Source organism: Kribbella sp. NPDC026611, assembly GCF_040638345.1.
Lineage (GTDB): Bacteria > Actinomycetota > Actinomycetes > Propionibacteriales > Kribbellaceae > Kribbella.
On record NZ_JBEZYC010000007.1, the window covers coordinates 224,494 to 282,164 of the forward strand.

Sequence of the window (57,671 nt, forward strand, 5' to 3'; positions counted from 1 at the left end):
ACTCAGGTTCAGGAGCCGGGGGAGGGGCGGGAGCAGGAGGCGCCTCGGCCTCGGCTGTGGTGGCGGTCGGTGCGACCGACGCGCCGACCAGCACCTCCTCCTTCTGTTCCTCGACCTCTTCGACCTCCTGGGCCGGGGGAGGGACCGCGGTCTGGCGGCGTTCCAGGAGGATCCAGGTGATCAGGGCGCCCAGGAAGAAGGCGACCAGGGACCAGGGCCAGTTGTTCCTCAGCAGCCAGCTCATCCGCGGGCTCCTCTCGCGACGCGGTGCGCGAGCCAGGCGATGCCGCTGCCCAGGACGAACGCGACCAGCAGCAGGATCCAGGTCTGTGCGATCAGCCAGCTCATTCAGTTCCCCTGCACTACTCGGATCTCGGCCCGGCGGTTCGCCACCCGTCCGGACGGTGTGTCGTTGGACGCGATCGGGAAAGCCTGCCCGTAGCCGTGCGCGAGCACCCGGTTCGCGTTCACGCCGAGCTTGACCAGCTCGGCCTTCACCTCGGCGGCCCGGCGCTCGGACAGCGGCAGGCTGGTGGCCGGCGACCCGAGGTCGTCGGTGTGACCCGCCACCTCGACCCGCGCGGTCGGGCACGACTTCAGTACGGCGGCCGCCTTCGCCACGGACGACTTGGTCGCGTCGTTGACGATCGCCGTACCGGACAGGAAGTTGATGCGGTACTGCCGGCTGAACTCGGCCAGCCGGGTCGGGAACGTCCGGCACGGCTCGCTCACCGCCGACGGCGGCTTCGGCGCGGTCAGCTGGTCCGAGATCACCGCGCCCGGGACCGCCTTCGCCGCGGCCCGCGCCACGGTCGCCTTGGTCGCCTGGTCCGGCACCGAGCCGGACAGCGTCAGCGCGTTGCCGTCGTACCGGGCCGAGGCGTCGCCGGTGCCGATCGCGATCGCCCGCAGCAGCGCGGTCAACGTGCTCGCGTCGGCCAGGCCGTGCGCGGGGTCGATCGTGGTCCGGTCGTCGTACTCGCGGTCCTCGCCGAGCACCTGGTCGACCTCGGCCGCGATCGCGTCCTTGACCTGCTGGCTCTTCACCGGCGCCTGCACCCGGATCGCCTGGTTCGTCCGCCCCACCTCGAACGGCGCGACGGTCGGCCCGTCCGGCGCCGCACTGGGCGAGGGCGTCGGCGTCGGCGTACTGTCCTGGCCGCCTTGGACCGAGACCGAGCGGACGCCTTCGATCCCGGCGGCGACCTCGCGGACGACGGCCGGATCAACGCCCGCCGGTACGACGATCTTCGCGTCCCGGCCGTCGAAGTCGACCGACGCGGACTCGACGCCGCGGGCCCGCAGCGCCGCCATGGTCCGGTCGCGCAGATCGTCCTCGGTGGTGCTTGCCTTGGCCGGAATCAGCACAGCCGTCAGCAGCACGGGTACTGCGAGGGCTGCGAGCAGCCAGATGAGAATCGGCCGCCGAACCAGACCGTGCACTGTTCCTCCGTCATTGGCGGTCAGAGTGACCGTGCGCGAGGAGATTACTCCGCTTGGCGCCCCCGCTGCACGCCGCATCGGGGAGCGTCGCGATGTTCGCGGGATCATTTTTGGTCGGGTTTCTTCGTTTCCTGACTCCCAGTACTCGCGACAGTGCACACGGTCACGGCCGGCGACGATCCTGAGTCGTGTCCTGTCTCGGACAGGTCGCAGATGTGCCAGCTCGGCGTGCAGGGAATCCCTTGACTTAATTCTTCGCGTAAACCGTACTTAGGGCTGGCCGGTTCGACTGGGAGGGGCTAGCCGTGATGTCCAGGGAGAGGCTGTCCGATTCGTCGTTGATCATCGGCGTGGCCGCGTCCACGGCCGAGCGGGTGCAGCTGGCGCGGCTGCTGGGGGAGGCCGACGCCTTGCTCCTGGTGTCGAACGCCGAGCAGGCCCGGACGTTCCTGGAGCTCACCGGTGCGACGCCGGCGGCCGGGACGATGTCCGCTCCGGTCACGCAGACCGTCGAGCGCCCGGCGGAAATCACTGCGCTCCCGGTTCCTGAGCCTGTGGCCGAGCTCAGTCTGGACGTCGACCGGCGCGTGGTCCGCTGGAAGGACCGCGAGCTGCCGCTGACCAGGCTCGAGCACGACTTCCTGCGCTGCCTGGTGAAGGAACCCGGCCGCGTCTGGACCTACCAGCACCTGCACCACACCGTCTGGGGCAACGAGCACCTGGGCCACGGCTCGCACATCCACTCGGTCGTCAAACGCCTCCGCCAGAAACTGGCCAACCTGGGCGCCACCGTCACCATCCACGCCGTCCGCGGCGTCGGTTTCCACCTCCTCCCGACCACCTAGCCCCTGCGGATCAGCCAGCGGATGCGGCCCGTCAGCCCGAGGGCGACGATCCACAGGACAAGGGCGAGGTACGGCGCGGCCTGCCACCGGTAGTCGACGACCTTGGTGCCGCCGTCCCACCTGTCGCCGGGACCGGCGAGCAGGACGACGCAGGTACTGACCAGCCCGGTCGCGGCGCCGACGACGGACAGCAGGTGCTCCGCCGGGCGGACCACCAGGAGTACGAGGCCAACGCCGTACAGGGTGACCATCGCCGCATAAACGGCGGTAGTGAAGCCGGTGACGACCTGCAGGCCCGTGAAGTACTTGTCCTCTGACCAGACGTCTCCGGTGTCGGCGGAGTATCTGAACAGCCAGTTCATGCCGAGCAGCACTACCAGCCCGACCGCGCAGGCGAACACCGTGCACCGGGTCACGGCCCGCGCCAGTTGCCCGGTGGGCGCGTCGAACTCGGCCCAGACCTGCTCGGGCTTCAACTCACTCATTGCCAACCTTCCCCGAGAGAAATCGCTCTCCGGCGATGCTTCCGGACCAAGGGGTCAGCAGGCCTGCCCAGCAGCGGGACACAAAGGGACCGGCCCTCACCGCGCAGGTGAGGGCCGGTCGTTTACTCAGGGAACTACTTGATGGACTTCAGAGCGAAGTCCTCCGTCACCGGCGTCCCTGCGACCAGCTTGGTCGTGCGGGTCTGCGGCTTGTAGCCGTCCTTCGCCGCGATCAGGGTGAGCGGGTTGTTGCGACGGTCCAACCAGTAGGCGTAGTGACCGTCCTTGTCGGTGATGAAGGTGTACGACTGCGCCCACGAGTCCACCTCGACGGTCGCACCGGGGAGCGGAGCACTGGTGCCGGACGAGCTCACGCCCGTGACGGTGCCGAGCAGCTTGCTCCACGTGGTCGGCGGGGTGACGTTCATGGTCACACCGACGGCCGGTACGGAGTACGGGGTGTTCTCGCCGATCGTCACGGCGCCGGTGTACGCACCGGGCTGGTCGACGTTCGCCGAGAGCGTCACCTTGACCGTCGTCGACGCCCCCGGGGCCAGCGTGGCCTCGGTCTTGTCGAGCGACATCCAGCTCACGTCCGCCGACGACTCCGCGCAGTCCTCGAGACCCGGCAGGGCCTCGCTGTCAGCGGTCGCGTTGAAGCCACCGGACGAGCCACCGACCTTGTAGAAGCCGCAGGCCGCACCACCGCGGTACCGCGGCATGTTGGCGTTCGGCAGAGCGGTCCAGGTCTCCGCGGCCGGGTCGTACGAGAACCCTGCGTTGGTGACCGCACCGGCCTGGACACCACCGACGATCAGCAGCTTGCCACCGGCGACGGCGTACGACGCCGCCCAGTGGTCCGCCGGAGCGTCGGCGATCGCGGTCCAGGAGTCTGCTCCCGGGTCGTAGACGTACGCCGACTTCAGCGAGTTCGAGCCGTCGTTGCCACCGGCGCAGTACAGCTTGCCGTCAATGGCACCGCAGGACGCGAACGCGACCGACTTCGGGTAGTTCGCCAACGTCTCCCAGGAGTTCGCCGCCGCGTCGTACCGGACCACGGTGTTGCTCATCGGCAGGCAGTCGGCCGTGGTGCAGCCGCCGACGGCGTACAGCTTGCCGTCGAGCACTGCCTGGCCGGCCGCGGCCCGCGGCGCCGGGTTGGCGGCTACCGCCGACCAGGCGTTGGCGGCCGGGTCGTAGGACCAGGTCTCCGGCGCCGGGCCGGAGCTGCCCCAGCCGGAGCTGGCGATGATCTTGCCACCCACGACACCGAGGGTGACGGCGTTCCGGGCACCCGGCAGCGGAGCGATCGCGGTCCACGCGTGCGACGCCGGGTCGTACACGTAGCTGTTCGCGGTCGAGGCCGAACCGTTGCCACCGGCAACCGAGTAGACCTTGCCCTCGACGGTGACCACCCGGTTGTCCATCACGGTCGCCGGGTAGTTGGCGATCGCCGTCCATGGCGCCGCCTGCGGCTGCGGCGTGGCCGGCGCGACGCCGGTCTTGCCGGACAGCATCCGGGCGAAGGACGTCGGGACGGAGAGCCGCTGCAGGGGCGCACCGACGCCGGTCTCGACCTGGGCCTTGGACGTCGTGCTGCCGTTGGCGTTCTCCAGGACGAACCCGTTGTCCTTCTCACCGAACTTCACGTCGACGGCGGCGCCACCGGTGTTCTTGACCGTGAACGACTTGGTCACCTTGCCGGTCGGCAGCTTCAGGCCGGCGATGATGCTCCCCGGCGTGACGCTCAGCTGTCCTGCCTTCAGGGTCCAATCGGCCGTGGTCGCCCAGTCCGCCTCGACCGGGACGGTCGCGGTGGCAGTGCTGTAATTACCGGCCTTGGCGGTGAAGCCCTGGTCGCCGTCGGCCGACGAGTACAGCCAGTAGAACCCGTCGTTCAGACCGGTGTCCTCCGGCGTGGCCACGGTGGTCGCGGTCTCGCTGCTGACGTCCCGGGAGACGACCGCGCCGTTCACGAAACCGCCGGTGTTGGCGTCCTTGACGTTGCCGACGACGATGCCGCCGCCGGTCGGCACACAGTTGATCTGGCTGCCGATCAGGACGTTGTCGACCTCCCACCACCAGGCGTACGCCGCGTCCCAGTAGTGGAACCGCACCTGGACGGCGGACTTGCCGGCCGCCTGCGGGATCGGGATCTCCTTGACCCCCCGGACGTCCGCGATCTGGGTCAGCGCGGTGGTCCAGGTCGCGCCGCCGTCGACCGACAGGTCCACGTCGGCCTTCTCGCCCTGGTACCAGTTCAGGTCCTGATTGAACCGGATCACCGGAGCGGTGACCGAGCTCAGGTCGACGACCGGGCTGACCAGCGACGTGTCCTGCCTGCCGCCGCTGCCGTACTTGTCGCTGTCGACGACCGCGAACTTGCCGCTGCCGCCGGTCAGGTTGCCCCGGTTGCCAGGGTCGTCGAACTTCCAGACCTGGCCGTTGCCCTTGTTGTCGACGACGGTCCAGCCACTCGGGGCCGCACCGGAGTCGAAGGTCTCGTAGACGCCGTCAGAGCCGTACTTGTAGCCCGGCGCCGTCGTGCACGAGTCGGCGAGGACAGGTACCGAGATGTTCTTCGTCAGGTTGCCGCTGCCGACCGTGATCGGCTGGCTCAGCGTCTGGTACCCGGGGTACTGCGACTCGACCTTGAGCGAGTACGCCGCACCGGCGGGGACCTTCAGGCTGTAGCGGCCGTTGCTGGGGGTCGTGTAGTCGAACACGCCACCCGGACCTTCGACGCTCACCTTCGCGTACAGCGGCCAGCCGTGACCGGAGCCGTCCGAGACGGTACCGCCCACGCTCACCTGCGGCGAGCTGGCCAGTGCGAAGTTCTTGGTGGTGCTCTGACCCGTGGTGACGGTCACCGTCGCGGTCTGCGTCTGGTAGCCGAACGACGCGACCGTCAGGTCGTAGCTGCCGGCCGGGAGGACCGACGAGAACGAACCGTTGCTACCGGTGGTCAGCACCTTGTCGGGCTGGCCGGCGGTCTTCACGGTGACGCTGGCACCCGCGAGCGGGGCACCACCGGTGGCGGCGGTGACCGTACCGGTCAGCGTGCCGGTGTCACCGATCGGTGCGGCGGCTACCAGCGCCAGTGCGTCCAGACGGCCCTGACCGAAGACGTTGTTGTTCTCCGCGGTGCCACCACACTGGTCGTTGGCCGTGTCGACGGCGGTCTGGTTCAGCAGTGCCCGCGTGGCCGCGACGTCACCCTTCAGGGACGGCGAGGCCGACCACAGCAGCGCCACGGTGGCCGTCAGGTGCGGCGTAGCCATCGACGTGCCGTTGAACGCGCCGTACGTGTTGCCCGGCAGGCTCGACCGGACGTTGACGCCAGGAGCCGAGATGTTCGGCTTGATCGTGCCGTTCTGCCCGACACCACGGCCGGAGAACGAGGCGATGTTGTTGTTGATGTCGTAGGCGCCGGCCGAGTAGTTGCTGGTCAGGCTGCCTGGTGAGCCGCTCGAGTTGCAGCCCAGCTCACCGCTGTTGCCGTTGGCGAACGCACCGAAGATCCCGGACGCGGTCCAGGCCGTGGTGATGTCCTCCATGAACGGGTCGCTCGACGGCAGCTGCGAGCCCCACGAGTTGTTGATGACGTTCGGCCGCTTGCTGGCGTCCGGGTTCTGTCCAGCCAGGTTGGTCGGCTGGAGCATCCACTGGCCAGAGGAGATCAGGGCCGCGTCGGACGGGCAACACCCGTTCGCAGCGATCCACTTCACGCCCGGTGCGACACCGATCTGGTTGCCCGCACCGTCGTCGCCGACCATCGTGCCCATGGTGTGGGTGCCGTGGCCGTTGCCGTCGGACGGTGCGTTCGGCGACGTACCCGCCGCGTCGAACCAGTTGTAGTTGTGGTCGAACGTGCCGTTGCCCAGGTTGCCGCGGTACTGGTTCACCAGCGCCGGGTGGTCGTACTGGACGCCGGTGTCGATGCTCGCGACGACGATGCCCTCACCCTTGTCGCCGTACTGCGACCAGACCTGGTTGGCCTTGATGTTGGCGACGCCCCACTCGACGGCCTGGATCTCCTTCTCCTGCTGGCCCGGGGTGACCTTCGGCACCTCGACCTGCATCGGAGCGTAGAGGCCCTCGACCTCGGTGTGGGCGGCCAGGTTCTGGGCCAGCGTCAGCGAGCCGCCCTCGACGCGGATCGCGTTGGTGCCCCAGAACGACTGGTACTTCACGTGCTGCGCGTCCAGCTCGGCACGGACCTTTGCCTGGCTCTCGGTGGCGGTCTGCCGCAGCGCGTTGGCGACCGCGGTACCCCGCTCGGTCCAGTCGGTGATCCGGCTGGCGGCGGTCAGGTCGGCCTTCGGCGCGAGGCGGACCCAGAAGTCCGTCGCGCTCTTGGCCTCCTTGCCGCTGAGCTTGGACAGCAGCTCAGGCTTGATCTTGCTCGCCGGCGTGGCCTCCGGCTTGGTGGGCGGTGAAGCCTGGGCCTGGCCGGCGGCGGCCAGACCGGTGGTGACGACGGCTACCGTCGCCAGGGCACCCACCAGCGATCTGGTGAGTCCCCTTCGGTATCGATGTGACATCTCTGCAGCCCCTCACTTGGAACGACCCCGAGTCGACTCCCCCGAGTCCTTTGCTGCAGGAGGGCAAGAATGCGCGTGCCCCCCGTTACTGCGTGGTCGCGGCATGTGACACCGCATGCCTGACGTGGACCTTATGTGTCAGAACAACGTGGTAACAAGCACACTTGGTGAGCAAGTTGTGACTAGCTGTCGCACCGATCGAGGCAAAGTAGTCAAACGTTGGCAGTCCGTTGACGATCCCAGGCAGAGGTTGACATCGTGATCGGATGGTCACCGCCCGTGTCCCCGCCCCGGCGGACGTCGACTTGACCACCGATGAGCCGTTTCCACTGCTGATCGCGGTCGCGGCCTCCCCGGAGCAGCGTGTCCGCCTCGCCGAGCTCGTCGACGACGTCGCGCCGCTGCTGCTGGTCTCCAGTCTCGACGAATTACGCAAGCTGCTCGTGCCTGCGCAGCAGCCCCCTCCGACGGCACCGTCGCCGGAGCCGGACGAGCCGGACGAGGTCGACGCGACGGTTCGCGTGACCGGGTCGGGCGACGATCCGGACGCCGAAGTCCTCGCCATCGATCGGGCCCGGTCGGTCGCGCGCTGGCGGGGCCGGGAGATCCAGCTGACCGAGCTCGAGCACGACCTGTTGACCCGGCTGATGTCGACGCCGATCCGGGTCTGGTCGTACGACGCCCTGCACCAGGCGGTGTGGCGGGATCTGGAGCGGACCGGGACCGCGGACGTGCACTCGGTGGTGAAGCGGTTGCGGCGGAAGCTGGACGAGCTGGGAACGACGGTGACCATCGACGCGGTGCGCGGGATCGGGTTCCGTCTCACGGATCACCAGCGGCCGCTGATCACGGATCTGCGAGCGGGGTAGTTTCTGCAGGTGTGACCTTCTCCGCTTTGAGCCATCTCGAATGTCCTCGGTGTGGAACCACGCACGACGCCGACCAGATCATCGGCCTGTGCCCGTGCGGATCGCCGCTGCTCGCGCGGTACGACCTGGCGTCGGTGACGCTGACCCCGTCCGAGCTGGCGGTCCGTCCGCCGGACCTGTGGCGGTACCACGAGCTCCTACCGGTGCGGTCGCCGGAGAACATCGTGACGCTGGGGGAGGGGATGACGCCGCTGCTGCCGGTTGCGCGGTACGGCGCGGAGGTCGGCGTACCGCGGCTGCTGATGAAGGACGAGGGGCTGATCCCGACCGGATCGTTCAAAGCGCGCGGTGCTGCTGTCGGGGTGTCGCGCGCTCTCGAGGTCGGGGTCCGGAAGATCGCCATGCCGACGAACGGCAACGCCGGGTCCGCGTGGGCGACGTACGCCGCGCGCGCCGGGATGGAGGCGCTGATCGCGATGCCGATCGCGGCCCCCGAGATCTGCCGGCGGGAGGTGACGGTCGTCGGGGCCCAGCTGAAGTTGATCGACGGATTGATCGGCGACGCGGCGGCGTACGTCCGGGAGCAGACCGGGTACTTCGATGCCTCCACGTTGAAGGAGCCGTACCGCATCGAGGGCAAGAAGACGATGGGCCTGGAGATCGCCGAACAACTCGGCTGGAAGCTCCCTGACGTGATCGTCTACCCGACCGGCGGCGGCGTCGGCATCATCGGCATCTGGAAGGCCCTCAACGAACTGCTCGAACTAGGTTGGATCCGGGGCCCGTTGCCGCGCTTGGTCGCCGTCCAGTCCACCGGGTGCGCACCGATCGTCCAAGCCTGGGAGAAAGGACTCCCCGAAAGCGAACCCTGGCCCAACGCATCGACGATCGCTTTCGGCATCACCGTCCCCAAGGCCCTCGGCGACTTCCTGGTCCTCCAAGCCGTCAACGAAACCGCCGGCTGCGCGATCGCGGTGGACGACACCGACATCCTCGCCGAACAACACCTCGTCGCCCGCCTGGAAGGCACCTTCATCTGCCCCGAAGGCGCCGCCAACCTCGCCGCCATCCGCCGGCTCCGTGAGACCGGCTGGATCCACGCCAACGACCAGGTAGTGGCTCTGAACACCGGCACCGGCCTCAAATACCCAGAAACAGTCCCGCTCTAGCCGACCCTCTTGTTGTGCGCGCCGGTTCGTCTTGACGCCCGCCGACGGACGGGCCATGGTCAAGTGAGGTCGGGCCGGGGGTGGGGGATGGTCATGGGAAGCTCACGCGGATGAGTGCCGACGACGCTGCGAGCCGGGACCTGGTCGTCGTGATCCCGGGCATCATGGGGAGCGAGCTGGTCGACGCGCAGGGGCGACCGGTCTGGTCGTTGAGCGCCGGATCTCTGGTCCGCGCGATCCGGACATTCGGCCGGTCGGTGCGGTCGTTGACGTTGCCACCGGATATCGGCGACGCACCGCCCGGCGACGGTGTTCGCGCGGTCCGGCTGATGCCCGGGCTGCACGTGATTCCCGGGGTCTGGAGCCCCGTCGCCGGATACTCGCGGACCATCGACTTTCTGCGCTCAGGCCATCTGGGCCTGACGGCCGAGGACGATCGTTCGGCGGACCGGATCCCCAACCTGGTGACGTTTCCGTACGACTGGCGGCTGTCGAACCGGTACAACGGTCGATTGCTCGCGAAGAAGGCGGGCGACGCTCTTGCGCGGTGGCAGACCGAGCCCGGGATGCGAGACGCGAAGCTGGTTCTGGTCTGCCACTCGATGGGCGGACTCGTCGCCCGCTGGTTCCTGGAGCGCGAGGGAGGTGCGGCACTGACCCGGCACCTGATCACGATCGGTACGCCGCACCGGGGATCCGTGAAGTCGCTGGACAAACTGGTCAACGGCGTCGAGCCCGGTGTCGGTCCGTTCCGGTTCAAGCTGCACGAGCTGGTGCGGAGCCTGCCGTCGATGTACCAGCTGCTGCCGACCTACGACTGCCTGGAAGCACCGGGCGGCGGTCGTCGTGCGCTGACGGGAGCAGGTCTTGCGGACCTCGATTCCAAGATGCTCGCCGACTCGGTCGAGTTCCATGCCGCGATCAACGGTGACCATCAACGCCCGTACACGATGCACAAGGTCGTCGGGACTCGGCAGCCGACGCCGACGACGGCACGGGTGACCGCCAAGGGCCTGGAAACCTCGTTCGAGATCGACGGGTCCGACCAGGGCGGGGACGGCACGGTACCGCGGTTGTCCGCCGAACCGTCCGAGGGCCGCGGTTCGGAGGTCCACGAGGTGGCCGAGCAGCACGGCGAGCTGCACGGCGTGCGATCCACGCTCGACCTCGTCGACGGGATCGTCTCGCGCGAGGAGCTGATCTGGGAAGGCACCTATCCGGAGGCGTTCGGGGTGTCTATGGCCGAGCTGTGGGCGCCGGACACGGCACCGGAGCTCGTCGTACCGGATCTCGGGGACCGGCGCCTGCGGGTGACGGTCCTCGACGAACAGCGAGAGAGGGTCGGGACACCGGTCATCGTTCAACCCGACGGACGCGCAGTACTGGATCCGCTGCTGCCAGGTGGTTACGAAGCACGGGTCGAAAGCCCCGTACCAGGTGGACCGCCCGCCGTCACCCGCCCGTTCCTCGTGTGGGACCCGACCGAGTTCGACGACCTGCCGACCGGAACTGAGCCGCGATGACAGCCGCGGACCCACGCGACACCGTGGTCGCTGTGGCGATCGGCGACTACGCCGGGCTGCAGCCGCTGCCGCGAGCAGTGCCAGATACCACCGGTCTCGTGGAGCTCCTGCGAGACGAGCACGGCTTCGCGACCGCTCTCATCGCCGACCGGCGCCGCGGCGACCTGCTCAACGAGATCGACGTCGAGCTGGCCGCGAACGCCTTGCCCGGAGCCGCGCTCGTCGTGTTGTGGACAGGGCACGCCGTCGAAGGCCCCGCTGGAAACCTGCTGCTGATGGCCCGCGCGAGCGATACCGCCGACGGTGAACTGGCCCCTGCCGGACAGCTGGGACTGTGGGCGGCGCGCACGGGCGCGAGCCAGGTGCTCGTCATCCTCGACGCCTGCTACTCCGGCAAGGGAGTCCCAGATGCCTATGCGATGGCGAACGCGGTACTGAACGGCCGGGCGGATCCTGGTACGGCGTGGTTCGGAGTCGTCGCTGCTTCGCGCGGAGACGAGCCGGCCCGGAGCGGAGCGATGGCACGCGCCCTGACCCGGCTCTTCACCGAAGGCCCGTCCGACGTCAGGGTTCGGCAGCGTTGGAACCCGTACGCCGCGAAGATCCGCGGCGACGACCTCATCGACGCGCTGGTGAAGGAGTGGCCCGAACCTCGGCAGACACCTCAGCAGACCTCCACGGGAGACGCCCAGGGAATGTTGATGAATCCGCTGCACCGCCGGCGGGCCGGCCAGACGGTCGTCGAGCACCTGCAGAGCGCGGCCCGCAGTACGACGTCGGGCGACGACTTCTTCACCGGGCGCGAGGCTGTCCTGGCACGCGTGGTGTCCTGGCTACGCCGCCAGCAGCAAGGGTTGTGCGTCGTCACCGGCCCGCCCGGATCGGGCAAGAGCGCCGTCGTCGGGCGCGTCGTGAGTCTGTCGGTACCGCAGGAGCGACAACGTCTGAACGTCGCCGACCTGGCATCGGCGCTCGATCCAGGCGAGTCGAGCGTCGACGTTCAGGTGCACGCGCGAGGTCTGACCGCGAAGACTGCGGTGCGAGCGATCGCCGACGAGCTCGGTCTGGACCCGGATGCCGGGATCTACGACGTCCTTGCGCACGCGAGCCGGCAGCGCCAGCACGGCAAGCCGCTCGTCGTCTTCGTCGACGGGCTCGACGAAGCAGGCGAGATCGAGAGCAGGGAGATCGCGGTCCAGCTGCTCGTGCCCCTGGCCAAGGAGGCCCTCGTCCTGGTCGGTACCAGGGAAGTGCCGGGCCCGGTGGACGAGGCGGGCCTGCTGGCGCTGCTCGGTACGTCCGCCGAACTGATCGACCTCGGCGCCGATGTCGAACAGACCTTGCTCGACATCCGTGACTACACCATCCGTCGGCTCGACGGCATCTCGGCCGGGATGGATCCGCACTTGGTCGCCGACGAACTGGTCACCATGGCGCGCGACGCGGATCCCGCTCTGGAAGGCCCGTTCCTGTTCGCGCGGTTGGTGACGTCGCAGCTGCGCGTGGATCCGGTGGAGACCGTCGGTCAGCAGTGGCGCGACCAGCTCGCGTCGAGCGTCGAGAAGGCGCTGGAGTACGACCTCCAGAAGACCGTCATGACCATCGCCGGGCAGCAGCACCCGACCGCGGCTCGTGAGCTTCTGCACGCACTGACGTACGCGCACGGCACCGGTATGCCGGTCGACGACGTGTGGCCCGCGGTGGCGACCGCCATCTCACCGACGGGAACGCAGTACACCCGGGACGACTGCTACGCGCTCCTTCTGACGCTGGGCAGACACGTCGTGACCGGAGCACAGAGGGACCAAGCCGTCTACCGCCTCGCGCACCAGCGACTCGCTGACCACCTGCGCCTGACCTCCAGAGCGGATACCCGGCACGGCCTGCCCCCGGACATCGCCGTGCCGATCGCCGAGGCGCTGACCTCGCTCTACGGACAACTACTGGACGAAGGCCAACGGCCGCAGGAACACGGGTACCTGTGGCTGCACACCTGGCGGCACTGTGCGGACGCCGGGGTGCCCGGGATCGAGCTGCTGCGACCGTTCGTCGGCCGCGACCGGAACGCCTTCCTCCCCGACCTGGCCGAAGCTCTCGACGCCGTCGTCGCCTCGACGTTCCTGCTCGGCGCCGGCCGGGAGGGCATCGCGCTCGCCGAGGAGCTCGTCAGCCTGCGCAGGGAGCTCGACGACCCGATCGACCTGGCCACGGGACTGTTCGAGCTGGCGACCACGCTGACGTCGGCCGGTGAGGTCGAAGGCGCCGACCGCGCGGCCTTGGAGGCCGTCGAAATCGCCCGGGCCGCCGCCCGGGAAGCGCGGGGCGACCCGATCGCTCGCACAGTTCTCGGCGCCGGACTCACCACCCATGCACTGACTCAGTTGCGCCAGGGGAACCTCGACGCGGCGTCGCACCTGGCGCTGGAGGCCGTGGCGCTGTTCGAGGAGGCGGTCGGGGACGACCCGGAGCTGGCCGGATCGCTGGCCTCGGCCTGTACGACCGCCGCCCGCGCAGCCCTGCTCCGAGCGGATCTCGACGTCGCGGACGAGCTCAGCCTGCGAGCGCTGGAAGCGCTGCGCGGCGATCTCGACGAGGACGAGATGTGGGAAGCGGTGATGCTCGAGGCCCATCACGTCCGCGCTCTGGTCGAGATGGTCAAGGTCAGCCTCGCCGTCGGGTCGGGCTCGACCGACATTCCGGTCCCGGCCTCCGCGACCGCGATCGTGGACCACTACCGGAAGGTTGGTGGGACCGGCACGATCTCCGACGTCTCCATCGCCGAGGGGCTGAGATTGCTGGCGATCACGACCTGGCTCCGCAGCCAGGCCACGGGGTCGGGCGTCCCGGAGCCCGAGGCGCCTGACCCCGTGGCCCCTGACCCCGTGGCGCTGCTCGACGAGGCGATCACGCTGGTCTCGGCCATTGCGGACCGGCACTCGGACGGTGTCCTCACCATGGTGGCGTGCCTGGTCGCCCGCGCGACCATTCTTCAGAACACGGACCCGGCCCAGGCGTCCGACGACCTGGCGGAGGCGGAGCGGCGGCTGCGGTCGGCGCTCTCGGCGATCCACATCACGGCCGGGATCCTGGCCGAGGCGATCACCTTGTCCGTGTCCTTCCGGATGGCGACCGGCGGGTCCGACCTCGCGGAACTCATCGACCGCCAGTACGAGGCCGCTGACCTCTTCGACACGGACACGTACCCGGTGCTTCGCGACGTGTACGTCACTGCCCTCCGAAATCTCTGGTTGCTGCTCGGACGGGCGGAGCGGAGCTCGGAAGCCACCGAAGTGTTGTCGGTCATGGCCGAAGAGCTGCGCCAGCTGCAGGACGGCAGTCCGCGACGTGCGCTGACGCTCGCCGGCGCCTTGGTGGATCTCGCGAGCAGCCTGTACATCGGCAGGCCGCTCGAGGCGGCCGAGCGCGCCACCGAGGCACTCGACGTACTGCGTCCGCTCGACGGGTCCGGCCAACTGGTCCGGCTGCTCCGGGGGCTCGGTGAGACAACCCTGTCCGCGACCAGCCTGATTCTCGAGCGCGAGGCCGAGGCACGCACGCACGCGAAAAACGCTGTCGAACTGCTCGAGCCCTTGACGTCCGAGGTGCCGGTTGCGATCCCGGCCCTGACCACAGCACTCAACAACCTGCTCCTGGTCGACCTCCTCGCCGGTGACGACGCGACCGCGCTCGAGCATGCACGTCGAGCGTTGTCCCTGGTGGACCAGGCCCGCGACCTCCTTCCGGTGTGGGTGGTGCCGCAGCTACGGATCAACCTCGGCCGGGCCCTGCGCGGACTGGGGCACGACGACGAGGCGACCGAGATGTTCGGGAGTGCCCTCGTCGAGCTGCGGGCACTGTTCGCAGCGGACTCGACGCCGGCATCCCACGAGGAGACCCTGGCGCGACTTGCCTACGCCCTGAACGCCGCCGGCGCGCAGACCTGGGACGTCGTACTCGCGGATCTCGCCACCGAGCCGGAGGAAGCCCTGCGGCTCGCGCTCTACCGGAATCGTCCGGAGGAGGAGCTCCCACTCACGATCGCGACCTTCCTCGAAGGTCTGCACCTGTTCGAAGGCGACACCGTGTCCACCAGGCTGGTGCGCGAGCTGGCCAGAATGGCGCGTCGCGGGCAGCAGAAACGATTCGACGAGGTCTGGACGGAAGCCGCCGGCTCAGTACCCGATTGGCTCGCGATCGACCCGTCGCTGTCCAACCTCGTGGTCGCCTGGTGGAACGCGGAGCCGGCCCGCCGCTCGTGCGCGTACCTGGCCGCGAATCCCGAGCTTCTGGATCCGGCGACGGACGTCCTCATCGAGGAGCTCCGGGAGCTCGTCGAGGACGACGACCGGGCGGAGCTCCTCCTGCAGCTCCGCCGAGATGCAGCGGAGTACGGCGTCGAGACCGCCTACGCGCCGGTGCTGGCGGCGGAGATTTTCGACGAATGGTTGTCGGCCGACGACTTCGAGCAGTTCCTCGCCGATCACCGCAACGAGCTGCTCGCTCCGGAGGTCGCGGCAGTGATCGGTGGCTACGAGGGGATCGCCCAGGAGGACCTGAACGCCGTTCTGGCCGTCCTCACACTGACGCGCCGCGACGAGTCGGTCGTGGCGTTCCGGATCCTCGACGACCCGGAGTACGGTCTGACGCTGCTCAAACCGGCTTGGCGCTCCGGCGATCCGGAACGACTCGTGGCCTTGGCCGGCCTGTGCTTCGCCGACGAGACCCTTTCCGCGGAGGACCGACGACTCGCGTCCGTAGCACTCGCGATGGGACACGCGATGCTGGGGAACCAAGCAGAGGCGCGAGAGCTGGCAACGGCACTGCTCGCGGGGGCGAGCGAGGACGAAAGAGCTGACCTGATCGGTGCGGTGGCCGACGCCCTCGCCTACCAGGCCACGCAGCAGGACGCCCTCATCGACCTGCTCCGGACCATGCGGACCGCTGGTCAGCCCGGTCCGGCGGACAGCACGGCGTTGGACTGACCAACAATTACCTCAGGCAATTACCTCAGGCTTGGCCGCGGCGGACGGCGAGGATGTGGGCGGGTTCGCCGTTGGGGTCGAGTTTGATGTAGTTCTGCTGGCCCCAACGCCACGTCGCGCCGCTGATCTCGTCGTAGACGGTGAAGGTGTCTTCGGGACGCATGCCGAGGGCGGCCATGTTGAGGTGGACCATCGACTCGCGGACGGAGTGCGGGTCGGTGTTCACGACCACGATGACCGTGTCGCTGTGTCCATCCGGACCCGTCGTGCGCTTCGAGTAGCACATGATCGCCTCGTCGTCGACCGTGTGCAGGCTGAGGTTGCGCAGCTGCTGCAGCGCCGGATGACGACGACGGATGTTGTTCAGCAGCGTCAGGTACGGCGCCAACGTCCGGCCCTCCCGCTCCGCCGCCTCCCAGTCCCGCGGGCGGAGCTGGAACTTCTCGGTGTCGAGGTACTCCTCCGACCCCGGCCGCAGCGCGACATGCTCGAACAGCTCGAACCCGGCGTACACACCCCAGGCCGGCGAGGACGTCGACGCGATCGCGGCCCGGATCTTGAACGCACCAGGACCGCCGTACTGCAGGTAGGCGGTCAGGATGTCCGGCGTGTTGACGAAGAAGTTCGGCCGCAGGAAGTGCCCGGTCTCCGACGTCAGCTCGGTGAGGTACTCCTCGAGCTCCCACTTCTCGTTGCGCCAGGTGAAGTACGTGTACGACTGGTGGAACCCGACCTTCGCCAGCTCCTGCATCATCGGCCGGCGGGTGAACGCCTCCGACAGGAACACGACGTCCGGATCCGTCTTCCGGATCTCGCCGAGCAGGTACTCCCAGAAGTTGACCGGCTTGGTGTGCGGGTTGTCGACCCGGAACACCGTGACGCCCTTGGAGATCCAGAGCCGGACGATCCGCAAGACCTCGGCGTAGATGCCTTCCGGGTCGTTGTCGAAGTTGATCGGGTAGATGTCCTGATACTTCTTCGGCGGGTTCTCGGCGTACGCGATCGAGCCGTCGGCCCGCACCGAGAACCACTTCGGGTGTTCCTTCACCCACGGGTGGTCCGGCGACGCCTGCAGGGCCAGGTCGATCGCGACCTCGAGGCCGACCTCGCGGGCGCGGCCGACGAAGTACTCGAAGTCCTCGAACGTCCCGAGCTCCGGGTGGATCGCGTCGTGCCCGCCCTCCTCGGAGCCGATCGCCCACGGCGACCCGGGGTCGCCCGGCTTCGGGTCGAGGGTGTTGTTCGGGCCCTTGCGGAACGAGTGACCGATCGGGTGGACCGGCGGCACGTAGAGGATGTCGAAGCCCATCTTCGCGACCGCCTCGAGCCGGTTGGCCGCGGTCCGGAACGTGCCCGACTTCCAGGTGCCGGTTTCCTCGTCGTACTCCGCGCCCTCGGAGCGCGGGAAGAATTCGTACCAGCTGCCGTACAGCGCGCGGGTCCGGTCGACCCAGACCGGGTACGTCTCGGACGAGGTGATCAGCTCGCGCACCGGGTACCGTCCGAGCGCCGCGCGTACCTGCGGGGAAGTCCCAGCGGCCAGCCGGGCCTCCGGCGGCAACGCGCCGTTCGCCAACGCGTGCGCGGCGTCGCTCAGCGTGCCGCGATCGGCACGGACCGCGGGTGGTACGCCGGCGGCCGCGCGGTCGAAGAACGCTGCGCCCTCCGCGAACATCAGGTCGACGTCGATCCCGGCCGGGATCTTGATCTCGGCGTTGTGCCGCCACGTCCCGTACGGATCGCTCCAGCCCTCGACCGCGAACGTCCACGCGCCCTGCTCCTGCAGCGTCACGTCGACGGTCCACCGATCGGTGCCCGGGGCCCCCGGCGACATCAGCATCCGTCTGGTCTGTCCCGACGGCGAGGTCAGTACGACGTTCGCGTTCACCGCGTCGTGGCCTTCCCGGAAGACCGTTGCCGCGATGGTGAACGTCTCGCCGACGGAGGCCTTGGCCGGATACGCTCCGGCGTCGACGGTCGGGGTGACGTCGGTGATCGGGATGCGCCCAGTCATGGCGTAGACGAACCTTCGCTTTCCGTGATCGGAGCTGGCAGGGTTTGGGTACGGAACGACAGCACTGACGTTATCGGTTCCCAGTGCCGAACCATGACATGCAGTGGTCACAGTTCGGTCCACGCTGTGGAACATTTGTGTCCAGCGCTATGGAACATTTGTGTCCAGCCCGGACCGGCCTCTGCAAAATCTTGCCGCCGTTGCAAGATCGATGCACTCCGAAGGTGATCCTCGCACCCGGGGACGCTACGGTGTCCCGGTGCGAGCGATACGACGATTCTCCGTCCGCCCTGTCCTGCCTGCGCCGTTGACCGGTCTGGGCACCCTGGTGAACAACCTCCGCTGGGCCTGGCACCCGGAGACGCAGGACGTCTTCGAGGCTGTCGACCCGCAGCTGTGGCGGAGCACCGGCGGTGACCCGGTCAAGCTGCTCGGTGAGGTCCCGGCCGCCCGGCTCGATGAGCTGGCCAACGACCACGCTTTCCTCCGCCGGCTGGAACTGGCTGTAGCCGACCTGGAAAGCTACGTGACCGAGTCCCGGTGGTTCCAGTCCGAGGCCGGTTCGCCGGTCGACGCGGTGGCCTACTTCTCACCGGAGTTCGGCATCACCCACGTCCTCCCGCAGTACTCCGGTGGCCTCGGCATCCTTGCCGGTGACCACCTGAAGGCGGCGAGCGACCTCGGCGTACCGCTGATCGGCGTCGGCCTCCTCTACCGGCACGGGTACTTCGCCCAGTCACTGAACCGTGAGGGCTGGCAGCAGGAGCGGTACCCCCTGGTGGACCCCGACGGCTTGCCGATCAGCCTCCTGCGCGATGGTGACGCGCCGGCGACCGTGACGCTGACGCTGCCCGGCAACCGCGAGCTGCACGCGCAGATCTGGGTCGCCCAGGTCGGCCGGGTGCCGCTGCTGATGCTCGACTCCGACATGGAGGAGAACGAGCCGGCCGAGCGCGAGGTGACCGACCGGCTGTACGGCGGTTCCACCGAGCACCGGCTGCTCCAGGAGCTCCTGCTCGGCGTCGCCGGCGTCCGGGCGGTGCGTACGTTCTGCCGGATCACCGGCCATCCGGCGCCCGAGGTGTTCCACACCAACGAGGGCCACGCCGGCTTCCTCGGCATCGAGCGGATCCGCGAGCTGGCCGCCGAGAAGGACCTGGACTTCGACACCGCGCTCGAGGTCAACCGCGGCGGCACCGTGTTCACCACCCACACCCCGGTGCCGGCCGGTATCGACCGGTTCCCGGTCGAGCTGATCCAGCAGCACTTCTCGCCGGACGTGTTCGGTCCGGGCGTCCCGATCGAGCGCATCCTCGAGCTCGGCGCCGAGGACTTCGAGGGCGGCGACCCGGGGCTGTTCAACATGGCGATCATGGGTCTGCGGCTGGCGCAGCGAGCCAACGGCGTGTCCAAGCTGCACGGTGTCGTCAGCCGGGGGATGTTCTCCGGGCTGTGGCCGAGCTTCGACCCGATCGACGTACCGATCACCTCGATCACCAACGGCGTGCACGCGCCGACCTGGGTGGCGCGGGAGATCCACGACCTGACCTACGCGAACTACACCGCCGACGGCGACTCCGTGTTCGAGGGCCTGGAGAAGTCCACCGACGCGCAGATCTGGGAGACCAAGCGGATCCTGCGGCAGCGGTTCATCGACGACACCCGGGCCCGGGTCCGGCAGTCGTGGATCAACCGCGGCGCGAGCGACGCCGAGCTCGGGTGGGTCGACTCGATCCTGGACCCGAACGTGCTCACGATGGGCTTCGCGCGCCGCGTTCCGTCGTACAAGCGGCTGACGCTGATGCTGCGCGACCCGGCCCGGCTGAAGGCGCTGCTGCTGCACCCGCAGCGGCCGGTGCAGATCGTCATCGCCGGCAAGGCGCACCCGCACGACGAGGGTGGCAAGAAGCTGATCCAGGAGATGGTCCGCTTCGCCGACGACCCCGAGGTGCGGCACCGGATCGTGTTCGTACCGGACTACGACATCGCGCTGGCGCAGCCGATGTACCCGGGCTGCGACGTGTGGCTGAACAACCCGCTGCGTCCCTACGAGGCGTGCGGTACGTCGGGGATGAAGGCGGCGCTGAACGGTGCGCTCAACCTGTCCATCCGCGACGGGTGGTGGGACGAGTGGTACGACGACGAGTTCGGCTGGGCGATCCCGTCCGCCGAGGGCATCGAGGACACCGAGCGCCGCGACGACCTCGAGGCGCACGCGCTGTACGACATCATCGAGAAGCAGGTCGCACCGCGCTTCTACGACGGTGACGTCCCCGGCCGCTGGATCGAGATGCTGCGGCACACGATCAAGGAGCTCGGCCCGAAGGTGCTCGCGACCCGGATGGTTCGGGACTACGTCGAGCAGCTGTACGTGCCGGCGGGACAGTCGTCGCGTGCTTTGAACGCGACGTACGACGGTGCGCGCGAGCTGGCGGCCTGGAAGCAGAAGGTCCGGGCGGCGTGGCCGCAGATCCGCGTCGACCACGTGGAGCTCCAAGGCCTCGGCGACGTACCGCAACTCGGGACGACGGTCGGTATCCGCGCCTTCGCGGCGCTCGGTGACCTCGAGCCGTCGGACATCTGTGTCGAGGTGCTGCACGGCCGCGTCGACGCCAACGACGAGATCACGGACCCGGTCCGCACGTCTCTCTCGCTGGCCGAAACTTACGAGGGCAACCGCCACCGCTACGAAGGCGAACTGAAACTGGACCGCACCGGCCCGTTCGGCTACACGGTCCGGGTCGTCCCGAGCCACCGCGGCCTCGCCAGCCCAGCCGAAATGGGCCTCTCCGCCGGCCCCTCCGACCCCGACGACCCGTCGGCACCGGACCTGCCGGCCGGCTCAGAATTCTGACCTCCCAACAAGAACCAACCCCGCCTGCCTCACCAGGCGGGGTTGTTCTTTTGGTACTTCGCCCCCACGCTGCGCTACGCAACCGCTAAGTTCGTCGCTCCGCTCCTCACCGCGGCTGCTCCGCGAGCTCCCACCCACCCCCGGCTTGGCGCCGTGCTTCCGCTGCGCGGGGCTGCCGGCTGCCGCCGGCGAGTTGCGGGCTGCCGCCCGCGGGCGACTGCTTCGGGCGGGCGTCCGTGGGTGTGGGGGAGGTGGCGTCGTGGCAGATGTGGTCGAGCCCGCGCTCGCTACACAGCCGCTACGTTCGTCGCTGCGCTCCTCCCCGCGGCTGCTTCGCGAGCTCCCACCCACCCCCGGCTTAGCGCCGTACTCTCCGCTGCGCGGAGCTGCGGGCTGCTGCCCGCGGGCGACTACTCCGTGCGGGCGCCCGTTGGTGTGTGTGAGGTGGTGTCGGGGTGGATGTGGTCGCCCCCGCGCTCGCCCTGGCGCCGTACTTTCCAATGCACGGGGCTGCCGGCTGGCCGGCGAGCTGCGGGCTGCCGCCCGCGGGTGACTGCTTCGTGCGGGCGTCCGTGCGTATGCGTGAGGTGGTGTCGGGGTGGATGTGGGAGGCGGAGGCCTGCCCGGGTGGCGCTGGCTCGATCCGCGCGGGTTGGCGTTCCAACGTCAGCGCTGGCGCCTGGGAGCCGGCAGCCGTCCGGCTACATGTTGTAGCCGCGAGCTGAGGTGCCGCGCTCACGGTTGGAGGCGACACCCTGGCAACTCGACCTGGGGGCGGTGGCGCCGTCGTCGTGGTAGGTCTTCGGCGGGCTAATCGTCCGGGTCGACCAGGCCTCCGCCGCGCGGTGAAGCTCAGTCGGCGCGGCGGTAGTAGAAGATCTGTTCGCCCGGCTCGGGCTTCACGCCGCCACTGACACCGAACACGATGTACAGGTCCAGGCCCTCACCGGGCGGCAGGATCGTGAAGCCGTGGGAGCTGTAGAAGTCGGCGAGGCCGGCGTCGGCCGTCCGGAACTGGCCGTAGAGGTAGAAGTACCGGCAGGCCAGGTAGACGTCCTGGAACCTGGTAAGCAGACCGGCCCCGATTCCGCGTCCGCGCCAGGCTGAGTCGACGGCCAGTGCCCGCAGCTTTACCAAGGACATGATGGCGCCGGCGAACATCATCATGTTGTCCTTCTTGCTCGCCAGCCGCCGGGAGTTCAGGAACTGCTCGATCACGTTCGGCGGAGAGTAGGCCAGCAGGGCACCAACGATCTCGTCGTCTGCAGTGACGGCCACGAGCGGGAGTGCCGTGGCGAGTGCCGCGAGCTCAAGCGTCTCGGATCCGGACATGCACTTTGCGAGCTCCAGCCGGAACTGGTCGTGACCGTGCTCAGCGCCCGCCAGCACCGCGGTCGACAGAGCCGGTGAGCGCAGCATTTCGAGCAGGTAGTCGTCGGCAGTGGTACCGGTGAGACGGACCAGGTCGTGGAACCGATCGAGGTCGGCCGCACGCGCAACGCGGGCGGTGATGCCAGGCGCGATGTCCGCAGCCAGGTTCACCGGGTCCGCGGATCGGCGGGCGATCGGCAGCAGCCCGGCCGGACTCAACGTCGGCCGGGTCTGCCGTCGTACGCGGTTCGGTTCCTTCCGGCGCCCTCGCGACTTCGGCACTGGCCCCCCACCCCTCTTCTGTGAACATGACCCTCATGTCGCGTTCACACTACGGCGCGGGTCCGACACTTTCTGATCACGTCACCCTCGGCCGAAGCAGATGGCACCCGGCGGATCTCAGGGCTTGAAGCTCTCGCGGCGGGAGTACTGCAGGCGGTAGCAAGCTGGGCGGGTCGCGGCGACAGTGCGGGGTTGAAGCCATTGGTCAGCAAACCGAATCCATCTATCTCCGGCTCCTTCGTCGCAGTGGCCAATGAGAGCGGCTTCTCATGAAAGCCACCATGATCGCGGGAAGCCGCCACGTCCGTTGCTGCACTCCTCACCGCGACTGCACTACGCCCCCACCCAGCTCATTCCTCGCGGTGTTCTGGTCGCTCCCCCATGCAGGTGGACCGCAACAGCCCCCTCCAACCAGAGGGCATGAACCCGCAACGGGGACTGTGGACAAGTTGTGGCTTGTTCACAGTCCCCGTCTGGGTCCGCTCTCGACCGTCTGCCGAGGGCACCGCGGTTTACTCCGGGTTCTGCAGTGTGACCAAAGCCGGCGGTGTGCCCGATGGGGACGTGACGAAGGTTTGGCCTGTGAAGGTTAGGGCTGGGTTGGTTTGGTAGAGGTCGTTGACTTCCTTCGTCGCGGTCGTATCGCCGGCGTCGGAAGCGACCAAGAGCCGTGCCACCTCGTCCGCGAGAAGCGCGTCGGGCTCGGTGACCGGGCCGGGGCCGGTCATTGAGCCCCAGTTGTCCCAGAGGAGGAGTTCGTCGCCGTTGAGGTGGGCGAGTTGGAGGTGGACGTAGTTGCGGACCAGCCACTCGCCGGTCAGGTGCGGGAGGCCGGGGTCGACGCCGTATGTCGAGGCGTCCAGCTCGCCGGCGCGGATGCCCAGCCAGACCTCTGCGGCGGACCGGAACGGGCCCTCGGGCATGTCCGACACGTCGAACGGCCGCGGATCGTCGATCGGGTCCAGTTGGGCGTCGATCATCACCCAGCGGTCCCCGTTCCAGTACTCCGCGACCACGTGGTCGTAGTTGAACCCCTCCCCGAAGTACACCGCGAAGCCGACTCGGCTGCGGGCCGGGATCCCCTTGTGCCGGAGGGCGGAGACGAACAGCAGCGTATAGTCCCGGCAGCAGCCGACCACCCGGTCGGCGGGCTCGCGCGGTACGGCGAGCGCCGTACCGTTGCGCTTCTGGTCGACCCCAAGGATCGTCGACACCCACCGGTTGTCGATCTCGGCGAGCCGCTCGCCGGTGAACGTGATGCCGCCCCCGCGGTAGTGGATCAGCAGATTCCGTACGACGACAGCGATCTGCGCCACGTCATCTGGCAGGGCGTCGAACAGCGAACCGTACGAACCAGGTGAGCTGTAAACAGTCTGAACCGCGTAGTCCATCAGGGCCTCCTCAGTTCGGTCCACGGATGAGGTCCCTCAGGGACGGCCGGGGAGATCGTTTGCACGCGGCCGGTGAACGTCAGGGCCGGGGTGGTGCGGTACAGCTCGGCGGCCTCCTTCGCAGCGGTCTCGTCTCCGTTGTCTGCGGCAACGAGCAGGCGGGCGACGCGGTCGGTGAGGTCGAGGTCGGCGCCGTCGAGAGTGGGAGCCATGTCGCCCCAGACGTCCCACAGCAGGAGCTCGTCGCCGTTGAGGTGCGCGAGCTGGTAGTGCAGGTAGGTCCGGATGAACCAGCCGCCGAGCAGCGGCAGCGAAGCGGTGGGGTCCGGGTTCACGCCGAAGAGGTCGCCGTCGAGTTCACCCGACCGGTATCCCAACCAGACTTCGGCCGCCGACCGGAACCTGCCGGCCGGCAGGTCCGCTACGTCGAAGCTGAACCGCGAGGGATCCATCTCGGCGTCGATCAACACCCAGCGTTCGCCGTTCCAGTACTCGGCGACCACGTGGTCGTTGTGGAATCCCTCGGTGAAGTAGTCCGCGAAGCCGATTCGGCTGCGGGCCGGAATGCCCTTGTGCCGGAGGGCGGACACGAACAGGAGGGTGAAGTCGCGGCAGCAGCCGACGACCCGGTCGACGGGTTCGCGCGGTACGGCGAGCGGCGTACCGTTCCGCTTCTGGTCCACCGACAGGATCGTCGACACCCACCGGTTGTCGATCTCGGCGAGCCGCTCGCCGGTGAACTCGATGCCGCCGGCGCGGTAATGGATCATCAGGTTGCGGATCACGGCCGCGACAGCGGGGATGTCATCTGGCAACGCATCGAACAGCCAACCGTAAGCACCAGGTGAGCTGTAAACGGTCTGAACCGCGTAGTCCATCAGAGCTTCCTCTCGACAATGGGCAGGGCAATGTCGACGGCCGGTTCGTTCCGGGGGAGCAGCTGGCAGCCCGGTCGGTAGATCTCGCGCACCGGTCCTGCCTCAGGCAGACCTTCCGCGCGCACCCAGTCGTAGACGAGGTCGTACGCGAGCATGATCCGCGGGTACGCGCACTCGTCCATCGTGATCGTGCAGTACGCCTCCCGGTGCGCCGGTTCGACCCGGATCCCGATGGCGCCGGACGGATCGACCAGACCCTCGAACGGCACGCACAGCTCGACCGTCGCCTCGCCCTCCGGCGTGACGGCGCCGTGGTAGACCACCCACGACCCAGCGGTCAGGGTCGCGCCGGCCGACCGCAGGTACGACGCGATCTCGGACGTGTGCGTCACGATGATCCCGACCAGCATCTGCTGGTTGGTGTCCGCCCGGATCGTTGCGATCTTCGTCGCCGGCACGTCCCGCGTCAGCACTGGCCGAGGCGACAGCCCCGGAGCCTCCGCCCGCGCCAACCGGTCTCGCAGGTACTGCAGCGTGGCCTGCCGGGCCGCAGTGGTCGCCTGCTCGGCTGCCCACCACCGGTCCAGCCGGATCAGTCCTTCCTCGTCCGACCCGGCGAGTACTTCGGCGATCGTGGTCAGCGGCATGTCCAACTGCCGCATCACACTGATCCGCCGTGCTCGCTCCAGCTGCTCCTCGTTGTACCAGCGGTACCCGTTGGCCGGGTCCACCTGAGCCGGCGCGAGCAGACCGGACACGTCGTACAGGCGGAGCGCCTTGTGCGACAGCCCGGCGCGCCGCCCGAACTCACTGATCGTCAACACCTGCTCATCTCACCCTCTGCCCCAAGGGCAAGGTAAAGCCTCATATCGGAAACGCTTTGACGTCCGGCGGCACCCACCCGGTCCGCGCAGCCGGCGACGCGAGCACACGCGAGCTGTAGAAGCGGGTCAGCAGCCGCTTGTCCAGCAGGCCCGGGTTGCGCGCGAGCAGGTCCTCGAAGCTCTCACCAGGTGCCTCAGCCATGTGGTACGCCGTCAGCTCGACCCACGCCCTGCCCACTGTCGCGTTGTACTTCTGCGGTACTCCGGCGTACCGCGCCGTCTGCCGGATGCCGCCGCTGATCAGCTCGACCGCACCGGCTGTCCCGCACCGCTGTACTGCGAGCCACGTGAGCCGCACATGTTCCCGGTGACCGAACCGATCAGCACTGCTCATCACCTCACCCATCAACTCATCGAAGACACTCACGACTCCTCCACAGCGCTCAACCCCGTCAACCCCGTCAATGCCGTCAATGCGGTCAATGTTCGCCGGGTTTGCTTGACCGCCGTCTCCGGTACGCCGCCCAACGCCCGCGCCTCCACCTCCGCGAACACCTCCGCCACCCGAGCCGCACTGCGAGCTCCAGCAGACGTCAGCGAGATCTCCACCGCCCTGCGGTCACCCGCTCGAGCGGACCGGGCCAGCAACCCCTTCTGCTCCAGCCGATCGAGTACGCCGGTGAGCGTCGTCGGCCGCACGCCCGCAGCCGCGCCGATCTCGGACACCGTCCGCGGCTGACCGTCAGCCAGGTTCGCCAGCACGTTCAGCTCGGAAGCCGTCAGCCGTAGTTCGGCCAGCTCCGTCCCCAGCACCTGCAGCGTCACGTGCGTAGCCCGCTGCAGCAACACCAGCAACAACTCATTCTCCACGGATCCAGATTATCCGGATCCGTAGTATTGGCAAGTGGTGTGACCCCGGTCACCCGATGGAACGTCCGCTCGCGCAGGTTCCTCTTCCAGGACGTGAACCAGAGACGAAGGATCGTGGTCGGAGTACACGGTGTGCTGGCCCTGCTGCACATCTACTGGGCGACCGGAGTGACCTGGCCGACGAGGGACGAGCGCAGCCTGTCTCTCGCCGTCCTGAACGCACCTGTCAGCTTCAGTCCGCAGATGGTCCTGCCGCTGGCCGCATTGCACCTGTTGATCGCAGCGGCCGTCCTGACGAGCGACCGCTCCAGGCTGAGCCGACTGGTGGTCGCTGGTGTCGCCGCGGGCATAGCAGCCCGAGCAGCCGCCGGGCTGGTCTGGATAACAGGCGCGAGGTCGGATTTCTACTGGCTCAACCTGCTCCTCTACACCCCGGCGTGCATCGCTCTCTGCATCGCCGACCTAGGCATGCTCCGCTCACGCCCGCTAAAGGCAGCAGTGGTCGCAGCGCCGGTCGCAATCGTCGCCGCGCTGTCGCTGCTCGCCTACGTCTACCAGCCGGCCGAACAGCCAAGCGCCACGACCACAGGCAAGTACGTAGACACCGCTGTGGCTCGCTTCCACTACCTCCAGCAAGGCGCCGGCTCACCGGTAGTCCTCCTGTCGCCGGGCGCGGCTCCTGCTTCGGCGTGGGACCCCGAGCTCACCGCACTCTCCAAAACACACACCGTGTACGTCGTCGACCTTCCAGGCCAAGGCGAGACCCGCCTCCACGACGAGCACTTCGCCTTCGACCTCGACGGCATGACGACCGCACTGGGTCAGTTCCTCGACGCTCTGCACCTCCAACGCGTCGCACTAGGCGGCAACTCGTGGAGTGGCGGCTGGGGACTCGCCTACGCCCAGCGACACCCGGACCGGATCAGCCAACTCGCGCTGCTCGCCCCGTCGGGCCTCGACCGACGCGACATCTGGAGTTGGGAGATCCTCAAGCAACCCTTGATCGGCGAGGCGCTCGCCAAGCTCGCCGCCAACCGCAGCATGGTCGAGCCCGCGGTCCGCAGCCTGTTCGTGCACCAGCAACTAGTCACACCGCAACTAGTCGACTCGATGTGGATCCCCGGCACGTATCGTGACAACGTGCGATCGATGTACGCGCTCGAACGCGGGCTCGACTGGAGCGTCACCGAGCGCGCCCTCCCGTCCACCCGGCAACCCACGCTTGTCCTGTGGGGCGACCACGACACCGTCCTCCCCGTCGTCCAGGCCGCACGCTTCGGCGAGTTGTTGCCCAACGCAACTGTGCACGTCCTCCCGGACTGCGGTCACGCGCTCACCATTGACTGTGCTGATCAGGTCAATCAACAGTTGACTGCGTTCATCAAGTGATCGACCTGGTCCGTGCCGCTCAACGTGGCGACACCGTTGCGCTCAACGAGCTGCTCGACGAGCTCACGCCGTACGTCGGCAAGATCTGCGGACCGATCGCGCTCGACGACGGGCCGGACGCGGCGCAGGAAGCCCTGATCGCGATCTTCCGCGGCCTGCGCCAGTTGAAGGAGCCGGCCGCCCTGTTCGGCTGGGCGCGCGCGATCGCCGTACGAGAGGCCGTCCGCGTCGCGCGCCGGCGGCAACGCAACGTGCCGGCCGACCTGACCGAGCTGCCGGCACCAGACGACCCACAGCTCGCAGTACACGTGCGAGACGTCCTCGCCAGGCTGTCACCCGAGCACCGCGCAGTTCTGGTCCTGCGGGATCTCGAAGGAATGGACGAGCAGGCCGCAGCCGCCGTCCTGGCGGTCCCGACAGGTACGGCGAAGTCGCGGCTGCACCGAGCCCGCGAGAACTTCCGGAAGGCGTGGAGATCATGAACTGGCCCCGGGCCGAACTGACCGACGTCGAGCGGTTCCGCGCACTCGCAGCCGGCGTACCAGGCGCCGTAGTCACCGAACGCGTCCTTCAAGAAGAGCCCGACCAGGTGAAGGCACTCCTCGCCGACCTGGACACCTTTGCCGCTATCCAGGCCGACCTGACCTCAGCGACTCTCCTGGAACAGGATGGCGACCGCGTAGTCGTTCTGGCGCGAGGGAAACGAGGACAGCGGGCCCGCCTGACCGGTCAGCTCCGCCCGGGTTGGTGCTGGCTGCAGAGCCGCTTCCTGATCATCGGCATGGCCGCAGCGCCCGAGCCGGGCGGCGGGACCCGAGTCGCACTGACCGGCGGCATCCGGGTACCAGGCCGAGCCGCCATAGTCCCGATCCGAGTCCGGCAGGAGAGTACGAAGACGCTCGACCGTTTGGAGCGGTTGCTCACGCCTTGAGGACCCCAGCAGGCAGTGCTGCGAGCAGTGCGTCCGCGTGGCGCCGGTAGCCCAGGTTGTTCGGGTGAAACGCGTCCGGCGCGAGCATCCCGCGCCACGGCGGCCGAGCGTGTCTGGAGACCTCAGCAACGGGCAGCCCGCGTTCGGTGGCGGTAGAGCTGATCAGCTGGTTGATGCCGGTCACATACGGACTGACCGCGCCACCGACGCGCCAGAGCCGGTCCGGCACCGTCAGATCCATCACCACCGACGTAGTGGGCAGTTGGCCGATCACCTGACGCAGGTGGTCGCGGAACCGCTTCGGGGGAGTGGCCAGGATGTCGTTGTTGCCGATGCCGCAGGTGACGAGGTCAGGCGCCAGCCCGTCCAGCAACGGCAGCTGGTCCTCGAGCACATGTCGTGTCTGCGCGCCCGACCGCGACAGATTGAGCACCCGCCACGGCGTACCCCTCCGACGGAGTGCGTTGAGCACCTGCCCGACGTACCCGTGCAACGGCGACGACGCACCAAGCCCCTGCGCGGTCGAGTCACCCAGCACGACCCAGAGCGGTCCGTCCCCCGACAACGCGTCCGAGTTCTGCCGAGTCCAGTAGTCGGCGTACGTCTTCGCCTGCACATCGACGTACGCCACCCCGTCCACCCACCGCTGCACGGCGATCCGCGACCGCGTCCGCTCAGCCTCACCCCACCGCATGATCGCCCGATGCAGCGCACCGATAGGCGTCGTCCGTTCTCGCAACATCCAGTCCCCCCACAGATGAACAGCAGGTGACTGACGAATGTACAGAAGAAAGGTTAACGACCCTCAGAGCGCGCGGAGCAGCACCAAACAGCGGGGGGCGAGGGGGACGGTGGCGCCCGCTTCTACCTCGGTGACCATGCTGTTGCTGGTGTCGAGGACTACCTCGTAGGCGGGCGCCCAGGACGCGTCCGGTACGACGACCTGGCGGACCTCGGGGGTGGCATTGAGGGCCAGCAGGAACGAGCTGTCGGTCAGGGCGTTGCCTTCGGCGTCGGTGGCGCGGAGGGCGTCGCCGGCCAGGAACATGCCGATGGTGCGGAGGTTGCCGTTGAACCAGTCGGCGTCGGTCATCTCACCGCCGTGTGGCGCGATCCAGGACAGGTCCTTGCGGCCACCCGGTACGACAGGTCCGCCGGAGAAGTAGTGCCACTGGCGCAGGGCCGGGTGTGCGGCCCGTAGGGCGATCAGCTTCTTCGTCAGCTCGAGCTGGTCGGACCAGAGCGCCGGCAGCGACCAGTCGAACCAGGAGATCTCGTTGTCCTGGCAGTACGGGTTGTTGTTGCCATGCTGCGTCCGCCCGCACTCGTCGCCGGCGGTGATCATCGGAACGCCGGTGGACAGGATCAGCGTGGACATGAGGTTGGCCATCTGCCGCTTGCGGAGCGCGACAACCCGTCGGTCGTCCGTGTCGCCCTCCACGCCGCAGTTCCAGGACCGGTTGTCGTCGGTGCCGTCCCGGTTGTCCTCGTGGTTCGCCTCGTTGTGCTTGCGGTCGTAGCTGACCAGGTCCCGCAACGTGAAACCGTCGTGCGCGGTGACGAAGTTGATCGACGCGTACGGGTACCGGCCGTCGTCGCCGTACAGATCGCTGGACCCGGACAACCGGTAGGCGAGGTCCTTCACGCCGTCGGAGGTGTTCCGCCAGACATCGCGGACGCTGTCGCGGAACTTGCCGTTCCACTCCGACCACGGCGTACCGAAATTGCCGACCTGGTACCCGAACGGGCCGACGTCCCACGGCTCGGAGATCAGCTTCACCCGGCCGAGCACCGGGTCCGCCGCGACCTCGGCGAGGAACGGGTGGTCGACCGTGTCCACCTCGTGCCGCTCGTTGCGGATCAGCGTCACCGCCAGGTCGAACCGGAACCCGTCGACACCCATCTCCTCGACCCAGTAGCGCAGCGAGTCCATGACGAGCCGCCGTACCTGCGGGTGCGAGGTGTCGACCGAGTTGCCGGTACCTGTGACGTCGTAGATCGCCGCGCCGTGGCTCAGCCGGTAGTACGCCCGGTTGTCGATGCCACGGAAGCTCAGCGTCGGTCCGTCGAACCCGCCCTCGGCGGTGTGGTTGTAGACGACGTCCAGGATCACTTCGATGCCCGCAGCATGGAACGCCGCGACCATGGCCTTGAACTCGGCCACCTGCTCACCACGGGACCCCGACGACGAGTACGGCGCGTGCGGAGCGAAGAACCCGAGCGTGTTGTAACCCCAGTAGTTCGGCAGGCCCCGGGCAGCGATCGCGGGCTCGGTCAAGAAGTGGTGAATCGGGAGGAGCTCGACCGACGTCACGCCCAGGTCGGTCAGATACTTGATCACCGACGGGTGCGCCAGACCCGCGTACGTCCCGCGCTGGTGCTCCGGTACGTCAGGGTGCAGCTTGGTGAACCCCTTCGTGTGCAGCTCGTAGATGACCGTCTCGCCCCAGTGCACCGGCCTGCTGATCGGTGGGGGAGGCGCGGAGTGGCCGACGACCACGCTGACCGGCACATGTCCCGCCGAGTCGCCGTCGGACGAGTCGTAGATGAGGGGGCTGGCGAAATCGAGCTGACCGTCCACCGCCCGCGCGTACGGGTCCAGGAGCAGCTTCGACGGGTTGAACCGCAGCCCATGCGACGGGTCGAATGGTCCATGCACCCGGTACCCGTACCGCTGTCCTGCTCCGACCCCGGGGACGAACCCGGTCCAGTACTCACCTGTGTGCGCCAGGTCGAGGTTGCGCTGACTCCCGTCGTCCGCGATCAGCGCCAGCTCGACCCGCTCGGCCGCTGGAGCCCACAGCGTGAACGTCGTGCCATCGGTCTGGACCACTGCCCCCAGCTGCGGCCCACTCTCTACGGCTGGGCCTGCAGCGCTCGGGGCAGCGGTCGCTTCTTTCACCGGCACATTCTGCACAGGTCGGTCCAGGTTATCGATAACCAATCTGGATATGTTCGTGAGACGGTGGTTGCGGACGGCTGTGCGCAGTGATACGCAAGGACCGTTACTAATTTCCCGTCCCCTGCTGTGATGAGGGATTCACATGTCGGAAGAGCTGGCCGGCCTGACCGTTGGTCTGATCGGCGCGGGCAACATCGCCCACGTCCACGTCGCGGCGTGGAAGGCCCTCGGGGCCCGCGTCCTGGTGCACTCGCTCGAAGGTGCGGAGGAGCTGTCTGAGCAGTACGGGCTGGAGGTCGCGCCGTCGCTGGACGGGCTGCTGACCGAGGCCGCGTTCGTCGACATCGTCACCCCGTCGGCGACCCACAAGGACCTGGCGCTGGCCGCGATCAAGGCCGGGGTGAACGTGATCTGCGAGAAGCCGCTGACGCTCACCGCGGCCGACTCGCACGAGGTGATCGACGCCGCCACCGCGGCCGGCGTCCGGCTGTACCCGGCGCACGTGGTCCGGTTCTTCCCGGAGTACAAGGCGGCGTACGACGCGATCCAGGCCGGCCGGATCGGCAGGGTCGCGGTGGCCCGGTTCTTCCGGCAGGCGTCGTCGCCGGCCGGCTCGGGCTGGTACCGCGACGTGGCCCGCTCCGGCGGCGTGATCATGGACCTGATGGTGCACGACCTCGACCAGGCGCGCTGGCTCTGCGGTGAGGTCACCAGCGTGTACGCCGCGCAGAACCCGCCGACCGTCGACGGCACGAGCCCGGTGAACGTCGCCGCGCATGTCACGCTCACGCACGAGGGCGGTGCGATCAGTCACTGCCGCGCCACGTGGGGTGCGACCGGCATCCCGTTCAAGACCGGCTTCTCTGTCGCCGGCGCGAACGGCGTACTCAAGTTCACCTCCGACAGCGACACCGGCTACAGGGAAGAGCTTGCGGACGGCAACGCCGGTGGCGACCTGATGATCCCGGAGTCGACGCTGGGGGAGAGCCCGTACCTGACCCAGCTCCGCGAGCTGGCCGCAGGTCTCCGCGGTGGCGACGAGCCGCGCGTACAGGCGTCCGACGGTGCCATGGCCGTCTACGTGGCCGAGGCGGCCCGGGCGTCGATGGAGACCGGCAAGGTGATCGACATGAAGACCTTCGTCTCGACGGGAGCGGTGGCATGACTCTCAAGGTCGCTATTGCGTCGTTCGCGCACACCCACGCGATGTCGTACGCCTGGCTGCTCGCTTCGATGCCGGATGTCGAAGTACTGTCCGCCGACCCGGACGGTGCGGCCGCACCGGACGCCGGTCCGCGCGGTGCGGACTTCGCTGCGCAGCTGGGGATCCCGTACGTCGACTCGTACGACGAACTGTTCGCCTGGGGACCCGACGCGGTAGTGGTGACGGCGGAGAACGCCCTTCACCGCGGACTGGTCGAGCGGGCCGCCGCAGCGGGCGTACACGTGCTCTGCGAGAAGCCGCTGGCCACAGAGGTCGCCGACGGCGAGGCAATGCTTGCTGCGTGTGAGGCGGCCGGGACGATCCTGATGGTGGCGTACCCGGTCCGGTTCGCGCCGTCGTACCTGCAGCTGCGGGCCTCGGTGGAGGCAGGTCGGCTCGGTGACGTGTTCGCGGTACTGGGAACCAACAACGGGAAGATCCCCTACGACTCGCGGCAGTGGTTCACCGACGCGAAGCTGGCCGGTGGAGGTGCACTGGTCGACCACACTGTGCACTGTGCGGACCTGATCGACGGGCTGACCGGTGGTGCCTCCGCCACGCGGGTTCATGCCGCGGCCAACCGCATCCTGCACGAGGAGAAGGGCGTGGAGGTGGAGACCGGTGGTCTGGTCACCATCAACTACGACAACGGGCTGATGGCGACCATCGACTGCTCGTGGAGTGTTCCGGACAACGGGCCGACCTGGGGTGGCGTGTCGCTGCAGGTGACCGGTACCAACGGGTCGGTGGAGATCGAGCCGTTCCTGCCGCACGTCGGCGGCACGGACCCGTCCGGTGAGGTGTTCCTGGCGATCGGCGGCAACCTGGACGAGTCGATGCTCGGCACGTTCCTGAAGGCGGTCCGCGCGTCCGGTCCGGCCGAACCGGGCAAGCAGCCGGCCGTCGTACCCCAGCCGGACGGCGCCGTGGGTCTCCGCACGCTCCGGATCGTCGACGCAGCCCGCCGCTCCGCGGTGTCCGGGCAGCCTGTCGACCTATGACACACTGCACCCCGCCTTGGCTCAGGCCAAGGCGGGGTGCAGCCGCCTGCTGTCGTCCGGTACCGTTCCCGAGGATGTGACCCGCGGGTAAGGACCACAGCTAAGGGAGTCTGGGCATGGGCGAGTTCGTCAACCTGACCGTGAGTGACGGGGTTGGCACGATCCGGCTGGATCGGCCGAAGATGAACGCGCTGAACGTGCAGGTCCAGGAGGAGATCCGGGCCGCCGCGCTCGAGGCCACGGCCGACGACGACGTCCGCGCCGTCGTCATCTACGGCGGCGAGCGGGTGTTCGCGGCCGGCGCGGACATCAAGGAGATGGCCGACATGTCGTACGCCGACATGGTCAAGCGCTCCGGTCCGCTGCAGACGTCGCTCTCCGCGGTCGCCGAGATCCCGAAGCCCACGGTGGCCGCGATCACCGGCTACGCGCTCGGCGGTGGCTGCGAGCTCACGCTCTGCGCCGACTACCGGATCGCCGCCGAGGACGCCAAGCTCGGCCAGCCGGAGATCCTGCTCGGCGTCATCCCGGGCGCCGGCGGCACCCAGCGGCTCTCCAGGCTGATCGGCCCGTCCAAGGCCAAGGACCTGATCTACTCCGGCCGCTTCGTCGACGCCGCGGAATCGCTCGCCCTGGGGCTGGTGGACAAGGTCGTCCCGGCGGCCGAGGTGTACGACGCGGCCGTCGCCTGGGCCTCGCAGTTCTCCGGCGGCGCGGCGCTCGCGTTGCGGGCCGCCAAGGAGGCGATCGACGCCGGACTCGGTGTGGACCTGTCAACCGGGCTGGAGATCGAGCGGCAACAGTTCGCTGCTCTGTTCGCCACCGAGGACCGCGGGATCGGGATGAAGTCCTTCGTCGAGAACGGCCCCGGCAAGGCCGAGTTCAAGGGAAAGTGATGTCTGCAACCTCCAAGCCCGCTGCCTCCGCAGAAGACGTCGAGGCGGCCTGGAACGACAACAAGCTCGCCCAGGTGCTGTACCACGACTGGGAAGCGTCGACGTACGACGAGAAGTGGTCGATCTCGTACGACGAACGCTGCGTCGACTACGCCCGGGACCGGTTCACCGCGATCGCCGGCTCCCGCGGCTGGCCGTATGGCAAGACGCTCGAGATCGGCGCCGGCACCGGGTTCTTCACGCTGAACCTGAAACTGGCCGGCGTTCTCGACGAGGCACACGTCACGGACCTCTCGCCGGGCATGGTCGAGGCCGCGAAGAAGAACGCGAAGACGCTCGGGTTCGCGGTCGAGGGCCGGGTCGCGGACGCGGAGAAGCTGCCATACGACGACGACACCTTCGACCTCGTGATCGGGCACGCGGTCATCCACCACATCCCGGACGTGGAGCTCGCGTTCCGCGAGATGCTGCGGGTGCTCAAGCCGGGCGGGCGGTTCGTGATCTGCGGCGAACCCACGCGGTACGGCGACTTCGTGGCGCGGCGGCTGTCCCGCTTCACCTGGTGGGCGACCACGAACGTGACGAAGCTGCCGGCGCTGGCGCACTGGCGGCGGCCGCAGTCCGAGCTGGACGAGTCGTCCCGGGCGGCGGCGCTGGAGGCCGTGGTCGACCTGCACACGTTCGACCCGGACACGCTGGCGCGGACGGCATCGCGGGCGGGTGCTTCCGAGGTTCGCACGGTGACGGAAGAGTTGCTGGCGGCATGGGTCGGGTGGCCGATCCGGACGTTCGAGGCCGCCGTACCGGAGCAGAAGCTCGGGTTCGGCTGGCGGATGTTCGCGTACAAGTCGTGGTTGCAGCTGTCGAAGGTGGACAAGGTGCTGTCCACCGTCGTGCCGGACGAGCTGTACTACAACGTCTCGATCACTGGCGTCGCCCGCAACCAGTAGGCTGTGGTGATGCGGTTGCTGTCCGTGGCGAATCTGCGCTGGGTGGTGCGCCACCGGGCGTGGACGCCGTACTACCTCAAGCGGTACTGGCGGTTCGCCTGGTTCAAGCTGCGGCACCCGCAGGTGGTCACCGAGGGGTTCGTGTTCCTCGGCAAGCACCTCGAGATCGTTGCGCGCCGCGGGCACGGCCGGATCATCCTCGGCAAGTGGGTGCATCTCGGTGACGAGACGCGGCTGCGGGCGCACGAGGGGACGCTGCGGATCGGCGACAAGGTGGTGTTCGCGCGCGACGTCACGGTCAACTGCTACCTGGACGTGGAGATCGGTGCGTCGACGCTGATCGCGGACTGGACGTACATCTGCGACTTCGACCACAAGACCGAGGATCTCGACCTCCCGATCAAGGACCAGGGCCTGGTCAAGTCGCCGGTCCGGATCGGCCCCGACTGCTGGCTGGCCACCAAGGTCACCGTCACCCGAGGCACCGAGATCGGCCGCGGCGCCGTCGTCGGCGCCAACAGCGTTGCCCGAGGCAACATCCCGCCGTACACCGTGGCCGCGGGCGTCCCCGCGGTAGTCGTCGCCGACCGCACCACCCGCTACGAAGCCACCGCCGACCGCCGCAAGTACCTGGCCGGCCTGACCGAAGCCAACAACCGCACCACCACCCAACTCCACACCGGCACCCTCCCCACCCCCACCGCGCCTACGGCACCCACCGCGTCCGCAGCCACCACCGCATCCGCAGGCCCGACCACGCCCGCAGCACCCACGTCGCCCGCAGCACCCACCGCATCGGCAGCCTCCACCGCAACCGCGGTGCCCGCAGCACCAACCGCATCCGCAGCCTCCACCGCATTCGCAGGCCCCACGGCGCCCGCAGCGCCCGCAGCGCCCACGACACCCGCAGCGCCCGCAGCGCCCACGACACCCGCAGCGCCCGCAGCACCCGCAGCACCAACCGCATCCGCAGCCTCCACCGCATCCGCAGGCCGCACGGCGCCCGCAGCATCCGCCGCGCCCACGGCGCCCACGGCGCCTGCAGCATCCGCCGCGCCCACGGCGCCTGCAGCACGCGCCGCACCCACCGCGCCTGCAGCACGCGCCGCACCCGCGCAGCCGGCCACGCCCACCACATCCGCGGAGCCCGCCGCGGCGGTGGGCTCGGCCGCCTCCTCGTCGGCTGATGACGCGCACCTGTCTTTCGACCAGTCCAGGGCCATCAGCACCTTCCGTCTAGCCGACCAGGCTCGTCCGATCACTGAGCCCGCATCTCCATCCGGCAACGTATCCAGTACTGCACGGAGCGTCGTACCGGATAGTGCAGTGAGTGATGAGGTAGAAGCTGGTGGTGAGAAAGAGAGCAGTGAGGGGTTCTCAAGTTACTCGCCAGTCAGGCACTATGGCCCCCACGTCCGGTCGGACGCCCACGACCGGATGACTGTCGGAGAGGAGAAGTAGCGTGGCTGACCAGACCGCGGCCGACCCGGCCGGCCGGTCGCCGCTCGACGCTGCGGCCGACGGCTCGATCACGCAGGCGCGGACGCGTGCGGTCGACCCGGTCCCGATCGTCACTGAGCTGGTAGTACCCAGCAGCGCTACGTTGGAACCAGTGCTTGAAACGAACGAACCAGACTTGGGCGTGAACGGAAGCGTGAACCCAGAGGTACAGGCAGTGGACGGCACGGCAGCGGCACCGGCTCCCCTCGCGGGCGCCCGGCGCAGGTTGTCGCCGCGACCGGTCCCGGTCAGTCGGCGTAGGAGACCGCCGGCTGCGACCAGCGTGACGGCGACGGACGAGGAACCGACCCCGGCTGAGGAGATGGACGACGTGGGTACGCAGGACGACAAGGCGACACCCGGCACGACCGGCAAGTCCGGCACGCCGGACGCGACCACCCCCGACGCCGGCGCGAACACCACGGGCGCGGGTACGGCGACCGCGACCAAGCCGACCCGGCCGAAGACAGCGGCGGAGATCGTCGCCGAGCAGCGCGCGCGGGAGAAGGCCGCGGCGGACAAGCCGGGCGGCGGTGCGGCCGGCTCGGAGGAGGCCGCAGCGAGCCCAGCCGGTGATGACGCGGGCAAGGATTCCAAAGATGCAGGCAAGGATGCGGGCAACGACCCGGTGGAGACCACGGTGACCAAGCCGGTCAGCAAGGTTCCCGCGGCTGCCGCGACCAAGACCGGTGCCTCTGGCAACAAACCGCCCACGGGCCGCGGACCGATGTCCAGTTCGTCGGGGTCGGGCCGGGGCAAGCAGGCGCTGAGTTCGGTGGGTTCCGGCGTCCGCAAGCTGCGCAACCTGATCGCCTCATTGATCTGGCTCGTCGCGGTGCTCGCGGCGGCGGTGCTCGCGCTCGGTGCGCTGTTCACCGCGCTCGACCAGACGAACCAGAGCAACGAGATCGTGCGCTGGATCCTCGAGCGCGGACACGACCTGGTCGGCCCGTTCAAGGACCTGTTCCGGCTGGAGACGGCGAAGAACACCCTGCTCGTGAACTGGGGTATCGCCGCGCTGGTCTACCTGATCGCCGGCAAGATCGTCGAGCGGATCATCCGGCCCTAGGACTTAGGGCCTCGGCCTCGCGACCAGGATCAGGTCGAGAGACCCGTCCAGGTCGTCTGGGCGGATCTCGAAGTCTCCGTGCCCGGTGGTCTTCACCAGCTTGACCAGCTCGTCGTTCCATTCGTCGTACCCGGATGCCAGCTGCGCGTCGACACAGGAGCCGTACTGCGCCTCCCACGCCGCGAGTCGCGTGCCGTGGTGGAGGCCGAGCGCCTGCGTGATCTCGAAGTACGGCTCGACCAGTTCGACGAACTCGGCGGCCGTCAGCTCGCGGGTGTGGTACCAGTTCCCGCTCGGGAAGGTCAGGCGGTTCGGCGTACTCAGCACGACCGTCCCGCCCGGCTCCACGATCCGTGCGCACTCGGCGACGAACCGCGGCTGCTCCCAGAGGTGCTCGATCGTCTGCATCGAGGTGAGCAGGCCGAAAGTCCTTTGGGCGAAGGGTGTCTGGACAAGATTGCCGCGGACCACATTGGCCTGTGGATAAGCCCGGCGGACGTGTCGCAAAGTCGTATGTTCATAGTCGAGTCCGACCACCGAGTCGGCTCCGGCGAGCCGCAACAGCTCCGCGCCGTATCCCTCGCCACAGCCGGCGTCGAGGACCTTCCCCTCGATCGTCAGCTGCGTCGTGACCCATTGATAGGCGGCCTCATGTCGAGCAAACCAGTAGTTCTCGTGCCAGATCCCCGGCGCGGTCCGTTCACCGGTGAGCACCAACGTCTCGGTCACCGGGCCAGCTTAGGGCCGGGCGGAGCTGTGCCCAGGCCGGGATTGGCCTGGGCACAACCTGCGGACCGTCAGTGCTTGCGACGCTTGCCGGCTCCGTCGTCGAGGCCCTGGACCTCCACGTGCTCCTTGCGCACCGTGTCGGACACCTGCTCCTCGCCGCGCACAGTCTCGGTCTCGAGGCCGACACGCTCGACCGGCACCGTCTCCTTGGCGACGACCGGGCGCTCTTCGTGCAGCACGACCTCGCGCTCCTCGTCACCGATCTTCGCCGTACCGCGCGGGTCGCCGTCCCCGACCGGCTCGCGGACCACGTGCACCTCTTCGTGGCTGACCGGGACCGTGACCTGCTGCTCCTCGGTCACGACGTACTTCCGCAGGCTGACCCGGCCGGACTCGACCGTCTCGGTGCCCGCCCGCAGCCGCTCCTCGGACCGCACCATCGAACCATCGCCACCGGACCTGCCCTGGCCTGACTTGCCCGGTTTACCCTGCTTGCCCGTGGTCTGCGGGAGGCCCATGCCGTAGTACTGATACAGCTTGTAGGCATCCTGCTCGGACAGCCGGCCGTCGGCATCGATCCGCGGTGCGTCCTTGATCTTCGACTTTGACGGCGCCAGGTGCAGACCGTCGCCCTCGAGGTTCGCCCCGGCCAGCGGGACGAAGGTCTGCTTGCCGCCGAACAGTCCGGTGTTCACCGTCACCCACTCCGGCTGCCCGGTGGTGTCGGAGGTGTAGAGGTTGCCGACCGACCCGACCTTGTCACCGGCCGCGTCGTACGCCGTCTCGCCCACTACCTGCTCGATTCCCTGCATGGTCATCGTTATCAACCCCGTGTCGATGTTTGCGCTGAGCAACTAACGCCCTTCCGGGTACCCGCAGTGACGAGCCGCAAACGCGGAGCGTAGTCAGACTCTTACTTTTCGTTCGGAGGTGGTTGGGTCACAGTGCGCTGACCGGTGCGGAAACGACCGGATAGCCTGAGGTCGCGCCGAGGGTGTGACGGGCCTCGCACGAGACTCATGTTTCTCGCGAGTAACATCCGTGGCAGGCTGGGCAGAGACCGTTAACCAGAAGGGGTCCCACACGCTATGAAGATCGTCGTCTGCGCGAAGTTCGTGCCGGATGCCACCGCGGACCGCCGCTTCCGCTCGGAGGACAACACGGTGGACCGGGCCGGTGTCGACGGGCTGCTGTCCGAGCTGGACGAGTACGCCGTCGAGACCGCGCTGACCGTCAAGGAGGCCGGTGACGCCGAGGTGACCGTCCTCACCGTCGGGCCGGAGCAGGCCGCCGACGCGGTGAAGAAGGGCCTGCAGATGGGTGCCGACGCCGGTGTCCACGTGCTCGACGACGCGATCCACGGTTCGGACGCGGTCGCGACGTCGCTGGTCCTGGCCAAGGCGCTGGCCAAGCTCGAGGCCGACCTGGTCGTGTTCGGCATGGGCTCGACCGACGGTGGCATGGGCGTCGTCCCGGCGATGGTGTCGGAGCGGCTCGGGCTGCCGGCCGTGACGCTCGGCTCAGAGGTGAGCGTCGACGGGCAGACCGTCCGGATCCGCCGCGACGGCGACACCGCGAGCGACACGGTCGAGGGCACGCTGCCGCTGGTGCTGTCGGTGTCCGACCAGGCCAACGAACCGCGGTACCCGTCGTTCAAGGGCATCATGGCCGCGAAGAAGAAGCCGGTCGAGACCTGGTCGCTGGCCGACCTCGAGGTCACGCCGGAGCAGGTCGGTGGCGCCAGCGCGTGGACCGAGGTGGTCGAGGTGACCGCCCGTCCGGCGCGGACCGCCGGCACGATCGTCACGGACGAGGACGGCAGCGGGGCTGCGCAGCTCGTCGAGTTCCTGTCCACGAACAAGTTCCTCTGAGGGGCGCGCTGATATGTCGAACGTTCTGGTTCTCGTTGACCACACCGCGGGCGCGGTCCGCAAGACCACCGCGGAGCTTCTCACCATCGCCCGGCGGCTCGGCGAGCCGGTCGCCGTCTTCATCGGCGACGGTGTGCAGGACGCCCTGCCTGCTCTCGGGCAGTACGGCGCGACCAAGGTGATCGCCCTGACGAACCCGGAGCTCACGCAGTACCTCGTTGCTCCGAAGGCGGAGGCGCTGCAGCAGGTCGCGGCGAAGGTCGAGCCGAGCGCGATCCTGATCTCGTCGAACGCCGAGGGCAAGGAGATCGCCGCCCGGCTGGCGGTCAAGCTCGACTCCGGGCTGATCACCGACGCGGTGGACGTGCAGGAGGGCGGCGTCACCACGCAGTCGGTGTTCGCCGGCAACTACACGGTCAAGGCGAAGATCACCCACGGCACGCCGATCATCACGGTCAAGCCGAACGCCGCGACCCCCGAGGCCGCGCAGGCGTCGCCAGAGGTGGAGGAGTTCGACGTGACGATCTCCGACGCCGCGAAGACGGCCCGCATCACCGACTCCAAGCCGCGCGAGGCCACCGGCCGACCCGAGCTCACCGAGGCAGCCATCATCGTCTCCGGCGGTCGCGGTACGGGCGGCGACTTCGGCCCGGTCGAGGCCTTCGCCGACTCGCTCGGTGCTGCAGTTGGCGCCTCCCGCGCCGCGGTTGACTCGGGCTGGTACCCGCACGCCTACCAGGTCGGGCAGACCGGCAAGACGGTCTCGCCCCAGCTGTACGTGGCGGCGGGCATCTCCGGCGCCATTCAGCACCGAGCCGGCATGCAGACGTCGAAGACCATCGTCGCCATCAACAAGGACCCCGAAGCCCCCATCTTCGAGCTGGTCGACTTCGGCGTCGTAGGAGACCTCCACAAGGTCCTCCCGACCGCCACCGAAGAAGTCACCAAGCGCAAGTCCTAACCCGACCCCAGCCCGCCTGAGTACCCCGCAGGTCCGGCTGGCCACCCCGCCGAAGCCCGGCCCGGAACCCCTCCCGAGCCGGGCTCCGGCGTTCTCAGCGGCCCGGTCCGGCGGGATGGTGTTGCGGCGGTGGGATGGGACGCGCTGCGGGTGGCGGCGGGGGCAGTGCTGCGCCCCGCTGCGCGCGCGGGCCGCGGCGGGGCGGGCGAGTGGTGGAGCGGTGCCGTGCTGGCTGCTCGCGCGGGCCGCGGCGGGGCGCGGGCGGGTGGTGGAGCGGTGCGGTGCTGGCTACTCGCGCGGGCGGGCGGTGGCTCGGTGGGTGATGCGGTGTGGCCGCGGTGTGGTGGAGGTCCGGGCAGTGGGTCCGTCGCTCGATCCGGCATCGGCCGCTCTGCCGGGCCCGAAGCCGGCGTCCCCGCTGGAACCTGGGCTCGATACGGAGCGGGCTCCAGGGCTGGCTTCCGGGCTCGTTCCCGGGCCGGAAGTGGGGCTGATTCCGGGGTGGGTTACTGGCGCGGCGGTAGGGGTGAATCTGGGCGTCGCAGTGGGGATGGCTGGGGGGAGGTGGGCCAGCCGGAAGGCTTCGAGGGCCTCGGTGCGGGCTGGTTCGTTGGAGAGGACAGCGAGGGTTTCTTCGAGGGTGGCGACGAGTTGGGCGCCGGTTGGGCCCTGGCCGCGGGCGGCGGCGTGGAAGGCGGTGCGAAGTATCTCGGCGATCCGTTCGGAGGGCGGGTTGGCGGAGCATTCCAGAGCCTCCAAGTGCCCGGGCAGGTCGTTGAGAGCGCTGGACTCGAGGAGCAGGTCGGTGAGGAGTTCTTGTTTGCCGACTGCGTCCTGGTGGTTGAGGCGGATGAACAGCTCGGACGGTGCCTGGCCGGTGCGTCCGGCGACGTAACCCGCCAGCGCTTCAGCGGTCGGTGCCGCCGCGGAGAGGTGGCCGTAGAGGGGTGAGCTGGAGGAATCGAATTCAGCGCGGAGGTCGACCGCGCTGAGGGTAGCTGCGTCGAGCCCGATCATGGCGTCGAAGTCGTCGACCAACGCCAATGCGCCCAGCTCGCCGTACGCGTCGTGCAGTGCGAGCAAACCAGCGTCGGACGTCGAGCGCGGCGATTGCTGCCCGGTGGTGAGGCGTCCGAGGTTCGCGCGGAGGACGAAGTACGCAGCGCCCTTGAGCTCGGCCGGCGCGACGGACTCGCCGGCGAAGTGCCGCCGGAACGGCGCGGCGACGAGGTCGTCGTCGTACTCGATCCTCCCGTCGGAGCGGGCGACGGCCGGGTCGTCGGCGTTGTAAAGCACGGACGTGCTGGTGATCTGGGGAGAGTAGGCGGACCGATCCGGTGCAGCGAGCTCCGCAGCGACGAGCCCTTGCCGCAGGAACAGCTCCTCCAGAAGCAACTCCGCCTCCCGAATCGACTGCGCCTCCCGAATCGACTCCGCCTCCCGAATCGACTCCGCCTCCCGCAGGGACTCCGTAAGCGCGGTTGCGCGGTCAGCGTGTGGTCCTCGACCTGCGGGTGTTGGGTCGCTCATGGTGGCAGTGTGGCAGCGGGCGGGACCATTGGATGGCTAGCATGCGGCGGGTGCGGATTTGGGTGAGTGGGGCGCGGGGCAAGCTTGGGGTGGAGGTTTGTCGGCAGCTTGTCGCGGCCGGGCATGAGGTGGTTGAGGCTGATCGGGTTGGGCCTGAGCCGGTTGATCTGATGGATCGGGAGGCTGTTGCTCGGTCGATGGAAGGGGCCGACGCGATCGTGCATTGCGCGGCCAAGGCGAGTCCGGAAGGGATTGAGCCGGCTCGGCTGTTCGAGCTCAATGCCATCAGTACGTTCAACGCGCTCGAAGAAGCGTGGAAGCTGGGCATCCGGACCGCGGTGCTCGCCTCGAGTGGATCGATCTACGGAACCGCGTGGTCGCCCGAGGAGCTCGACGTGCCGGAGGTGCCGATCGACGAGGGCACCGAACTGCGGTACGTCGACCCGTACGCGCTGACCAAGGACGTCCTGGAGCGGATGGGTCAGATGTACGCCCGTCGAGGCATGCAGGTCACCGCCCTCCGCCTGCACTGGATCCTCACGCCGGAGGAGGTACGCCGCTCGATCGCCGAGGTGCCCGCCGAAGACAACCGCCGCAACCTCTGGGGGTACGTCGACCTGTCCGAAGCCGCCCGCGCCTGCATCCTTGCCCTGAGCCCCCGTCCCACCACCCGCTACGCCGCCCTGGTCCTCGCCGCCGAAGACACCGGCCGCCCGGAACCCACCGAACAGCTCCTGCATGAGCACTTCCCCAACACCACCATCCGCCACCCCCTCCCCGGCACCGCATCGCCCTACAGCTCAGCCAGAGCAACCGAAGTCCTCGGCTGGCACCACCGCTCTACGTGGCGCAGCAGCTAAGCAGCAGCTAAGGAGTGCGGCGAGGTGGCGCGGTGACCCGCAGCTGGAGCATCGCAGCGAAGCGGGACTCCGGGTCGTCGAGGTCCAGATCGCCCACGTCGGCTAGGCGGCGGAGGCGGTAGCGGAAGGTGTTGGGGTGGACGTAGACGGCCGCGGCGGCGGCTGTTACGTCGCCGAAGGCGTCCAGCCAGGCTCTGAGGGTGCCTACCAGGTCGGTGTTGTGCTGGCGGTCGTACGTGACCAGTCGGGCGATCGGACCGGTCGGCTCGTCGCCGCGGGACTCGATGAGGTCCCGGAGCTCCAGGAGGAGGGATTCCACGTGTACGTCGGCCAGGCGGGCGACGCGCTGGGACCCGCCGGTGGTTCGCAGTACCCGTAGCGCGCGGTCGGCGCCGGCCCGTGCGTTGGGGAGGTGGGCGGCCTCGGCGACGACCGGGCCGACTCCGATGGCCGCGGTGACCCGGTCGCCGATGCGCTCCAGGAAATGGTTGCCGATGCGTACGGCGCGCTCCTCGCCGTCCGAGCGATCCGAGCGATCCGAGCGATCCGAGCGATCCAAGCGATCCGAACGATCCGCGCGATCCGCGCGATCCGCGCGGCCCGGGAAGTCGGAGCGGCCTGAGCGATCCGAGCGATCCGAGCGGTCTGAGCGGTCTGAGCGGTCCATGCGATCCGAGCGATCCGAGCGATCCGAGCGATCCGAGCGGCCCGAGCGATCCGAGCGGCCCGAGCGGTCGGAGGGGCCCGGGAGGTCGGAGCGGGCTGAGCGGTCCGGGCGATCCGAACGGCCCGGGCGACCAGGACGGGCGGGGCGGACGGGGATTAGGCCGTAGGCGACGTCACCGACCAAGGCGGCGGCTGCTCGTGGGTGGACTGCGCCGAGGTGCATCGCGAACGCGTCTGCCAGCCGTTCGCGTTCGCCGACCATGCCCGCGTGGCTGACCAGCGCCGACCCGCCTTCGACCTCGACGGACTCCCCGGCGTCGGCGGCGTCATCCACCATCGGCCCCGTGAGCCCGAGAGCCAAGACAACTACGGGTTGGTCGGCCAGGCCCAGGCGAGCCAGAGCCTCCCGCGCCGCGGGGCCGCCCTCCAGGGCGGTGCTGACCAGATCTGCCCGGACCCGGCGTTCGACGTCGGCTCCGGCGCGGATGCGGAGCATGTGCAGGGCCACCAACTTCGCGGCGTCGCAGAGGGCCTGCGAGCGTTCGGCGGTCAGGGGTTCGCGGGCGACGGCCCAGATCGAGCCGAGGATCTCGTCGCCGGCCCGGACGGCGACTGCGACCCGCGGGATCGTGAAGTGTTCCTCGGCGGAGGGCAGCGGCGGGACGTGCACCGGCCGATCGGTCCGGTACAGCTCGCGGAAGATGCCGTACTCCGTGAGCAGCCGGAAGTACCGCTGCGGGACCTGCCGGCCGAGGACGGTCTCGACCCGCGCCCTGTCCGCTTCGTCCTGCCGGCCCGAGAACGCGAGTACCCGCGAACTCCGGTCCTCGATCGTCACCGGAGCGTCGAGCAGCGCCGCGGTCGCGTTCGCCAGCGCGAAGAGATCGCCGGACGGCATCCCACCCAACGTCTCCGGTTCGGCCACGCCCACATCCCCGTCAGCCAGCAGAGAGCGCAGCAGCACAGCCAGCTGCTCCCACGAAGCGCCCCGCGTGAGCGCCAGCAGCGCCACTTCGGACTCGGCCACCGCGGCTGCGATCACCTGTGCGGCAGAGCTCTCGGGTGTGGCCTGGCCAGTCGGGAGCGGGGAGCGGACGACGAGGGCCGCCGCTTGCTGGGAGCCGAGGGAGCGGAGTACGGCGGCGATGTCCTGGGCGTCGTGGAGGCCGACACCCAGGACGAGGGCGTGACGGGGGAGGACCGGGTCGTCGAGCGGGTCGTGGATGACGATGCCGCCGATCTCAGCCGGGTCGGTCGGATCGCCGTGGACCAGCTCGAGGAGGGTGGCGCCCAGGTCGTCCAGGACCCGGGCGAGGCTCGCTCGGGGACGGCTGACCGGGCGTGGCGACGGCTGGTGCCGCATGTCGTCCTGCGCGACGTACTTCGGCATGGGCACCTCGCCGGGGGTGGAGGAAGCGTTCGGCTCTCAGCGTAGATCGTTCATCCGGACAAGATCAGAACCAATTTTGGTGCAGCAGGACTAGGCGGGACCAGGCGGGACTAGAGCGCCAGCCACTCGGTGCCTGTGGTGACCGCGGTCAGCTCGGATTCGATCGGGTCGACACCGATACCCGGCCCGGTCGGCACCGGCAGGTGGCCGGAGCGCAGCGTGAACGGCGGCGTGATGTCGGTGCGGTAGTAGCGGCTGGACCCGGACGTGTCGCCAGGCAGCGTGCAGCCGGGCAGTGCGGCCAGCGCCACGTTGGCGGCTCGGCCGATGCCCGTCTCCAGCATCCCGCCACACCAGGCTGGTACGCCGTTGGCGATGCACACGTCATGGATGCGCCGAGCCTCCAGATAGCCACCGACCCGCCCAGGCTTGATGTTGATGATCGAGCAGGCGCCCAGCCGGATGGCCGCAGCTGCAGCACGCGCCGACGTGATCGACTCGTCCAAGCAGACCGGAGTGGTGATCTGCCGGGCCAGCTCCGCATGCCCGAGCACGTCCTCCTCGTCCAGCGGTTGCTCGATCAGCAGCAGGTCGAAGGGGTCCAGCCGAGCCAGGTGCCGCGCGTCGGACACGGTGTACGCCGTGTTGGCGTCGACCTGCAGCAGCACGTCGCCGAACCGCTCCCGCACCGCCCGCACCGGCTCGACGTCCCACCCGGGCTGGATCTTCAGCTTGATCCGCACGTACCCCTCGTCCAGATACCCGCCCACCGCGTCCAGCAGCTCGTCGATCGAGTCCATGATGCCCACCGACACCCCGCACGGCACCTCCTCCCGCACAGCGCCCAGCTCGCGCGCGAACGACACCCCGGAAGCCCGCAGCTCCGCATCGAGGACGGCGGTCTCCAGTGCAGCCTTCGCCATCCGGTGCCCGTGGAACCGCGCCAGCGCCGGAGCCACCTGCACCGCGGAGGACACCGAGGCCACGGCCGGCACCAGGAACCGCCGGAGTACGTCGGCCGCGGCATCGACGTACTCCGACGAGTACAGCGGCGCGGTCATCGCGACGCACTCGCCCCACCCCTCGGCGTCTGTAGTGGCGGCCCGCACCAGCAGCACGTCCCTAGTCGTCTCGGTCCCGAACGAGGTCCGGAACGGCGCCACCAGCGGCATCGAGATCCGGCGCAGCTCGACTCCGGTCAGCTTCATGACAACCCCTCTCGTTCGAGCACGTACCAGCCGTTCCGGTCGAACCCGGTCACCCGCGCACCGTCCGCGAGCAACCCACCCAGCACCTCGCGCAACGCCCCGCGCCAAGCTTTCGCCACGGCTGGGTCGGTACGCCGCAAGCGCTCGATATCGGCGGGTACGGCGACCAGCACCTGAGCGCCGTCCAGCGAGCCCACCCGCGGCGACCCGTCCGTACCGCACGCGAGCCCGATCGTTGCTGCTGGCATCTGATCGGCTCGCGCGGGCATTGGGTGCCGAGCCGCCGCGGACGCGACCGCCGGCGCACCGAGCTCCCACCGGACCAGTAACCGGTCGGTGTCGTCACCGGAGTTGATCCCGTCCCGCATGTCCCCGTAGAAGTTGCGCAGGTACTCCGCCGGCTGCGCGGCCAGCTTCACGACGTTGAAGTATGCGTTCCGCCGGACCAGCGGGTCGAACGTCCACGAGATCGTCGACACGCCGCGCTGCATCGCCCACGTGCGCTGATGCAGTTTGAGGGCAAAGCCGACGTTCCGGCCGCGGGCCAGCCCCGATACCCCGGCGACGTGGCTGTGCATCGCCACCTCGGCGGGCGCCGAGAAGAAGCCCACGCAGGCCCCGACCAGTTCGTCGCCGTCGTACGCCCCGCCGACGTAGTTGCCGGCCTTCGTCAGTGCCCGCAGGAGCTCTGTCGTGACCGGCGGGTTCTTGGGGTCCGGTCGCCAGATCGAGTCGTACAGCCGGTAGACCTGATCGAGTTCGGCCAGCTCCCGCAGCTCCCGCAGTTCGACCCCGGCCGCGTCGGCTGCGGCCGCACCCGCTCGCGCGGCCGCGGCGATCGACGGACCGAGATCGAGCGTGGTCATGGGTTGTCCAGTAGGTCGGTGATCAACGCGGCCAGCAGGGCGGTGCGCGGTGCGAGCTCGGTCACCAGGACGTGCTCGTCGTCAGCATGCGCACCGCCGCCGACTGCGCCCAGGCCGTCCAGCGTCGGCGTACCCATCCCGGCCGTGAAGTTGCCGTCGGAGGCGCCGCCGACAGCAACCGAACGCAGCGGCTCGAGGCCCAGCTCGGCCGCCACCCTCTCAGCCCGCCGGTAGAGGTCCTCGGACATCTTCCGCTCCAGCGGCGGTCGGTTCAGGCCGCCCAGGACCTCTACCGAGCTGCCAGGCAGCACCGGACGCAATGCTTGCATCGCCGCGTCGACCCGGAGTTGCTCGTCGACCGTCCACGCCCGGCCGTCGACGAAGAACGACGCCGCCGCGGGCACAGTGTTCCGCGTGGTGCCTGACGTCAGCACCGACGGCGTCACCGTCGTCTCCAGCTCGGCGTCTCCGAGGTTGCTGACGGCAAGCACCTGATGGGCCGCCTCGACCGACGCATTGATGCCCCGCGACGGCTCCAGCCCTGCATGAGCAGCCCGCCCGGTGATCCGGACCTCGTAGCTCGACACGCCCTTGCGAGCCAGCTTCAACGCACCGTGGTCGGCCGACGCCTCCAGCACCAGCGCGGCCGAGCAGTCAGCCGCCTCGCTCTCGATCAACGTGCGCGACGATGGCGACCCCAGCTCTTCGTCTCCGGTCACCAGCAACGTCACACTCGCCGACGGCGGCGCGGCAAGAGCGTGCAGCGCCATCACCAGTCCGGCCTTCATGTCGAAGCACCCAGGACCACGCAGTACGCCGTCTTCGATACCGAACGGATGCGTCTCCAGTGAGCCCAATGGCCACACCGTGTCGTGATGCGCCAGCACGAGCACCCGGCGCGGCCCGTCACCCAGCCGCCAGCGCAGGTGCGTCCAGCCGTCCACCACGACGTACTCCGGTGCGCTACCGAGCCGCTCCGTCCCCAGCCGCGCGACGAGGTCGGCGCTGCGAGCCACCGCGGCGGTATCCGCCGACGGCGACTCACAAGTCACCAGCTCCTCGAGGTCCGCGAGCAGCTGCGGCAACTGGACGGAGATCATCCGCCCACCTTTGGTGTAGCCCGTACTCCGGTGTGCAGGTACTTCTCACCGGTCGGCAGCGAGTAGAACGTCACCGGCGACCAGGTGAGCGACCCGGGCTGCCGCGTGACATACAGGTCGCCGGACGTGTCGACAGGGATCAGCCGGTGCTCCTGGGTCGGTTCCGGCAGCAGCTCGGCCAGCGGACCGGTGATCGTCGTGCGCAGCACCGGACCGTCGTCGTCCATGAAGACCTCCTCCTGCACGCTGGCCCGCTCGTACCGGCCGACGTGCCGGCGAGCGTCGACCTCCACTGGCTCGGCCGGTGGCTCCAGCGGCGCGGGCATCTCCACATCGGCGAGCGAAGCGAAGATCTCCCGGTACAGGTCCTCGTAGAGGTCGCGGGCATTGCCGCCGTTAGTCAGCAGGGTGACGGCGAGGCCCTCGTCCGGCAGCACCCGCAGGAACGCGCCCTGACCGATCGTGTTGCCGTCGTGCCCGATCAGCCGCCGGCCGTTCCATCCGAACCGGATCCAGCCGAGGCCCCAGGAGTCGCCCAGCGAGTACTTGTCGGGCAGCTCGGCATGCTGGGCCGCCATTGCGGTCACGGACTCGGCGCTGAGCAGTTGCGTACCGTCCGGGGCCTTGCCGCCGTTCAGGTGCAGCCGCGCGAACGCTAGCGCGTCCGCCGCTGTCGACGTGATCAGCCCGGCTGGTCCGACAGAGCGGGGGAGGCCCCACACCGGTGCGACCTCTGGCTCACCTTCACCCACGTGCCCGACGGCCGCCAGGTGCAACAGCGCCTCCTCCGGCAACGTCACCGTGTGCTTCAGGCCGAGCGGTGTGATCAGCCTGTCCCGCAGAGCCTTGTCCCAGGTGCCTCCGGTGAGCTTCTCGATCACCCGGCCAGCCAGCACGAAGCCGGAGTTGCAGTAGGACCACGTGGCGCCCAGCGGATGGTTCTGTGCCACCTCTGCGAGCAGCTCGGTGTACTTCTCCAGGCAGTCGTCACCACGACCCGTGTCGGTGAAGACGTCGCCGTCGATGCCGCTGGTGTGCGTGAGCAGGTGCCGCATCGTCACCTGCTTCGCGACATCAGGGTCGCCCAGCTGCAGCTCGGGCAGCACCTGGCTGATCGGCGCGTCCAGATCGAGCAGACCCTCGTCGACCAGTTGCAGCGCGAGCGTCGCCGTCCAGACCTTCGACATCGACCCGATCTGGAACAGCGAGTCAGCGGTCACCGCCACACCGGTGTTCTTGTTGAGTACGCCGGTCGCTGCCGACACCAGCTCGTCGTCAGCACCCGGCCGCACCCGCAGAATGCCCAGCGTGGCACCCGGTACGCCGTGCCGCTCGGCCAGCGTGGTCAGCCGGCGTTGCCAGTGCGCAGCGTCGATCCGCGCCCGGCGCGTACCTCGGGCGTCACCGGCGTACTGCTCGACCCAATCGAGGATGCGGCGGTTGAAGTCGAGCCGGTGCGACGGTCGCCCGTCCAGGATGAACAGGTGGCTCGCGTCCGGGTACAGCACCAGCCGAGTCGGTACGCCGTTCTCCCGCAGCGCGGTGTGCCACTGCTGTGCCTGTCCGACCGGGCAGCGTACGTCGGCGTCGCCCTGCAGGATCAGCGTGGGCGTCGCGACCTGCGAGACCTCGGCGTACGGCGACATCGCGCTGTAGTCGTCGGTGCCGTTCAGCTCGTACACGTCGAGGAAGTGACCCATGTCCGACGTACCTGCCATGCTCGTCAGGTCGCTGACCACGCCACCGGTTACCGCTGCCGCGAACCGGTCGCTGCGGCTGGTCAGGTAGCACGTCATGAAGCCGCCGTAGCTGTAGCCCGCCACGGCCAGCCGGTCCGGGTCGGCGATGCCCTCGGCAACCAGTTCGTCGAGAGGCTCCAGGAAGTCAGCCGCGTCCGCCGTACCCCAGTGACCGAGGGCTGCGTTGAAGAACTTCTCGCCGTACCCGTCGCTGCCGCGCGGGTTGAGCAGGAGCACGGTCCAGCCGCGGGCGACCAGCTCCTGGTGGTACAGGTGTACCTCGTCGGCAGCGCCGGTCCAGGCGTTGTGCGGACCACCGTGGATGTCGAGCAGCAGCGGCTGCGGCTCCTCAGCGGCCGGGTCGCGCATCAGCCAGCCGGCCACCACGGTCCCGTCGGAGATCGTGAACTCACGCTCGACCCGGACGAACTGCTCCAGCTCTTCATCACCGTACGACGTCAACCTGGAGCTGGCCCCGGTTGCCAGGTCGACCGTCACGATCTCGCCGAACGACGTCGGCGTGCTCAGTACGACCACGGCGACTCCACCAGCGACGGACAGACCGGACACCAGCTCGCCTGCGGCGCCCAGCACGTGCTGTGGGGTGCCGCCCGCCACCGGGACCGAGTAGAGGTGGCTGTACCCGCGGTCCCGGACCGCGAAGAGGACACTGCGGTCGTCGTCGATCAGCGCCGGCACCGCGCCCGGGTAGCCAGGACCGCCGGCCATCACGTTGCGGTCGAGTGGTGCGGCCAGGTTGGTCACCTCGCCGCCGTCCAGCGTGAGTCGCAGGAGACCGGCGTGCCCGACCGGACCAGCGGGCTGCCCAACGATCAGCAGGGCTTTGCCGTCGGCGGTCCAGGACATCGGGCCGGCCAGTCCCTCAGCCAGACCGGCCAACTGCGGCTTCGCCTTCGGGTCGGTCGCGTCGAGTACGTAGGCGGGTGCGGTTGGGGCGAGATCGGCATCGGGCGCCGTAGCGGCGCCGAAGGCCAACTGCAGCCCGTCCGGCGACCAAGCCGGGTCACCTGCGTGCCAGTCGCCCTCGGTGGCCTGGCGGACCTTCTGGTCGGCTACGTCGATGATGTGCACGTGGTTGCGGATCGTCCGGAGCCAGCCGGCGCCGTCGGCCTGGTAGTCCAGCCGTTCGGTGACGATCGGCGCCGTCTCGCCCTTCTCGACCGGGGCTATGTCGACCGGTGCCGCGAAGGCGATGCGCTTGCCGTCCGGACTCCACGTCGGCGTACCGGCACCGAGCGGGAGCTTGGTGAGCTGCATCGGCTCACCGCCGGACGCCGGCAGCACCCACACCTGCGCCGGACCGTCCTTTGCCCGCAGGAACGCCAGCTGAGACCCGTCGGGCGACCAGACCGGTGCCATGTCCGCGTCGCCACGCGTCAGCTGCTGCGGTGTGCCACCGGAGGCGGGGACGCGCCACAGGTTGCGCAGCGTCTTGTCGGCCTTCGCGTCGGTGGTGCGCAGGACGTACGCGACCTGCGTGCGGTCCGGTGCGAGGGCCGGCTGCTCGGGAACTGCCAGCTCGGTCAGGTCGTCGATGCGCAGACTTCGGGTCACAGGGAGTTCTCCTTGAGTTTGGAGTCGACCGCCCGGAGCGCACCGGCTGCGTGGTGGCAGGCGGCGCGGTGCAGACGGTGCTCGGCCTCGGTGGCGGGGTCGGTGGTGCGGCAGTGCTCGCGGTCCGTGCGGATGAGCGGACCGATCGGGCACCTCGGGTGGAAGTGGCACCCGGCCGGTGGATGGTGCGGGTCGGCCGGCTCAGCGTCCTCAATCAGCTGCAGGCCCGTCGAGCCTCCGGCCGCGGCCAGCAGTTCCTTGGTGTACGGGTGCTGCGGGTTGGTCAGAACGTCGTGGGCAGGTCCGGCCTCGACGATCCGGCCCAGGTACATGACGGCCACGATGTCGCTCACGTACCGCACGACGGCCAGGTTGTGCGAGATGAACAGCATCGACAGCCGCAGTTCACGCTGCAGCTGCCGGACGAGGTTCAGCACCGTGCCCTGGATCGAGACGTCGAGCGCGGACGTGATCTCGTCGGCGATCAGCACCTTCGGCTGACCCGCCAGCGCCCTGGCGATCGCCACTCGCTGGCGCTGGCCACCGGACAAGGCAGCCGGGTACGCCGACGCCCGGTCGGCGTCCAGTCCGACCAGCTCGAGCAACCGGACCACCTCCTGCCGCCGCTGCGTGGTCCCCTTGGGCATTGCTTCGGCGATCGAGTCGCCGACGGTCATCCGTGGATCGAGTGAGGAGTACGGATCCTGGAACACCATCTGCAGCAGCCGCCGCGAGCGCAGCGGGACTCCGTCCAAGAGGATCTGCCCGCCCGCCGGCTCGGCCAGCCCGACGGCCGCCCGCGCCAGCGTCGACTTGCCCGAGCCCGACTCGCCGACCAGCCCGACCACCTGGCCCGACGGCACGACCAGGGAGACCCCGTCGACCGCGGTCAGCCGGCCGAACCGGACCGTCACCTCGTCGAAACGCAGTTCGCTCATCGCTGCCCCGTCCGGTACGCCGGTGTGTCCACAGTCTGCTGCGGATGCCAACAAGCCACCTGGCCGACCAGTGGCGGGTCCTCGTCCCGGCACCGGTCCGACGCGAACGAGCACCGGTCCGCGAACGCACACCCCGCCGGCAGCCGCGCCGGATCCACCGGTCGCCCGGGGATGACCGCCAGCGGCTCGTCCAGCGCGGTGTCGAGATCGGGTACGGCGGCCAGCAACGCCCGCGTGTACGGATGCTGCGCTCCGCTGGAGAGCTCCGGCGCAGGCAGGTCCTCGACGATGCGCCCGGCGTACATCACCAGCACCCGGTCGCAGATCTGCCTGACCACGCTGATGTCGTGGCTGATCAGCAGCACTGCCACCTCGTCCTCGGTACGAATGGTCTCGAGCAAACGCAGTACCTGTCGCTGGACCGTCACGTCGAGGGCTGTGGTCGGTTCGTCGGCGACGATCAGTGCGGGCGTGGCCATCAGCCCCATACCGATCATCGCCCGCTGCCGCATGCCGCCGGAGAACTCGTGCGGGTACTGGTGCGCACGACGCTCCGCCGCCGGTACCCGGACCGCTCGCAGCCGGTCGACCGCCCGCGCCAGAGCGGCCCGGCGCGTCAGGCCCTGGTGCTCACGCGCGCCTTCGGCCAGCTGTACGCCGATCCGCTTGGTCGGGTTGAACGACGTCATCGGGTCCTGGAACACCATCGCGAACGACGTACCCAGGAGCCGCCGCCGGATCGCCGCCGTACTCCGGACCGCCAGGTGGCCCAGCAACGGCGCACCGAGGAACGAGAGCTCGCGGGCGGTCACCTGTGCCGGTGGCTCGAGCAACTGGGCCACGGCCAGCGCGGTGAGGCTCTTGCCGGAGCCGGACTCACCGACGACGCCGACGATCTCGCCACGGCGAATCGTGAAGCTGACCCCGCGGACCGGTGTGATCGGGCCGGGGAAGCTGACGTGGAGGTCCTCCACCACGAGCACCGTTTCATCGTCGACGTCCTTTGCCGGCGCGGTCTCCGCCGCCGGCCAGGACCAGCGCGCCCGCGGCACGGGTACGCCGAGCCCCTTGGCCACTGCCTCGCCGAAGAGGTTGAACGCCAGCCCGGCCACGATCACAGCGACGCCAGGTGCCATCGCCGCCGCTGGGTGCACGTAGATACCGCTCAGGCTCTCGCCCAGCATCCGTCCCCAGTCGTAGGCCGGCGGCTGCACGCCGAGACCGATGAACGAGAGGCCGGCGAAGGCCAGCAACGTGCCACCGGCCCCTATGGTCGCGTTGACCACCAGCGGCTCGGCAATGTTCGGCAGGATGTGCCGCACCAGCATCCGGAACCGGCCGACACCGGCAATGCGCGCGGCCGCGATGTAGTCCCGCTCTGCAACCCCGGCGACCAGCGTCTGTGTCAGCCGGGCAAACGATGGCGCGCCGGCGAAGCCGATGGCCAGTACGGCCCCCTTCGCGCCCACACCGAAGACCACCGCGAAGAACAGCGCCAGCAGCAGGCCGGGGAAGGCGACCGCGATGTTGACCACGGTCGTCGCCAGCCGCCCACCTCGCCGGCCCAGGATCGCCGGTGCGCATCCCAGCGCGAGTCCGGTGACCACTGCGATCGCCGTCGCGAGCAGCGCCAACACGATCGACGTACGCGATGCCACCAGCACGCGGAAGAAGATGTCCCGGCCGAGGTTGTCCGTACCGAGCCAGTGCCCGGGCGACGACCCCTGCAGCAGGTGGTCGGTGTCGATAGCACTGGCCTGGTGCGACCAGAGGACCGGAGCGAGCGCGGCGAGCAGCAGTACGCCGAGCAGCAGCAGCCCGGCGCCCACACCGACCGGGCTGCGCAGTACGGCGAGCCATCGAGTCCGCATCAGCTCTCCCGGATCGTGGAGCGGGGATCGAGCATGGCCAGCGTGATGTCGACGGCCAGGTTCACCAGCAGTACGCCGACGCCGTACACGAGCACCACGCCCTGCACCACCGGGTAGTCCTTCGCGATGATCGACGACACGATCGTGCTGCCGAGTCCGGGCCAGCCGAAGACGTTCTCGACCAGTACGGTCCCGGCGACCATCCCGCCGAGCAGCAGGCCGCCTAGCGTGATCGTGGCGGTCACCGCGTTGGGCAGGGCGTGCCGCAGGTACACCTTGACCGCAGGTAGCCGCTTGGCACGCGCCGTCCGCAGGTAGTCCGTCTGCAGCACAGCCAGCAGCTCCACGCGGCAGATGCGCGCCAGCACAGCCGCGGGTCCGATCGCCAGCGACAGCACTGGCAGCACGTACGACGCGACGCTGCCGCGACCTGCCACCGGGAACCAGTGCAGCGACACCGCGAACACGTAAACCAGCCCGACCGCCAGCAGGAACTCCGGAATCGCAGCCAGCACGACGGCGGTCGACGTGAAGCCCAGCTCGGTCCGCGGCCGACGCCCTGCACGTGTCAGCACGCCCATCGCAAGGCCGAGCGGCAGCGCGATCAGTACGGCGACCAGGAACGCAGCGACGGCCAGCTCGACCGTCGCGGGCAGCCGGTCCTTGATGACGTCGGACACCGGCAGCCCAGTCGTGATCGACGTACCGAGGTTCCCGGTGAACAGGTGCTGGAGGAACCTCACGTACTGCTGCCAGAGCGGGTCGTCGAGGCCCAGCGAGGCACGCTGGGCGTTGACGAGGCTCTGTGCGGCAGCTGGTCCGAGAGCAGACCGGACCGGGTCACCGGGGATCAGGTGGATCATCAGGAACGCCGCACTGACCAGCACGAACAGCGACCCGATCAACCGGCCGAGGCGACGCAGCGCGAAGCCTAGCCACGGGTGCTCGGTGAAGTCAGCAGCGCTGACAGCGCTGCTCACCCGAGCATCCGGACCGACGACGGCATGACGCTGCCTTCGGTGAGGTCGAAGGTGGCGCCCTTGCCGAAGATCGGCACGGTGGCGTTGACGAACGGCACCAGGTTGACCTGCTTGAACAGAGCCCGCTCCGCGTTCGCCCACTCGCCGCAGCCGTCGGCCCCCGGGATGGCCGCGGCCTTGCGGACCGCAGCGTCGTACTCCGGGTTCTTGATCGAGGAGAAGTTGCTGCCGTTCGGCGGACCGGTGCCGGAGAGGAAGCTGACCAGCTGGCTGGGCAGGGAGACCGTCAGCGGGATCAGACCGGCATGCCACGTGCCCTGTCCGGCGAGCACGACCGTGCTGATCTCAGCAGTCGACACTGCCTTCAGCGACACGTCCACGCCCAGCTCGCTCCAGGCCTTCTGCAGCAGCTCCGCACCGGACTGCAGCGTCGGACCGAGGCTCGTCGGGTAGTAGAAGACCAGCGACAGCTTGGTACCGGCCCTCTCCCGCACGCCACCCGCACCGGCCTTCCAGCCGGCCGCATCGAGCGCTGCCTTCGCTGCGTCGAGGTCGTGGCCGGGCAGGTTGCCAGTGACCGTGTCGTCGGAGCACGGTCCCATGCCAGGCGCCACCAGCCGTGTCGTCGGAGCTCCGGTGCCACCGGTGATCACCTTGCCGAGTTGAGCCAGGTCGAGGGCCTCGGTGAGCGCCTTGCGCACCGCGACGTCTGCCGTCGGCAGACCAGCCTTCTGGTTGAACCACAGCTCGCCCAGGGGCGTTCCAGCCTCGCGCTGGAAGGTCTTCTGGGCCTGCAGCCGCTGCTTGTCCGGTCCGGCGATGGCGGTGATGTTCACCTGGCCCGACAGCAGCAGGTTGGCGGCGGTGGTCTCGTTGCTGACCACCTTCAGGACCACCTTGTCCGGCAGGCCGGACTGGTCCTGCTTGAAGTCACCGGGACCCCAGGCGTACTCCTTGCGCCGGCTGAGGGTGTAGTGGTCGCCCGGCACGGCCTCCGCGACCGTATACATACCGGTGCCGTCCGACGCCTGCTTGAGGATGCTGCGGTCCTTCATCCCCTTCGCACACACGATGTGCAGGCCACCGACGTTGCGGACGAGGAAGGCGTCCGGTGCCGCCGCGGTCACGGTCACCGTGCCGGCGGCGTCGTCCGCCGTGGCCTTCGCGCCCGCCGGAACGAAGACACCGATCCGGGTGGACT

The 57,671-nt window shown here is 69.0% G+C and carries 43 protein-coding genes (2 of these 43 only partly in view); 18 read left to right on the forward strand and 25 right to left on the reverse strand.

What is annotated here, in order from left to right:
- A protein-coding gene (locus tag AB0E69_RS27970; protein ID WP_360152311.1) for a hypothetical protein crosses the window boundary here: on the reverse strand, positions 1-244 show its beginning. Its footprint begins 296 nt before the window's first position; 244 of the gene's 540 nt are visible here — the first part of the coding sequence; it begins with the start codon at positions 242-244; the stop codon falls past the left edge of the window.
- Positions 245-348: 104 nt separating this feature from the next.
- On the reverse strand, positions 349-1,443 hold the full coding sequence (locus AB0E69_RS27975; RefSeq protein WP_360152314.1) for an OmpA family protein: 1,095 nt from the start codon (positions 1,441-1,443) through the stop codon (positions 349-351).
- A gap of 308 nt (positions 1,444-1,751) precedes the next feature.
- On the opposite strand from AB0E69_RS27975, the gene AB0E69_RS27980 reads away from it, so the two are divergent.
- Positions 1,752-2,288 (forward strand): winged helix-turn-helix domain-containing protein, encoded by a 537-nt coding sequence (locus tag AB0E69_RS27980; RefSeq protein ID WP_360152317.1) that lies wholly within the window; start codon positions 1,752-1,754, stop codon positions 2,286-2,288.
- Here the strand turns inward: AB0E69_RS27980 and AB0E69_RS27985 are convergent.
- Complete coding sequence (locus tag AB0E69_RS27985; RefSeq protein ID WP_360152320.1) at positions 2,285-2,773, reverse strand: hypothetical protein; 489 nt, start codon at positions 2,771-2,773, stop codon at positions 2,285-2,287. The two genes, AB0E69_RS27980 and AB0E69_RS27985, sit on opposite strands and share 4 nt — an antisense overlap.
- 134 nt (positions 2,774-2,907) lie before the next feature.
- Positions 2,908-7,278 carry a S8 family serine peptidase gene (locus tag AB0E69_RS27990; RefSeq protein ID WP_360152323.1) on the reverse strand — a complete coding sequence of 1,457 codons (4,371 nt, stop codon included), beginning with the start codon at positions 7,276-7,278 and terminating at the stop codon, positions 2,908-2,910.
- A gap of 305 nt (positions 7,279-7,583) precedes the next feature.
- Between AB0E69_RS27990 and AB0E69_RS27995 the strand changes: the two genes are divergently transcribed.
- The 4 genes from AB0E69_RS27995 to AB0E69_RS28010 all read left to right on the forward strand — a co-directional run bounded on the left by AB0E69_RS27995 (position 7,584) and on the right by AB0E69_RS28010 (position 15,860).
- Positions 7,584-8,186: a winged helix-turn-helix domain-containing protein gene (locus tag AB0E69_RS27995; protein WP_360152326.1), complete on the forward strand. Its 603-nt coding sequence runs from the start codon at positions 7,584-7,586 to the stop codon at positions 8,184-8,186.
- 26 nt (positions 8,187-8,212) lie between these two features.
- Positions 8,213-9,355 (forward strand): threonine synthase, encoded by a 1,143-nt coding sequence (locus AB0E69_RS28000; RefSeq protein WP_360152329.1) that lies wholly within the window; start codon positions 8,213-8,215, stop codon positions 9,353-9,355.
- A gap of 110 nt (positions 9,356-9,465) precedes the next feature.
- The gene (locus AB0E69_RS28005; protein WP_360152332.1) at positions 9,466-10,878 is read left to right on the forward strand and encodes a hypothetical protein; all 1,413 of its coding nucleotides are present in this window, start codon (positions 9,466-9,468) and stop codon (positions 10,876-10,878) included.
- Positions 10,875-15,860: an ATP-binding protein gene (locus tag AB0E69_RS28010; RefSeq protein ID WP_360152335.1), complete on the forward strand. Its 4,986-nt coding sequence runs from the start codon at positions 10,875-10,877 to the stop codon at positions 15,858-15,860. The genes AB0E69_RS28005 and AB0E69_RS28010 overlap by 4 nt, the downstream gene beginning before the upstream one ends.
- Positions 15,861-15,885: 25 nt before the next feature.
- Here AB0E69_RS28010 and AB0E69_RS28015 read toward each other — a convergent pair whose 3' ends face one another.
- The gene (locus AB0E69_RS28015) at positions 15,886-17,874 is read right to left on the reverse strand and encodes an alpha-1,4-glucan--maltose-1-phosphate maltosyltransferase (RefSeq protein ID WP_360152338.1); all 1,989 of its coding nucleotides are present in this window, start codon (positions 17,872-17,874) and stop codon (positions 15,886-15,888) included.
- Between the two features lie 259 nt (positions 17,875-18,133).
- Between AB0E69_RS28015 and glgP the strand changes: the two genes are divergently transcribed.
- Positions 18,134-20,728, forward strand: a complete 2,595-nt coding sequence (glgP, locus tag AB0E69_RS28020) for an alpha-glucan family phosphorylase (protein ID WP_360152341.1) — start codon at positions 18,134-18,136, stop codon at positions 20,726-20,728.
- Between the two features lie 852 nt (positions 20,729-21,580).
- Here the strand turns inward: glgP and AB0E69_RS28025 are convergent.
- From AB0E69_RS28025 to AB0E69_RS28050, 6 genes are all read right to left on the reverse strand, one after another.
- Positions 21,581-22,381: a GNAT family N-acetyltransferase gene (locus tag AB0E69_RS28025; protein ID WP_360152344.1), complete on the reverse strand. Its 801-nt coding sequence runs from the start codon at positions 22,379-22,381 to the stop codon at positions 21,581-21,583.
- Positions 22,382-22,893: 512 nt separating this feature from the next.
- Entirely contained in the window at positions 22,894-23,772 is an 879-nt protein-coding gene (locus AB0E69_RS28030; RefSeq protein ID WP_360152347.1) for a transglutaminase-like domain-containing protein, read from the reverse strand.
- Positions 23,772-24,650: a transglutaminase domain-containing protein gene (locus tag AB0E69_RS28035; protein ID WP_360152350.1), complete on the reverse strand. Its 879-nt coding sequence runs from the start codon at positions 24,648-24,650 to the stop codon at positions 23,772-23,774. The genes AB0E69_RS28030 and AB0E69_RS28035 overlap by 1 nt, the downstream gene beginning before the upstream one ends.
- The gene (locus tag AB0E69_RS28040) at positions 24,650-25,474 is read right to left on the reverse strand and encodes a MerR family transcriptional regulator (protein WP_360152353.1); all 825 of its coding nucleotides are present in this window, start codon (positions 25,472-25,474) and stop codon (positions 24,650-24,652) included. The genes AB0E69_RS28035 and AB0E69_RS28040 overlap by 1 nt, the downstream gene beginning before the upstream one ends.
- Positions 25,475-25,514: 40 nt before the next feature.
- Complete coding sequence (locus AB0E69_RS28045) at positions 25,515-25,901, reverse strand: hypothetical protein (RefSeq protein WP_360152356.1); 387 nt, start codon at positions 25,899-25,901, stop codon at positions 25,515-25,517.
- Positions 25,898-26,344, reverse strand: a complete 447-nt coding sequence (locus AB0E69_RS28050; protein ID WP_360152359.1) for a MarR family transcriptional regulator — start codon at positions 26,342-26,344, stop codon at positions 25,898-25,900. The genes AB0E69_RS28045 and AB0E69_RS28050 overlap by 4 nt, the downstream gene beginning before the upstream one ends.
- Positions 26,345-26,437: 93 nt before the next feature.
- On the opposite strand from AB0E69_RS28050, the gene AB0E69_RS28055 reads away from it, so the two are divergent.
- Genes AB0E69_RS28055 through AB0E69_RS28065 form a run of 3 tightly spaced genes read left to right on the forward strand, consistent with a single transcriptional unit; the run spans position 26,438 to position 28,664 of the window.
- Positions 26,438-27,733, forward strand: a complete 1,296-nt coding sequence (locus AB0E69_RS28055) for an alpha/beta fold hydrolase (protein ID WP_360152362.1) — start codon at positions 26,438-26,440, stop codon at positions 27,731-27,733.
- Positions 27,730-28,215 carry a sigma-70 family RNA polymerase sigma factor gene (locus AB0E69_RS28060; protein ID WP_360152365.1) on the forward strand — a complete coding sequence of 162 codons (486 nt, stop codon included), beginning with the start codon at positions 27,730-27,732 and terminating at the stop codon, positions 28,213-28,215. Before AB0E69_RS28055 ends, AB0E69_RS28060 begins: the two co-directional genes overlap by 4 nt.
- A complete protein-coding gene (locus AB0E69_RS28065) occupies positions 28,212-28,664 on the forward strand; it encodes a hypothetical protein (protein ID WP_360152368.1) in 453 nt (150 codons plus the stop codon). The genes AB0E69_RS28060 and AB0E69_RS28065 overlap by 4 nt, the downstream gene beginning before the upstream one ends.
- Here AB0E69_RS28065 and AB0E69_RS28070 read toward each other — a convergent pair.
- Positions 28,654-29,406: an SGNH/GDSL hydrolase family protein gene (locus AB0E69_RS28070; protein ID WP_360152371.1), complete on the reverse strand. Its 753-nt coding sequence runs from the start codon at positions 29,404-29,406 to the stop codon at positions 28,654-28,656. The genes AB0E69_RS28065 and AB0E69_RS28070 overlap by 11 nt on opposite strands.
- A 63-nt stretch (positions 29,407-29,469) precedes the next feature.
- The gene (gene glgX / locus AB0E69_RS28075; protein ID WP_360152374.1) at positions 29,470-31,497 is read right to left on the reverse strand and encodes a glycogen debranching protein GlgX; all 2,028 of its coding nucleotides are present in this window, start codon (positions 31,495-31,497) and stop codon (positions 29,470-29,472) included.
- Positions 31,498-31,708: 211 nt separating this feature from the next.
- Here glgX and AB0E69_RS28080 point away from each other — a divergent pair, with 211 nt between their 5' ends.
- The 6 genes from AB0E69_RS28080 (at position 31,709) to AB0E69_RS28105 (ending at position 38,186) form a co-directional block, all read left to right on the forward strand.
- Entirely contained in the window at positions 31,709-32,731 is a 1,023-nt protein-coding gene (locus AB0E69_RS28080) for a Gfo/Idh/MocA family oxidoreductase (RefSeq protein ID WP_360152377.1), read from the forward strand.
- On the forward strand, positions 32,728-33,771 hold the full coding sequence (locus AB0E69_RS28085; RefSeq protein WP_360152380.1) for a Gfo/Idh/MocA family oxidoreductase: 1,044 nt from the start codon (positions 32,728-32,730) through the stop codon (positions 33,769-33,771). The genes AB0E69_RS28080 and AB0E69_RS28085 overlap by 4 nt, the downstream gene beginning before the upstream one ends.
- Positions 33,772-33,887: 116 nt before the next feature.
- Positions 33,888-34,667, forward strand: coding sequence for an enoyl-CoA hydratase-related protein (locus AB0E69_RS28090; protein ID WP_360152383.1), 780 nt, complete (start codon positions 33,888-33,890; stop codon positions 34,665-34,667).
- Positions 34,667-35,617, forward strand: a complete 951-nt coding sequence (locus AB0E69_RS28095; protein ID WP_360152386.1) for a methyltransferase domain-containing protein — start codon at positions 34,667-34,669, stop codon at positions 35,615-35,617. The genes AB0E69_RS28090 and AB0E69_RS28095 overlap by 1 nt, the downstream gene beginning before the upstream one ends.
- A 9-nt stretch (positions 35,618-35,626) precedes the next feature.
- Complete coding sequence (locus tag AB0E69_RS28100; protein WP_360152389.1) at positions 35,627-37,078, forward strand: acyltransferase; 1,452 nt, start codon at positions 35,627-35,629, stop codon at positions 37,076-37,078.
- Position 37,079: 1 nt separating this feature from the next.
- On the forward strand, positions 37,080-38,186 hold the full coding sequence (locus tag AB0E69_RS28105; RefSeq protein ID WP_360152392.1) for a hypothetical protein: 1,107 nt from the start codon (positions 37,080-37,082) through the stop codon (positions 38,184-38,186).
- Between the two features lie 3 nt (positions 38,187-38,189).
- On the opposite strand, the gene AB0E69_RS28110 is transcribed toward AB0E69_RS28105, so the two are convergent.
- Positions 38,190-38,915, reverse strand: coding sequence for a class I SAM-dependent methyltransferase (locus AB0E69_RS28110; RefSeq protein ID WP_360152395.1), 726 nt, complete (start codon positions 38,913-38,915; stop codon positions 38,190-38,192).
- Between the two features lie 68 nt (positions 38,916-38,983).
- A complete protein-coding gene (locus AB0E69_RS28115; protein WP_360152398.1) occupies positions 38,984-39,733 on the reverse strand; it encodes a PRC and DUF2382 domain-containing protein in 750 nt (249 codons plus the stop codon).
- Between the two features lie 270 nt (positions 39,734-40,003).
- Between AB0E69_RS28115 and AB0E69_RS28120 the strand changes: the two genes are divergently transcribed.
- Both AB0E69_RS28120 and AB0E69_RS28125 read left to right on the forward strand, forming a co-directional pair.
- A complete protein-coding gene (locus AB0E69_RS28120; RefSeq protein ID WP_360152401.1) occupies positions 40,004-40,786 on the forward strand; it encodes an electron transfer flavoprotein subunit beta/FixA family protein in 783 nt (260 codons plus the stop codon).
- Positions 40,787-40,799: 13 nt separating this feature from the next.
- Positions 40,800-41,747 (forward strand): electron transfer flavoprotein subunit alpha/FixB family protein, encoded by a 948-nt coding sequence (locus tag AB0E69_RS28125; protein WP_360152404.1) that lies wholly within the window; start codon positions 40,800-40,802, stop codon positions 41,745-41,747.
- Between the two features lie 288 nt (positions 41,748-42,035).
- On the opposite strand, the gene AB0E69_RS28130 is transcribed toward AB0E69_RS28125, so the two are convergent.
- A complete protein-coding gene (locus tag AB0E69_RS28130) occupies positions 42,036-43,277 on the reverse strand; it encodes a hypothetical protein (protein WP_360152407.1) in 1,242 nt (413 codons plus the stop codon).
- Between the two features lie 41 nt (positions 43,278-43,318).
- Between AB0E69_RS28130 and AB0E69_RS28135 the strand changes: the two genes are divergently transcribed.
- Positions 43,319-44,137: an NAD(P)-dependent oxidoreductase gene (locus AB0E69_RS28135; protein WP_360153101.1), complete on the forward strand. Its 819-nt coding sequence runs from the start codon at positions 43,319-43,321 to the stop codon at positions 44,135-44,137.
- A gap of 7 nt (positions 44,138-44,144) precedes the next feature.
- Here AB0E69_RS28135 and AB0E69_RS28140 read toward each other — a convergent pair whose 3' ends face one another.
- The 9 genes from AB0E69_RS28140 to AB0E69_RS28180 form a co-directional block, all read right to left on the reverse strand.
- Entirely contained in the window at positions 44,145-46,193 is a 2,049-nt protein-coding gene (locus tag AB0E69_RS28140; protein WP_360152410.1) for a helix-turn-helix domain-containing protein, read from the reverse strand.
- A 110-nt stretch (positions 46,194-46,303) separates the two neighbouring features.
- Positions 46,304-47,401, reverse strand: a complete 1,098-nt coding sequence (gene menC / locus AB0E69_RS28145) for an o-succinylbenzoate synthase (protein ID WP_360152413.1) — start codon at positions 47,399-47,401, stop codon at positions 46,304-46,306.
- A complete protein-coding gene (locus tag AB0E69_RS28150; RefSeq protein WP_360152416.1) occupies positions 47,398-48,267 on the reverse strand; it encodes a GNAT family N-acetyltransferase in 870 nt (289 codons plus the stop codon). Before AB0E69_RS28150 ends, menC begins: the two co-directional genes overlap by 4 nt.
- Positions 48,264-49,367 (reverse strand): M20 family metallopeptidase, encoded by a 1,104-nt coding sequence (locus AB0E69_RS28155; protein WP_360152419.1) that lies wholly within the window; start codon positions 49,365-49,367, stop codon positions 48,264-48,266. The genes AB0E69_RS28150 and AB0E69_RS28155 overlap by 4 nt, the downstream gene beginning before the upstream one ends.
- The gene (locus AB0E69_RS28160; RefSeq protein WP_360152422.1) at positions 49,364-52,681 is read right to left on the reverse strand and encodes a serine hydrolase; all 3,318 of its coding nucleotides are present in this window, start codon (positions 52,679-52,681) and stop codon (positions 49,364-49,366) included. The genes AB0E69_RS28155 and AB0E69_RS28160 overlap by 4 nt, the downstream gene beginning before the upstream one ends.
- Positions 52,678-53,619, reverse strand: a complete 942-nt coding sequence (locus AB0E69_RS28165) for an ABC transporter ATP-binding protein (RefSeq protein ID WP_360152424.1) — start codon at positions 53,617-53,619, stop codon at positions 52,678-52,680. Before AB0E69_RS28165 ends, AB0E69_RS28160 begins: the two co-directional genes overlap by 4 nt.
- Positions 53,616-55,490, reverse strand: a complete 1,875-nt coding sequence (locus AB0E69_RS28170; RefSeq protein WP_360152427.1) for a dipeptide/oligopeptide/nickel ABC transporter permease/ATP-binding protein — start codon at positions 55,488-55,490, stop codon at positions 53,616-53,618. The genes AB0E69_RS28165 and AB0E69_RS28170 overlap by 4 nt, the downstream gene beginning before the upstream one ends.
- Positions 55,490-56,470 carry an ABC transporter permease gene (locus tag AB0E69_RS28175; protein WP_360152430.1) on the reverse strand — a complete coding sequence of 327 codons (981 nt, stop codon included), beginning with the start codon at positions 56,468-56,470 and terminating at the stop codon, positions 55,490-55,492. The genes AB0E69_RS28170 and AB0E69_RS28175 overlap by 1 nt, the downstream gene beginning before the upstream one ends.
- Positions 56,467-57,671, reverse strand: partial view of an ABC transporter substrate-binding protein gene (locus AB0E69_RS28180; protein ID WP_360152433.1) — the 3' portion only. The gene runs 382 nt beyond the window's last position; the window shows 1,205 of its 1,587 coding nt (coding positions 383-1,587); the start codon falls outside the window, past its right edge; its stop codon occupies positions 56,467-56,469. The genes AB0E69_RS28175 and AB0E69_RS28180 overlap by 4 nt, the downstream gene beginning before the upstream one ends.

Coding starts and splice junctions, on each gene's coding strand:
- AB0E69_RS27980 (WP_360152317.1), top strand. CDS start 1,752: ATGTCCAGGGAGAGGCTGTCCGATTCGTCGTTGATCATCGGCGTGGCC.
- AB0E69_RS27985 (WP_360152320.1), bottom strand. CDS start 2,773: ATGAGTGAGTTGAAGCCCGAGCAGGTCTGGGCCGAGTTCGACGCGCCC.
- AB0E69_RS27995 (WP_360152326.1), top strand. CDS start 7,584: ATGGTCACCGCCCGTGTCCCCGCCCCGGCGGACGTCGACTTGACCACC.
- AB0E69_RS28005 (WP_360152332.1), top strand. CDS start 9,466: ATGAGTGCCGACGACGCTGCGAGCCGGGACCTGGTCGTCGTGATCCCG.
- AB0E69_RS28010 (WP_360152335.1), top strand. CDS start 10,875: ATGACAGCCGCGGACCCACGCGACACCGTGGTCGCTGTGGCGATCGGC.
- AB0E69_RS28015 (WP_360152338.1), bottom strand. CDS start 17,874: ATGACTGGGCGCATCCCGATCACCGACGTCACCCCGACCGTCGACGCC.
- AB0E69_RS28030 (WP_360152347.1), bottom strand. CDS start 23,772: ATGGACTACGCGGTTCAGACTGTTTACAGCTCACCTGGTTCGTACGGT.
- AB0E69_RS28035 (WP_360152350.1), bottom strand. CDS start 24,650: ATGGACTACGCGGTTCAGACCGTTTACAGCTCACCTGGTGCTTACGGT.
- AB0E69_RS28065 (WP_360152368.1), top strand. CDS start 28,212: ATGAACTGGCCCCGGGCCGAACTGACCGACGTCGAGCGGTTCCGCGCA.
- AB0E69_RS28070 (WP_360152371.1), bottom strand. CDS start 29,406: ATGTTGCGAGAACGGACGACGCCTATCGGTGCGCTGCATCGGGCGATC.
- AB0E69_RS28080 (WP_360152377.1), top strand. CDS start 31,709: ATGTCGGAAGAGCTGGCCGGCCTGACCGTTGGTCTGATCGGCGCGGGC.
- AB0E69_RS28085 (WP_360152380.1), top strand. CDS start 32,728: ATGACTCTCAAGGTCGCTATTGCGTCGTTCGCGCACACCCACGCGATG.
- AB0E69_RS28090 (WP_360152383.1), top strand. CDS start 33,888: ATGGGCGAGTTCGTCAACCTGACCGTGAGTGACGGGGTTGGCACGATC.
- AB0E69_RS28095 (WP_360152386.1), top strand. CDS start 34,667: ATGTCTGCAACCTCCAAGCCCGCTGCCTCCGCAGAAGACGTCGAGGCG.
- AB0E69_RS28100 (WP_360152389.1), top strand. CDS start 35,627: ATGCGGTTGCTGTCCGTGGCGAATCTGCGCTGGGTGGTGCGCCACCGG.
- AB0E69_RS28115 (WP_360152398.1), bottom strand. CDS start 39,733: ATGACCATGCAGGGAATCGAGCAGGTAGTGGGCGAGACGGCGTACGAC.
- AB0E69_RS28120 (WP_360152401.1), top strand. CDS start 40,004: ATGAAGATCGTCGTCTGCGCGAAGTTCGTGCCGGATGCCACCGCGGAC.
- AB0E69_RS28125 (WP_360152404.1), top strand. CDS start 40,800: ATGTCGAACGTTCTGGTTCTCGTTGACCACACCGCGGGCGCGGTCCGC.
- AB0E69_RS28130 (WP_360152407.1), bottom strand. CDS start 43,277: ATGAGCGACCCAACACCCGCAGGTCGAGGACCACACGCTGACCGCGCA.
- AB0E69_RS28135 (WP_360153101.1), top strand. CDS start 43,319: ATGCGGCGGGTGCGGATTTGGGTGAGTGGGGCGCGGGGCAAGCTTGGG.
- AB0E69_RS28140 (WP_360152410.1), bottom strand. CDS start 46,193: ATGCCGAAGTACGTCGCGCAGGACGACATGCGGCACCAGCCGTCGCCA.
- menC (WP_360152413.1), bottom strand. CDS start 47,401: ATGAAGCTGACCGGAGTCGAGCTGCGCCGGATCTCGATGCCGCTGGTG.
- AB0E69_RS28150 (WP_360152416.1), bottom strand. CDS start 48,267: ATGACCACGCTCGATCTCGGTCCGTCGATCGCCGCGGCCGCGCGAGCG.
- AB0E69_RS28155 (WP_360152419.1), bottom strand. CDS start 49,367: ATGATCTCCGTCCAGTTGCCGCAGCTGCTCGCGGACCTCGAGGAGCTG.
- AB0E69_RS28165 (WP_360152424.1), bottom strand. CDS start 53,619: ATGAGCGAACTGCGTTTCGACGAGGTGACGGTCCGGTTCGGCCGGCTG.
- AB0E69_RS28170 (WP_360152427.1), bottom strand. CDS start 55,490: ATGCGGACTCGATGGCTCGCCGTACTGCGCAGCCCGGTCGGTGTGGGC.